Here is a 56216-nt window from a genome sequence, read left to right as displayed (position 1 = left end):
TGGTCTTCTTCCTGTCCCAGTTCTTCCAGCTGGTCCAGGGCCGCACGCCGCTGGAGGCCGGCCTCGCCGAACTGCCCGCCGCCCTCGGCTCGGTGACGGCCGGCCTGCTCGCCGGCCGGGTCGCCCGCCGGTTCCCGGTCCGCTCGGTCGTCGCCGGCGGCCTCGCCGCCGTCGGACTCGCCCTCGCGGTCCTGACCGCCCTCGGCAGGACCACCGGCTACCCGCTGCTCGGCGCCGCCCTGCTCGTCGTCGGCGTCGGCGCGGGCCTCGCCTTCACCGTCACCGCCGACGTGATCCTCTCCAGCGTCCCCAAGGACCAGGCCGGAGCCGCGTCCGCCGTCTCCGAGACCGCGTACGAGCTCGGCGCCGCCCTCGGCATCGCCCTGCTCGGCTCCGTCGTGACCGGCGTCTACCGGGGCTTCGCCACCCCGCCCGGCACCCCGTCGCACGTCGCCGCGGCCGCCCACGACTCGCTCGGCGGCGCCGTCGAGGCCGCCACGGCCCTCGACCCCGACCGGGCCGCCGCCCTGGTCCACGCCGCCCAGGACGCCTTCGTCGACGGCCTGCGGATCGCCGCCGGCGTCGGCGCGGCCGTCCTCCTCGCCACCGCGGTGGCCGCCTGGTTCCTCCTCAAGGGCCAGCGGCTCGGCGACGGCGTCGAGCACTGACGCACCCGCACCCCCGTACGTACGAGGAGGGCGCCCCCGGATCCCCGGGGGCGCCCTCCTCGTGTCCGCCGCGCCGCCGTTACGCGGCCTCCTTCGCCTTCGTGGCGTACATGTCCACGTACTCCTGGCCCGACAGCCGCATGACCTCCGCCATCACCGAGTCCGTCACCGCCCGCAGGACGTACCGGTCGCGGTCCATGCCCTCGTACCGGGAGAACTCCAGCGGCTCGCCGAAGCGGACCGTCACCTGGGCCGGGCGCGGGAAGCCCGCGCCGCTCGGCTGCACCTTGTCCGTGCCGATCACCGCGAACGGCACCACCGGCGCGCCGGTCATCAGCGTCAGCCGGGCCACACCCGTACGGCCCCGGTAGAGCCGGCCGTCGGGGGAGCGGGTGCCCTCCGGGTAGATCGAGAAGATCTTGCCCTCCTCAAGGACCCGGCGGCCCGTCATCAGCGCCGCCACACCGCCCCGGCCGCCGTCCCGGTCCACCGGGATCATGCCGACGCTGGTGAAGAACCAGGCCATCAGCCGGCCCTTGAGCCCCTTGCCCTTCACGTACTCGTCCTTGCCGATGAAGAAGACCTGACGGTCCAGGCAGATCGGCATGATCATCGAGTCGATGAAGGTGAGGTGGTTGCCCGCGAGGATCACCGGACCGGTCCCGGGGACGTTCTCGGCGCCCTCGACGCGGGGGCGGAACATCAGGCGCAGGACCGGACCGAGAGTGGCCTTCACGATCGCGAGACGGGACAACGGTTCCTCCGGTGTCGAGCGGGCGGCTTCCGGGAGCCGACGGTGCAGCACGGGACGATACTCGCGGGTCACCACCGTCCGCACATCGGGTTCACCGAACGGATACGCGGTGTTGACGCGTGTTTCCGCCATGTTCCGCCAAGGTCCGCCGCCCGTAGGGGATCCCCGCCTAGCGTCGGCCCCACCCCATGACAGGTGCGGGACATCACACAGGAGGACCTCCATGACCCAGGGCGCACCCCGGACCCCGGCCCGCCGCACGCTGCTCGGAGCGGCCGGCGCCGCCGCGTTCGGCGCCACCGCCGGACTCGCCGCCGGCACGGGCACCGCGCGGGCCGCCGAGACCGGCCGCCCGTACGACCGGGGCGACGGCAGGGGCCACGGGCGCGGCTACCGCTCGCTCCCCGTCCCGACCGTCATCGCCCACCGCGGCGCCAGCGGCTACCGCCCCGAGCACACCCTCGGCTCCTACCGGCACGCCCTGGACCTCGGCGCCCACGTCATCGAGCAGGACCTCGTCCCCACCAAGGACGGGCACCTGGTCTGCCGTCACGAGAACGACATCACCGGCACCACCGACGTCGCGGACCACCCCGAGTTCGCCTCCCGGAGGACCACCAAGTCCGTCGACGGCGTCTCGTACACCGGCTGGTTCACCGAGGACTTCACCCTCGCCGAGCTGAAGACCCTCCGCGCCAAGGAGCGCATCCCCGGCACCCGCCAGGAGAACACCCTGTACGACGGCCGCTGGACCGTCCCCACCTTCGAGGAGGTCCTGCGCTGGGCCGACGAGGAGGGCCGCCGCCGGGGCCGCGAGATCTGGCTCCACGTCGAGACCAAGCACCCCTCCTACTTCCGCTCGATCGGCCTCGGTCTGGAGGAGCGCCTGGCGAAGCTGCTCCGCCGCTACGGCCGCCACCGCGCGCACTCCCCGGTCTTCCTCCAGTCCTTCGAGCCCAGCAGCATCCAGCGCCTGGCGAAGCTCGTCGACTCACCGCGGGTCGTCCTGCTCTCCGGCGCGCACACCCGCCCCTGGGACTTCGTCGAGTCCGGCGACCCGCGCACCGTCGCCGACCTCGTCACCCCCGCCGGGCTGCGCTGGATCGCCTCGTACGCCCAGGGCATCGGCCCCACCCTCGACCTGGTGATCCCCAGGGACGCCGCCGGCCGGCTCGGCAGCCCCACCACGCTGGTGCGGGACGCCCACGCGGAGGGCCTGATCCTCCACCCGTACACCCAGCGCAACGAGAACGCCTTCCTGCCCGCCGAGTTCCGCAGGGGCACCGACCCGGCGGCCTACGGCGACGCCTTCGGCGCGCTGGAGCGGTACTTCGGGACCGGCATCGACGGCGTCTTCTCCGACAACCCGGACACGGCGCTGCTGGCCGCGGCGGACTTCGGGGACTCCGCCGCCCGCTGACCCGGCTTGGCCTGACCGGATCCTGGATCCAATATCCGTAATCCCATATCCGTGATCCTGGATCCAATATTCGTATGCCGGATATTGGATCCAGGATCTGGGATCCATACCCCCGACCGGGTGGTTCCCCACCTCACCCGCAACCGGCCCCCGCCCGCCCCGCATCGTGCCGGTCATGACCTCTCCGGAAACCCGCCCCGACACCCAGGAAACCCTCCTCGCCACCCTCACCCCGCTGCTCGCCGCCGAGTCGCGGGCCGAGGCCGCGGCCGCCGGGATCGAGCCCGGCGACCTCGAACAGGCCGTCTGGCTCCGGCTCCTGGAACGGCTCAGCGCCGACGGCGCCCCCGAGCGCCCCGCCGACTGGCTCCGCAGGGCCGTCCGCGCCGAGGCCCGCCGCGCCCGCCGCACCAGGGGCCGGGAGCGCCCGTACCACGAGGAGGCCCCGCCGGCCGTGCACCCGGAGGCGTACGGCTCCGGTCCCGAGGGCTCCGTCCTCACCGCCGAGCGCCGCCGCACCCTGCGCGCCGCCGTCACCCGGACGCCCGGCCGCTGCCCCCGCCTCCTGAACGCGATGCTCGACCCGGCGGACCCCACCTACCGGGAAATCGCAGGAACGTTGGGTATCTCACAAGGCAGTCTGGGGCCGATGCGTTCCCGCTGCCTGGGATGCCTGCGCAGAATGCTCGCGGCAGAGGTTCCCGCCCCCGGCCGACGGGGAAGGGTGCGAGGTACCGATCGGTGACCATATGAGCGGGAGGCATGCACACATGGGCCTGAGTGTGACCATCTCGGCGGCTGGCGCGGGCGACGCGGAGCAGATCCTGAAGCTCCAGTACCTCTGCTACCAGAGCGAGGCCGAGCTGTACGGCGACTGGTCCATCGAGCCGCTCACCCAGCCGCTCGACGCCGTCCGCGCCGAGCTGGCGGAGGGGTACGGGCTCGTCGCCCGCCTCGGCGACGAGGTGATCGCCTCCGTGCGCGCCCGCACCGACGAGGACGGCACGGTGCACATCGCCAAGCTCATCGTCCACCCCCGCATGCGGCGCCACGGCATCGGCGGCCGGCTCCTCGACGCCATCGAGCGCCATTTCGCCGGTCCTGACGCCGCGACCAAACGCTTCCAGCTCTTCACCGGCCACCGCAGCGAGGGCAACCTCCGCCTCTACCGCGCCAGGGGCTACGCCCCGGTCGACACCCGCGAGGTCGGTCCCCGGCTCACCCTGGTCACCCTGGAGAAGGCCGCCTAGAGCCGGGCCTCAGGCGGTACGTGACCGCCGCAGCCACCAGATGCCGGTCAGCGGCAGCAGCACCGGGATGAAGACGTAGCCGTACCCGAAGTCCGACCAGACCGTGGCGTCCGGGAAGGCGGACGGCTCGACCAGCGTCCACGTCCCCACGACCAGCACGCCCGCGAGTTCGGCGGCGCAGCACACCAGCGCCGCCCTGCGGGCCGTCTCCCCGCCCCGTACCAGCGTGTACGTGATGAAGACGTAGACGACCGCCGCCACCGCCGAGAGCGTGTAGGCGAGCGGAGCCCGGTCGAACTCGGTCGACACCTGGTAGACCGAGCGCGAGACCGCGCCCACCGACATCACGCCGTACAGCCACACCAGCAGCATGCCCGGCCCCTTGACGAGCCGGGCCCGCGTCTCCCGGGGCTCCTGTCGCGTCTCCTGGGTCCCCGTCATGGTCAGCCCACCGTCCAGATGTCGAAGAGACGCACCTCGAGGACGGCGAGCACGACCGCGCCGGCCGCCACCGTCGCCGAGCCCCAGCGGGTCCGCTCGGCCAGCGACATGAAGCCGGCGATCGGCACGGCGCACAGCGCGCCGAGCAGATAGGCGACGAAGATCGTCGTCCCCTCCTCGGCCTTCTCGCCGCGGACCAGCTGCACGATGCCGACGATCAGCTGGACCAGGACCAGGAAGGTCACCACGGCCATGCCGATGAAGTGCCAGTCCTTGGTCGGCTGGTCCCGGTAGGCGGCGAAGCCGCACCAGGCGGCGAGGGCGAGCGCGGCCACCGAAACCGCGACCGTGAGGGCGTCAAGCATGCGCCCGAGGGTATTACGGGCCGGACGCCCCGGAACGCCCGACCCCGTCGACCGCCGTACGACAGCCTTGCCCGCCCGTCGCACGGCAGCCCCACCCCCCGTACGACAGCTGCACGGCAGCCCCTCCCGTAACTCCTCACTCCTCCCGCACCGTGGCCTTGGCCACATCCCGCCCCCTCAGCCCCCCTCCGGCGAGTCCCCGGCGACCCGCTCCCGCGCAGGCGGCGCACGGGACGGCCGTCCTCCGGGCCGTCCGCTTTCCGTCTCAACGGCGTCCGGAATGCGGACACCGGACTTTCGTTCGCACCTGCGCATGCTTTACTTGCAGCCATGACCACGACGAGCAGCCGCATCCTTGCGACCGAGGCGAACACGACGCCCGGTGCTCCTCGCATGTGTCGAATGTGCGCCATCTGAGGGCCCCCGCCTGAGTCTTGCGCCCCGAAGCGAGACCACGACGGCCGAGCCGATCCGCCGCCCACCGGCGCCGGACCGCGCCCGCCCCGCGCACACCGCCTCCCGGACTCCCGGAACGGCCCCCGTGCGCCTGACTGTCCGAATGACGAATGCCCCGTGCACGGCGGACCCACGCGTCGCGCACTCGACAGTGACGGAAACCCCTGTGATCACCACTTCGGGCCTGACCAAGGTCTACGAGTCACGCGGCCGCCAGGTCACCGCCCTGGACGGCGTCGACCTCCACGTCCGCGAGGGCGAGGTCTTCGGCGTGATCGGCCAGAGCGGCGCCGGCAAGTCCTCCCTCATCCGCTGCGTCAACCTCCTGGAGCGCCCCACCTCCGGCACCGTGACCGTCGACGGCGTCGACCTCACCGCCCTCGCCGGCAAGGGCCGCCGCGCCGGGAAGGACCTGCGCCGGGCGCGCAGCCGCATCGGCATGGTCTTCCAGCACTTCAACCTGCTGTCCTCCCGCACCGTCAAGGACAACGTCGAACTCCCGCTGGAGATCCTCGGCGTGCCGGGCGCCGAGCGCTCCCGCCGCGCCCTCGAACTCCTCGACCTCGTCGGCCTCGCCGACAAGGCCAAGAACTACCCCGGCCAGCTCTCCGGCGGCCAGAAGCAGCGCGTCGGCATCGCCCGCGCCCTCGCCGGCGAACCCAAGGTCCTCCTCTCCGACGAGGCCACCAGCGCCCTCGACCCGGAGACCACCCGCTCGATCCTCCAGCTCCTGCGCGACCTCAACCGGCAGCTCGGCCTCACCGTCCTGCTCATCACGCACGAGATGGACGTCGTCAAGACGGTCTGCGACTCCGCCGCCCTCATGCAGAAGGGCCGGATCGTCGAGTCCGGCACCGTGAGCGAACTCCTCGCCACCCCCGGCTCCCGGCTGGCGGCCGAGCTGTTCCCGGTCAGCGGCCGCTCCACCGGCCCCGACCGCACCGTCGTCGACGTCACCTTCCACGGCGAGGCCGCCACCCAGCCGGTCATCTCGCAGCTCTCCCGCAGGTACAACATCGACATCTCCATCCTCGGAGCCGCGATGGACACCGTCGGCGGGAAGCAGATCGGCCGCATGCGGATCGAACTGCCCGGACGGTACGAGGAGAACGTCGTCCCCGTCGGCTTCCTGCGCGAACAGGGCCTCCAGGTCGAACACGTCGAGGACCCGCAGGACGAGGGCGCCCCCACGGTGCCCGCACAGACGCCCGTGCTCGCGAAGGAGAGTGCCAAGTGACCTGGGAAGAGATGCGCCCCCTGCTCGAACAGGGCACGGTCGACACCCTCTACATGGTCCTGTGGGCCACCGTCGTCACCATCGTCGGCGGCCTCCCGCTCGGCATCCTCCTCGTCCTCACCGACAAGGGCGGCCTGCTCCAGAACCGGCCCGTGAACAAGGTCGTCGGTGCGATCGTGAACATCGGCCGTTCGCTGCCGTTCATCATCCTGCTGATCGCCCTGATTCCGTTCACGACCTTCGTCGTCGGCACCTTCATCGGCCCGACCGCGATGATCGTGCCGCTCGCCGTCGGCGCCATCCCCTTCTTCGCGCGCCTCGTCGAGACCGCGATCCGCGAGGTCGACCACGGCCTCGTCGAAGCCGTCCAGTCCATGGGCGGCTCCATCCCCACCATCGTCCGCAAGGTGCTGCTCCCGCAGGCCCTGCCCTCGCTGGTCGCCGCCGTCACCACCACCGTCATCGTGCTCATCGGCTACTCGGCGATGGCCGGCGCGGTCGGCGGCGAAGGTCTCGGCTCCAAAGCCGTCACCTACGGCTACCAGCGCTTCGACACCACCTTCATGCTCGTCACCGTCGTCGTCCTGGTCGCGATCGTCACGATCGTCCAGCTCGTCGGCGACGGCGTCGTACGGCTCCTCGCCCGTCGGGGCCGCACCGCCTGACGGCACCTCAGGACTTCTTCGTACTCCGAAGAAAAGAGCCCGGACTCGTTGTCCAGGCGACCACCGCTCCACAAGAAAGAGGCACTCTTCGTGCGTAAGAACATCAAGCTCACCGCGGGCTTCGCGTCCCTCACCGCCCTCGCCCTCGGTCTCACCGCCTGCGGCACCTCCTCGGACCCGGCCTCCGCCAAGGACGGCGCGGACTCCGCCGACAAGGCCCTCGTCGTCGCCGCGTCCCCGACGCCGCACGCCGACATCCTCGACTTCGTCAAGGACAACCTGGCCGCCAAGGAAGGCCTGAAGCTGGAGGTGAAGGAGTTCACCGACTACGTCCTGCCGAACACCGCCACCCAGTCCGGCCAGGTCGACGCCAACTTCTTCCAGCACAAGCCGTACCTCGACGACTTCAACCAGAAGAACAAGACCACCATCGTCCCCGTGGTCGACGTCCACCTGGAGCCGCTCGGCCTCTACTCCAAGAGCCTGAAGTCGCTGAAGGACATCAAGGCCGGCCAGACCGTCGCCGTCCCCAACGACACCACCAACGAGGGCCGCGCGCTCCACCTCCTCGCCGACAACGGCCTCATCACCCTCAAGGACGGCGTCGGCACCGACGCCAAGCTCTCCGACATCACCGACAAGAAGGGTCTGGAGTTCAAGGAGCTGGAGGCCGCCACCGTGCCCCGCGCCCTGAACGACGTCGACGCCGCCGTCATCAACGGCAACTACGCCATCGAGGCCAAGCTCTCCCCGGCGGCGGACGCCCTGGCCCTGGAGAAGGCCGAGGGCAACCCGTACGCCAACTTCCTCGCCGTCAAGGAGGGCAACGAGAAGGACGCCCGCGTGCAGAAGCTCGCCAGGCTCCTCAACTCGCCCGAGGTGAAGAAGTACATCGAGGACACCTACAAGGGCTCCGTCATTCCCGCCTTCGGCGCCGCCAAGTAAGGCGCCGAGCAAGACGCCGAGTCGGCACACCGCGTCAGGACGCCGGGCGAGCCGCCAAATGAGGCCACCGGTAAAGTCCTTGAGCGGAAGGCCCCGCCCGCCCCGTCCGGCGCGCGGGGCCTTCCGCGCGTCACCCCCCTGCCCGACCCGGCCATGCGCACCGCGCGTCCCATGCTGCATGCTGTGCGTTCACGGTCTCAACGGACGGTCTTCGGTACGGAGCTGCGCATGACTACCACCTTTCCGGACATCTCCATCAGCACGGACCGGCTGGTGCTGCGCCCGTACGAAGAGGCCGACATCCCCGCCTTCGTCGAGATGATGAACGACGAACTCGTCACCGCCTGGACCTCCGTCCCCCACCCGTACACCCGTGCCCACGCCGAGGACTGGGTGCGCAGGATCGCTCCTGCGGAACGGACCGAGGGCCGCGGCATCGTCTTCGCCGTCACCGAGTTCCTCACCCAGCGGCTCGTCGGCACCGTCCACCTCCACACCACCGACTGGCGCCTCCGCGCCACCGAGGCCGCGTACGTCACCGCCCCCTGGGCCCGCGGCGAGGGCTACGCCACCGAATCCGTCCTCGCCGTCGCCCAGTGGCTCTTCCGCGACCGCGGCTTCGAACGCCTCCAACTCCGCACCGCCGCCGACAACACCGCCTCCCAGCAGGTCGCCCAGAAGATCGGCTGCATCAGCGAGGGCGTCCTGCGGAACGCCTGGATAGCGCGCAGCCTCACCGAGAGCGGCGAGTGGACCGAGATCCGCACCGACCTCATCGTCTGGAGCCTCCTCCCCGAGGACCTCGACGGCGTCGCCGACCAGATGGCCGACGCCGGCTACTCCTCCTACGCCGACTGGAGCTGACGGAGGCCGGGCGAGGCCGGGTGGCGAACCGGTCCCGAAGCCCGGTTGCGGGTACGCTCGACCAGCCCCGACCTGCGACGACACCACAGGAGACAGACGCGATGGCCGACCGGGTCACGGTGATCGGCTGGGACGGCTCGCCCCTCACCGCGGCGGCCCGCTCCGCGCTCTCGGCCGCCACCCTGGTCGCCGGCGCCGCCCACCACCTGGCGCTCCCCGAAGTACCCCCCGGCGCCGAGCGCGTACGCCTCGGCAGCCTCGGCCTCGCCGCCCGCCGGATCGCCGCCCACCGCGGCACCGCCGTCGTCCTCGCCGACGGAGACCCCGGCTTCTTCGGCGTCGTCCGCACCCTGCGCGCCCCCGAACACGGCCTGGAGGTCGAGGTCGTCCCCGCCGTCTCCTCGGTCGCCGCCGCCTTCGCCCGCGCCGGCATGCCCTGGGACGACGCCCGCGTCGTCGTCGCCCACGCCCGCACCCTCCGCCGCGCCGTCAACGTCTGCCGCGCCCACCCCAAGGTCGCCGTCCTCACCTCCCCGGGCGCGGGCCCCGCCGAACTCGCCCTCCTCCTCGAAGGCGTCCACCGCACCTTCGTCGTCTGCGAGGAACTCGGCACCGTCCGCGAACAGGTCTCCGTCCTCACCTCCGACAAGGCCGCCGACCACACCTGGCGGGACCCCAACGTGGTCCTCGTCATCGGCGGCCCCGGCGGCACCGGGACCTCCGCCGCCCCCTGGCTGATGGGCGGCGAACCGGCCGGCGGGACCGAACGGGGCTGGGCGGAACCCGAGGAGTACGGCTCCGAAGGTCGTCCCGGCATCGGTCAGGACCCCACGCTGCGCGCCGTCCAGCTCGCCCGCCTCGGCCCCCGCACCGGCGACCTCGTCTGGGACGTCGGCAGCGCCGACGGCACCTTCGCCGTCGAGGCCGCCCGCTTCGGCGCCGCCGTCATCGCCGTCGACGCCGACCCGGCCGCCCGCGCCCGCACCGAGGCCGCCGCCCGCCGCCACGGCGTCCTCCTCCAGACCGTCACCGGCCGCGCCCCGCACGTCCTGGAGAGCCTCCCCGAACCCGATGTCGTACGGGTCGGGGCCGGCGGCGTCCCCGTCGTCACCGCCTGCGCCGACCGCCGCCCCGAACGGATCACCACCCACGCCACCACCCGCGACGAGGCCGAGGCGATCGGCTCCGCCCTCGCCTCCGGCGGCTACACCGTGGAGACGCGGCTCCTCCAGACCGTCGGCCTCGACCCCGCCGACTGGAGCGAGCGCGAACGCTCCGTCGTCTTCCTCCTCACCGGCCGCAGGACCACCGGCGCCCCGTGAACCTCCCGCCCACCGGGGCAGGTAGGCTGGCCGATTGTTGTACCGCACGGGGACGTTCGGCGTGTTGTTCGTCAATGTCCCGAAACGGCGACCGTCCTGACCCGTTCTCGGCGGTCACCGGCGTACGGGACACCGGGGGGACCGCGCGACGTGGCGCAGTCCACAGCGCACCGTGGCGGAACCGCCTGCCACGATGGGCGAGGGCCGCGACAATGCTTGGGTGTCGACGTGCCTCCGTGCCGCGCGGCGCACGCGCTCGTTCTCGTTGACGGGCGCAGCTCTGAACGAACACAACGATGGGCGAGGGGTACGCATGACGGACACCGGCCAGGTCCCGGGCGAGGGGCTGCCGGAGAACGCAGGCATGGTGGAGCAGCCGGGCATCCCCGCACCGGGCGCGTACACCTTCCTGGACCCCTCCGGCACCACCCCCGGGCAGCTCCCCGAGGACGACGACATGCTCCTGATGCCGGGCGCCCAGGGCGCCTGGAGCGAGCAGCCCCCCGGCGCCGTACCGGCCCCGCCGATCGCCGTCCCCGCCCCGCCGCCCGTGGTCCCGCCGCAGGGCGCCCCCGAGGGCGCCGCCCAGGACCCCGGCGCGGTGCCGCAGGCCGCCGCCCCGATGGGCGACCCGCTCACCGACCCGCTGCCGGACCCGCTCACCGGGCCCATGCCGGACCCCCTCACCGGCCCGCTGCCGGACGGCCCCGTCCTCGCCGACCAGCTCACCGCCCCGGCCCAGGGCACCCCGCCGCACGGCGTCCCCGCGGCCGGCGCCACCCCGCCGCAGGGCGTGCCGCTCGCGCCGCAGCCCCCGGTCGGCACCCCCGCGCACGGTGTCCCCGTCGTCCCGGAGCCCGTCGCCACCGCCCACGGCTACGAGCCGGGCATCCTCGACACCGGCGCCCACGAGGCCGCCGGCCGCGACTCCGGCTCCGTCGACCTCGGCGGCGTCCGCATGCCGCAGGCCGCGCCCGCCGCCCCGGCGCGCCGCCCGCTCCACATGGGCCCGCCGGTCCCCGAGACCGCCACCGGCGGCGTCGTGCGCTCCCTCGCCGACCGTGGTCCGGCCGCGCCGGTGCCCGCCCCGCAGCCGGTCCCGGCGCCCGCCCCCGAGCCCCTGGTGGCCACCGCCCCCGCGCCCGTTCCCGTACGGACCCCGGGACCGCCCACCACCGGGCCCGAGTACTTCGAGATCGCGCAGGACCAGCAGACGGCCCCGCAGGGCGCCGAGCCCTGGACCGCGCAGCCGCAGGAACCCCCGGCGCCCGCCGAGGCCCCGGCAGAAACGGTCGTCCCGCAGAGCACCGGCTTCGTGCCGGTCGAGGGCTCCCTCCCGACCGCCGGACAGCCCGCCCCGACGCCGACCCCGGCGGCCGGGACCCCGGTCGCTGAGCCCGAGCCCGAGCCCGTGGCCGAAGCCGACGCGGCCGTGGCGCCCGAGAGCGTCGAGCCCGCCGCGCCGGTCGCGCCCGAGGCCGCTGAGCCGGTCGTGGCCGAGGCCGTCGAGCCCCCGGCCCCCGAGACCGCCGTCCCCGCCCCGCGCGAGAGCGAGCCCACCGCCGAGCCGGAGCCGGAGGCCGTGGTCGAGGCCGTGGCGCCGGAGGCCGTCGTGCCCGCCGAGGCGCCCGCGCCCGTGACGGAGCAGCCCGCCGAGGCTCTTGAGGCGCAGGCCCCCGAGGCGCAGCCTCAGGAGCCGGTCGCCGAGGCCGTGGAGGCAGCCGCGCCCGCCGACGTACCGGCGGAGACCGCGGCGACCACGGAGAACGCGCCCGACGCCCCGGCGGCGGAAGCCCCGCAGCCCGAGGCCGCCCCCGAGCCCCCGGCCGCCGAAGCCGTGCCCGAGGCCCCCGCCGCCGAGCAGCCCGCCGAGCCGGTCCGGGCCGAGGAGCCCGTGGCCCCCGAGGAGCCCGTGGCCGACGCCCCGGCTGCTGCGGAGGAGCCCGCCGCGCCCGCGCCCGCCGAGCCGTTCGCCGACGCCTCCGCCGAGGTGCCCGCGGAGGCCCCCGTCATGGCCGTCGCCGAGGAGATCCCGGTCGTCGCCGAGGACGCCCCGCAGCCGGAGGCGCCCGCCGAGGCCGAGGCCCGCCCCGCCGCGCCCGGCTACGACGACGCCGAGCGCGAGGCCGTGCTCCGCGTGATGCGCGAGCGCCGCGACATCCGCAACGGCTTCCGCCCCGACCCCATCCCGCACGAGGTGCTGCTCCGCGTCCTGGAGGCCGCCCACACGGCCCCCAGCGTCGGCCACTCGCAGCCCTGGGACTTCGTCGTCATCCGGTCCGCCGAGACCCGGCAGACCATGCACGAGCTGGCCCAGCGGCAGCGCGAGGCGTACGCCAAGTCGCTGCCGAAGGCCCGCGCGAAGCAGTTCAAGGAACTGAAGATCGAGGCCATCCTCGACACCCCGGTCAACATCGTGGTGACCGCCGACCCGACCCGGGGCGGCCGGCACACCCTCGGCCGCTACACGCAGCCGCAGATGGCCCCGTACTCCTCGGCCCTCGCCGTCGAGAACCTGTGGCTCGCCGCCCGCGCCGAGGGCCTCGGCGTCGGCTGGGTCAGCTTCTTCGACGAGCGCGAGATGGTCCGCGTCCTCGGCCTGCCCGAGCACCTGGAGGTCGTCGCGTACCTCTGCGTCGGCTACGTCGACGAGTTCCCGGACGAGCCCGAGCTGATGCAGGCGGGCTGGTCCAAGCGCCGCCCGCTCGCCTGGGTCGTCCACGAGGAGACGTACGGCCGCCGCGCCCTGCCCGGCGAGGAGCCGCACGACCTGCTCCAGGAGACCGTCGCCGCCATCCGCCCGCTCGACGCCAAGGCGCTCGGCGAGGCGTGGGAGCGGCAGAAGCGGATGACCAAGCCGGCCGGCGCGCTCGGCATGCTGGAGATCATCTCCGCGCAGCTCTGCGGCCTCTCCCGGGCCTGCCCGCCGCCGATCCCCGAGCCCGCCGCCGTCGCGATCTTCGCCGGCGACCACGGCGTGCACGCCCAGGGCGTCACCCCCTGGCCGCAGGAGGTCACCGGCCAGATGGTCGCCAACTTCCTCGGCGGGGGAGCGGTCTGCAACGCCTTCGCCAACCAGGTCGGCGCCGAGGTCTGCGTCGTCGACGTGGGCGTCGCCACCGAGCTGCCCGCCACCCCCGGCCTGCTGCCCCGCAAGGTCCGCGCCGGTTCGGGCGACTTCACCACCGGCCTCGCGATGACCCGCGAGGAGACCGTCGCCGCGATCGAGGTCGGCATTGAGACCGCCCGCGACCTGGTCGCGGCCGGCAACAAGGCGCTCCTCACCGGCGAGATGGGCATCGCGAACACCACCGCGTCCGCCGCCCTCATCTCCGTCTTCACCGGCGCCGACCCGGCCGAGGTCACCGGCCGCGGCACGGGCATCAACGACGAGACCCACGCCCGCAAGGTGGACGTGGTCCGCCGCGCCCTCGACCTGCACAAGCCGGACCCGGCCGACCCGATCGGCGTCCTGTCGCAGATCGGCGGCCTGGAGCACGCGGCCCTCGTCGGCTTCATCCTGGGCGCCGCCTCGCTGCGTACCCCGGTGATCCTCGACGGCGTCTCCACCGGCGCGGCCGCCCTGGTCGCCCGCGCCATCGCCCCCGAGTCGCTGGCCGCCTGCATCGCGGGCCACCGCAGCGCCGAGCCCGGCCACGTCGCCGCGCTCAACAAGCTGGGCCTGCGCCCCCTGGTCGACCTGGACCTCCGCCTCGGCGAGGGCACCGGCGCCCTGCTGGCCCTCCCGCTGGTGCAGAGCGCGGCCCGCGCGATGCACGAGGTAGCGACCTTCGACTCCGCGGGCGTCACCGAGAAGTAGCCCGTACGGCCCCGGCGCCGCCGCCCCCGAGGGAGGCGGCACCGGGGCCGCGCCATGCCCGCCCTCCCCCGGACCTGCCCCGAGGGACAAGGGTCACAGGGTGCCCACGCCGCGTCACCGATATCGTGGTCACAAGGCGATCGCCCACCCCACCAGCCGCTTCACCGCCGCAGCGGCCCCGCAAGCCCCCGTCCGAGGAGCCGCCCGCACATGGCCCAGCACGCCGAGCACCCCGCCTACCCCGTCGGCCTCCGCCTCGCCGGCCGGCGCGTCGTCGTCCTCGGCGGCGGCACGGTCGCCCAGCGCCGCCTGCCCGCCCTCATCGCCGCCGGCGCCGACGTCACCCTGATCTCCCCCTCCGCCACCCCCTCCGTGGAGGCCATGGCCGAGACCGGCGAGCTCACCTGGGTCCGCCGCCGGTACGAGGACGGCGACCTGGCCGACGCCTGGTACGCGCTCGTCGCCACCACCGACCCGGCCGCCAACGCCGCCGCCTCCGCCGAGGCCGAGCGCGCCCGCGTCTGGTGCGTCCGCTCCGACGACGCCGAGGCCGCCACCGCCTGGACCCCGGCCACCGGCCGCGGCGACGGCGTCACCGTCGCCGTCCTCACCGGCCACGACCCGCGCCGCTCGGCCGCCGTCCGCGACGCGATCCTGGACGGCCTGCGCGACGGCTCCCTCGCCGCGCCCGCCCAGCGCGCCCGCACCCCCTTCGTCGCCCTCGTCGGCGGCGGACCCGGCGACCCCGACCTCATCACCGTCCGCGGCCGCAGGCTGCTCGCCGAGGCCGACGTCGTCATCGCCGACCGGCTCGGCCCCCGCGACCTCCTGGACGAACTGCCGCCGCACGTCGAGGTCATCGACGCGGCGAAGATCCCGTACGGCCGCTTCATGGCCCAGGAGGCCATCAACAACGCGCTGATCGAGCACGCCAAGGCCGGGAAGTCCGTCGTCCGCCTCAAGGGCGGCGACCCCTTCGTCTTCGGCCGGGGCATGGAGGAGGCGCAGGCGCTCGCCGCCGAGGGCATCGCCTGCACCGTCGTGCCCGGTATCTCCAGCTCCATCTCGGTGCCCGGCGCCGCCGGCATCCCGGTCACCCACCGGGGCGTCGCCCACGAGTTCACCGTCGTCAGCGGCCACGTCGCCCCCGACGACCCGCGCTCGCTCGTCGACTGGGCCTCGCTCGCCAAGCTGACCGGCACCCTGGTGATCCTCATGGGCGTCGACAAGATAGGAAAGATCGCCGAGGCGCTGATCGCCCACGGCAAGGCCCCCGACACCCCCCTCGCGCTCGTCCAGGAGGGCACCACCGCCGCCCAGCGCCGGGTGGACGCCACCCTCGCCACCGTCGCCGACGTGGTGAAGGAGCGGGAGGTCCGCCCGCCGGCCGTCATCGTGATCGGACCGGTGGTCGCGGAAGGCCCGGACAAGCTCACCCGCTGAGGCCCGACACCCACCCGCCGGGGGAGGGGCGGCACCCGCCCGCCCCCCGGCATTGGCACCACTCCCCGGACAAGGCAGTATCACCCCGTGGCCGAACTCATCACGATCACCGACCCCGACGACCCCCGCCTCCACGACTACACCGGCCTGACCGACGTCGAGCTGCGCCGTCGGCGCGAACCCGCCGAGGGGCTGTTCATCGCGGAGGGCGAGAAGGTCATCCGCCGTGCCAGGCAGGCCGGTTACGAGATGCGGTCGATGCTGCTCTCCGCCAAGTGGGTCGACGTCATGCGCGACGTCATCGACGAGGTTCCCGCCCCGGTGTACGCGGTCCAGCCCGACCTCGCCGAACGCGTCACCGGCTACCACGTGCACCGCGGCGCCCTCGCCTCCATGCAGCGCAAGCCGCTCCCGGCCGCCGGTGAACTCCTCGCCGGCACCGGCGAGGAGCCGCCCACGGGTTCCGGCAGGCGCGTCGCCCTCTTCGAGGACATCGTCGACCACGCGAACCTGGGGGCCGCCTTCCGCAACGCGGCCGCCCTGGGCGTGGACGCCGTCTTCCTCACCCCCCGCTGCGCCGACCCCCTCTACCGGCGGTCCGTGAAGGTGTCGATGGGCGCGGTCTTCCACGTCCCCTGGACCCGGCTGACCTCCTGGCCCGCGGACATCGAGCTGTTCCGCGAGCAGGGCTTCGTGACGGCCGCCCTGTGCCTCTCGGAGAAGTCGATCACGATCGACGAACTGGCCGCCCTCCGGCACGAGAAGCTGGCCCTGATGCTCGGCACCGAAGGCGAGGGACTGTCGGTCGAGGCCCTGCGCGCCGCCGACGAATGGGTCCGGATCCCCATGGCCGCGGGGGTGGACTCCCTCAACGTGGCCGCCGCCTCCGCCGTGGCCTTCTACGCCACCCGCCCATCTGCCTGATTCCACAGCGTTTCTGACACGCCGTGAGAGGGATGGACTATATTTCTCTCACTTGACCGGGGGGTCGGGCAGAGGCGGATCTAGGGGGGGATCGTGGCCGATGAGTTCCTCGAAGTGACGGTCCGGCCGGACGGCCGGGTCGAGATGCACGTCCGGGGCGCGGAGGGCATGGCCTGCCTGGAGCGGACCCAGGCGCTGGTCGACCGGCTCGGCGGCGACGTGGAGTCCCGGGAACTCACGGCCGAGGCCTACGTGGAGACCGGCGAAGAACAGCACGACCAGCTGTGGCACTAGCGGACGGCCCCGCGGGCACCGCCCCGCTCTGGCGGGTTCACTCGACGCTGGCGCGGAGCGCCGCGAACGGACCCGGCCTGCGGTTCGTGGTGTGGAGCCAGGGCTGCTCCCTCGCCTGCGCCGGCTGCTTCAACCCGGAGACGCACGACCCGCGCGCGGCGCCTGCCCGGCGGGTGGAGGACCTGGTCGACGAGGCGGCGGGCACCGACGGCGTCGAGGGGGTGACCCTCACCGGCGGGGAGCCGCTGGAACAGCCCGGTGCCGTAGCCGCGTTCTGCCGCGCCATCCGGCGGAGGACACGGCTCGGGATCATCGTCCTCACCGGCTTCACCCGCGCCGAGGTGGAGAGCCACCCCCTGCGCACCGCGGCCGTCGCGGACGTCGACCTGCTCGTGGCGGGACGCTACAACGCGCGGCTCCGGCTGGGGGCCGGGCTGCGCGGTTCGGCGAACAAGGAGTACTGGGCCCGGACCGGCCGGTACACGCCCGAGGACCTCCTCGGCGTGCCGGAGGCCGAGCTGGTGATCGGCGCCGACGGCTCGATCACCCTGACGGGAATGCACGGCTGGGAGGGCGGTCCACGGTGACCATCGAGAACGAGATCGGTCTCTACCTGCGGGCCCGCGTGCCGCTGCTGGTGCTGGTGACCGTGGAGGAGCAGCGTGCCCTCGACGTCCTGGAGCGGGTCCGTACGGCGCGGGACGCCTCCGGCGACCTGGTCAGCTGGGACATCGCGGGCGAGTTCCGCTCCGCGGCCAAGCGCGCCATGCCCCAGGCGCCCGTTCCGGAGAAGGCGCTGGAGAAGATCGCCGAGATGGTGAAGGCCGCCCCGAAACGGCGTGACCTCTACGTCCTCAAGGACTTCCACGAGTTCTGGTCGAAGAGCCCGGTCGTCCGGCGCAAGCTCCGCAACCTCGCCCACGACCTGGTGTACACGGGCTCGTCGCTCGTGGTGACCACCCCCGTACGGGACGTCCCCCGCGAACTCAACGACGACGCCGTGGTCCTGGACCTGCCGCTGCCGGACGCGGAGGCCCTGCGGGCCGAACTGGACCGGATGATCACCTCGACCAGCGGCGTACGCAGCGAACTGACCCCGCAGGGCATGTCCCGGCTCGCCCAGGCGGCCCTGGGCCTCACCTCGACGCAGGCGCGGCGGGCCTTCGCCAAGGCGATCGTGCGCGACCAGGTGCTGGACGAGAAGGACATCGGCGCGGTCCTCGCCGAGAAGAAGGCGGTCATCCGCGCGTCGCAGGCCCTCGAGTTCACCGCACCGGAGGAGACCCCGGACGACATCGGCGGTCTGGACGCCCTCAAGCGGTGGCTCACGCTGCGCGAGCGGGCCTTCGGCGACGAGGCGGCGGCCTACGGACTGCCCGCCCCGAAGGGCCTGGCCCTGATCGGCATCCCCGGGACCGGCAAGAGCCTGACCGCCAAGATGATCAGTGGCATGTGGCGGCTGCCGCTGCTGCGGCTCGACGTCGGCGCGGTGTTCGGCTCCCTCGTGGGCGAGTCGGAGGAACGCATCCGGCAGGCGCTGAACCTCGCCGAGACCGTGGCGCCGTGCGTGCTGTGGGTCGACGAGCTGGAGAAGTCGCTCGCCGCCGGCGGCAGCAGCGACTCGGGGACCTCGCAGCGCGTGCTCGGCACCCTGCTCACCTGGATGCAGGAGAAGACCAAACCGGTCTTCGTCGTCGCCACGGCGAACGACGTGAGCACCCTGCCCCCGGAGATGCTGCGCCGAGGCCGCTTCGACGAGGTCTTCTTCCTCGACCTGCCCACGGAGGCCGAGCGCCGGGAGATCCTCACCGTCCACCTCCGCAAACGCCGCCGGGACCCCGCCCGGTTCGACGTCGTGCGGCTGGCGCGGCTCTCGGACGGCTGTGTGGGCGCCGAGCTGGAACAGGTGGTCGTCGACGCGATGTACCGGGCGTTCGCCGAGGAGCGGGACATCACCACCGACGACATCGCCGAGGCGATCGGGCGGCTGGTGCCGCTCAGCCGTTCGCAGCGGGAGGCCATCGAGAACCTGCGGGTGTGGCTGAGCGAGGGCCGCGCCCAGTCGGCCTCGTTCGCCGAGGCGGGACGCGCCGCCGAGGCGCAGGTCCGGCTGGAACTGGCCTAGGCCGTGACTTCGGGAGCAGAGTCTTCGGGAACGGGCCCTTCAAGAACCGGCTCTTCGGGATCAGGTCGCACCGGTGAGCGGCGGGCCGAACGATGGCTGGACGTCTCCGCCCGGCCGGGCGGAGACGCGTGGCGGCGGTGGCGGGCACAGCGGGCCTGGCACCGGCTGACCACGGCCGCCGAGCGGGACGACCGGCACGCTCTGGCGCTGTTGTGCCGGACGGCACGGGACCGGGAGCACCCACGGCACGAGGACGCCGGCCGCCTGATCGCCGACCGGTGGGCCGAGTCCCGCGCCCCGGAGCTCCGCCACGTGGTGCTGGAGTCCGGTGCGCTGGCCTCGGGCGGGCGCGCCCTGCTGTGGACGGCGGCCCTGCACGGCCGGCTGTCCGAGCTCTGGCCCCCGGAGCAGGCGGCGGAGGCCGAGGCGCTCCTCGGCGACCCCGACCCCGCGATCCGCGGCGCCGCGGAGGAGACCTGCGCGACGGCGGAAGGACCGCTGCTGGAGGCGCTGTGGCGTACCGTCGTGCCCTCCGTGGTGCGGGAGCCCGAGTCCTTCCGGGCCGTCTCCTCCGCCATGCGCTCCTCGCCCCTCGCGCCTCCCCTGTTGCGGAACCCGAAGGCTCCGCCCGCTCCCGCCCTCGACCAGCTGTGGGGGGCCTGGCTGCGGTCGGCCGACGAGCGGCTCCTGACGGCCCTGTCGGCCTGGGGGCGCCCGGCCCGCAAGGAACCCGAGCGCGCGCGGAGCCTCATCGTCGTCGAACCGGATCCCCGGCGGCTGGCCGCGGACCCGTCCTCCCGCGCGGTGCTGTTCCGTGCCGCCACCCACACCGGCCATCCCCTGGGCGAGCTGGCCCGCCGGGCGATCCTGGCGGCGCTCACCCCGCACCTGGTGGAAGCCCTCTGCGACGCCGCCCTCGCCGACCGCGCCCTGGTCGCGTTCTGCGCCGAGCGGCGCCTCGCGCCCAGGGACCCCGTCCGGCGGGTGCTGTTCTTCCTGCTGACCGAACAGCTCGACCAGTACCGGGGCATGGACCCGGACGGCCGCCTGCTCGAACTGGCCTACGCCTCGGCCGACCAGGAGACCCGAAGCCGGCTGCAGAAGGCCATGCGCGCCGCCGGTGGCCTGGACCTGGCCCGCGTCCTTGTGGGCACCGACCGCCGCACCCGCATCCCGGAGATGACGGAGGCCGAACTCTCCTACCTGGCCGGGCAGCTCGCGGAACGCCGTGAGTGGCCGCGGCTGTGGGCTCTGGTACAGGACGTGGCGCTGACCGCCGGCCTCGGCTTCATGCGCCTCTTCGACGGCTGGGCGCCACGGGACGAGGACGGCCGACGGGTCTTCGAGCTGCTGCGCCGGGCGGATCCGGCAGGCGTACGGGTCGCGGCCGCCGGCCTCCGGGACACCTGGCCCCTCATGCGGAGGCAGAGCCGCATCCGGTTCGACGGCCGGGTCAACTCGGTCTCCTTCGCCCCCGACGCCCCGCTCCTGGCCGTCGCCGGAACCAGACAGGTCGCCGGCGTCATCGACCTGACCCAAGGCCGGCTGGCCGAGCGCTACGACGCCTTCAACTCCTCGGTGGGGCACGTCCTGCACACCGGCAAGGGCTCCTTCGTCGCCGCCGAACGCAGCAACACCCACCTGGCGCCCCACCGGACGGTGCGCTGCTCCCGCGGAAGCACCGAACTCCTGCACCAGGAGGAAGGACCGGTCACCTCCCTCGCCCTGCGCGGAACGGACGGCGCCTTCGCGGCCGGCACCCGCCGGGGCGCCCTTCTCCTGGGAGCGCCCGACGGGGAGATCGAGCGGGTACCGGTGGAGAAGCTGGGCCTGGACCCGAAGCGGGACTGGCCCCGCGCCCTCACCGCCCACCTCGCCTCGGGCCGCCTGGCGGTCCTCGCCCGAGAACTGGTCCTCACGGACGCGACGGCCGGAAAGGTGCTGGCCCGCGGGGAGAACGGGACGATCACCGGCCGCGCCGTCTTCACCGGACAGGACACCCTGGTCGTGGCCAGCAAGGGCGGCACCGTACAACTGGTACGCCGCCACGGGGACGCCCTCGTCCCCGGCCCCCACAACGCGGCCCGGCTCTTCGGACTCGAAGCGCTGCCCGCCCGGAACGAGGTCCTCGTCGTCGAACGCACCGGCCGGAGGGTCATCCTCGACGCGGACGACCTCGAACTGCGGTGGGAGTCCGACACCTGGGAACAGGCCGCGGCACAGCGGCTGAAGGCCACCAGCGCCCACCTCTCCCCCCGGGGCGAGTTCCTCGCCGTCGGCTACGACGAGGGCCACACCGACCTCTACGACCTGCGCGCCTGGAACCTGCCCGCCCTGATCGACCGCCCCCTGGTGTCCTGCGTCCCCGCCGATCTGGGCGTCGTGGCCGCCGCCCGCTCCTCCGGCGGCGAACTGGAGCAGGCCGCCCGCACGTTCCTGGACCTGATGCACGGCCTGCTGGAGTACCGCTTCCGCTTCGACATCGAGATCGGCGATGTGGGCACCCTGACCGCGGGCGAGTACGACATCAGCCTGTGAGACCGGCAGCCACGAGACCGGCGTGAGGAGCCATCCGACCCATGACAACCCGTATCGGCATCGACTTCGGCACGGCCAACACGGTGGTCGCCCGCTGGGACCACGCCCTGGACCGCGGCGAACCCATCCCGCTGGAGGGCCTCGACCTGCTGCGCGACGGCAGCGGCGGCGTCCACCAGCGCGTCATTCCGTCCCTGATCGCCTTCACGGCCGACGGAGAACGCCGCTGGACCGGCGCAGGCGTCACCCAGAACCCGGCCCTCCTCGACGACCCCCGGGTCGCGGTCTTCCAGTCCACCAAGAGCAGCGTCACAGGACAGGCCGTCGACGTCCCCCGGACGGTGGGCGCGCGGAAGCTCAGCAACCGGGAGGCGGCCACCCAGTTCCTGAGCGACGTCATGGCCGCCGCGAGCCTCGCCGTCGGCGAGGGCGACCTGGAGATCGTCGCGACCGCCCCCGTCGAGGCCTTCGACACCTACCGGGACTGGCTGGTGCGCGAGGTCAGCGAGACCGCCGGCCTCAGCCGGCTGCGCGTGGTCGACGAGGCCACCGCCGCCGCCGTCGGCTACAGCGCCCGCCTCCGCCCCGGCGACGCCTTCATGGTCTTCGACTTCGGCGCCGGCACCCTCGACATCTCCGTGGTGCGCGTGCAGGAACCCGACGCCTCCGGCGGGGCCGGCGTCCGGGCCATCGCCAAGGCCGGCGCCGACCTCGGCGGCAACCACATCGACGCACTCGTCGCCGAGCACGTCGCCGACCTCACCGGTGTGCCGCTCGGCGACACGGCCACGTACAACCGGGTCTTCCGGCAGCTCCTCCGCTCCTCCGAAGCCGCCAAGACCACCCTCACCCACGCCACCACGGCCACGGTCGAGGCCGAGGACCCGCTGAGCGGGGAGCGGTACCGCGCCGAGCTCTCCCGGGACGACTTCGTGGCCCTGCTCCGGGAGAAGGACGTCCTGGGCCGCGTGGGCAGGGCCCTGCGCAAGACCCTGGACAGCGCCGCCGCGCTCGGCTACCCCGCCGAGAAGATCGCCCAGGTGTTCCTGGTCGGCGGATCCAGCCTGATCCCGGCCGTCCAGGACGTGCTGCGCTTCCAGTTCCCCCCGGACGTCCTCCGCCTCGAACGCCCGCTGGAGGCCGTGGCCGCCGGCGCGGCGGGCATCGCCGGCGGCTACGAGCTCCACGACCACATCCAGCACGACTACGCCATCCGCCACGTCAACCGCGACACCGGAGGGTACGAGTTCGAGACGCTCGTCCGCGCCGGCAGCGAGTACCCCACCCCCGAGCCGGTCCGCACGCTCACCGTCAAGGCCGTCCGGGACGGTCAGCGCAACCTGGGCCTCGCCGTCTACGAACTCGCCCACGCCACCTACCGCGACGCCGGCGCGGACCTGGAGATCGTCTTCGACGCCGACGGCGGCGCCCGCACCATGGCCGTCACCGCACAGCACCGCCAGGAGCAGTCCCAGCTGTGGCTGAACGAGGACAACCCGACCTTCCTCGAAGCGGACCCGCCCGCCACCGCGGGCACCGACCGGTTCCGCGTCGAGTTCCGCATCGACGCCCACAAGCGCCTGACCGCTTCGGCCTTCGACCTGGAACGCCGTGTCTGGGTCCTGGACCGGCAGCCCATCGTCCGGCTTTCCTGACACGGCAGCGAGGAGTCCCATGTCCCACTACACCCGGGTCCGCACCACCCTGCGCGACCGGAAGACACTGGTACGGGCCCTGCGGAAGCTCGGCTTCGCACACGTCGAGAGCCACGACGCACCCCAGCCCCTCTACGGCTACCAGGGCGACCGGCGCAGCCAGACCGCCGAAGTGATCATCCGCCGGAAGCACGTGGGCTCCGCCAGCAACGACATCGGCTTCGCCCTCACCCCCGACGGCAGCTTCCAGGCCGTCGTCAGCGAGTACGACCGCCGCCGGTACGGCGCGGCATGGCTGCGCAGGCTGACGAGCGCGTACGGGCACGAGACGGCCCTGTCCTTCGCGGAGGAGAACGGCTACGACGTCGTCACCGAGGAGACCGACAAGGACGGCACGGTACGCCTCACCCTGCGCCGCTCGACCCTGTAGCGCGGCCCTACGCCGTGCGGCCGGGATCAGCCCTGGAGAGCCTGGGCGGCGGCGATGCCGAGCGCCACCACCAGCGTCACCACCACGAAGACGACGAGCCGCTGGCGCAGCAGCCGCGGATTGGCCGGACGGCGGCCGGTGGACGTCGACCGAGCCCCCGGCCGGGTCCCGGGCCGCGCCTGCGGAACGCGGGAACCGCCGGTACGGGGACCGGGCGCCGAGGGCCGCGATGACGGCGCGGGACCACGCTCCCTGCCCGCCGCGCGCTCCGGCTCCCGGCCCCGCGTGTCCCGCTCCGTGTACCGCTCGGTCGGCCGCAGCGTGCCGCGCTCCTCGGTCCGCTCGCGCGGGGCCGGCGGCCGGGCGGCCGGCAGCCCCTGCGCCTCGCGGGCCGCGATCTCCTTGAGCCGCATCGACAGCTGGAGCGTGCTGGGCCGGTCCTCCGGGTCCTTCGCCAGACAGGCCCGGATCAGCGGCGCGAGCGCGTCCGGCACCCCCTGGAGCTGCGCCTCCTCGTGCACCACGCGGTACAGCATGACCTCGGAACTGCCGTGCCCGAAGGGGGAGTCGCCCATCGAGGCGTACGCGAGGGTGGCGCCGAGCGAGAAGACGTCGGTCGCCGGGGTGACGGCCGCGCCCCGCACCTGCTCGGGCGCGAGGAAGCCGGGGGAGCCGACCGCGGTGCCGACGTGGGTGAGGGTGCTGGCCCCGGTGGCCCAGGCGATCCCGAAGTCGATGATCCGGGGGCCCTTGGGGGAGAGCAGGATGTTCGACGGCTTCAGGTCCCGGTGCACGACCCCGGCCTCGTGGACGGCGACCAGCCCCTCCGACAGCGCGGCACCGATCGAGGCCACGTCGGCGGCCCGCAGCGGGCCCTCCTCGGCGACCCGGTCGTGCAGCGACGGGCCGGGCACGTACTGGGTGGCGAACCAGGGCCGTTCGGCGTCGAGGTCGGCGGCGACCAGCCGGGCGGTGCAGCCGCCCCGGATCCGCCGGGCCGCCGACACCTCACGGGCGAACCGCGACCGGAACTCCTGGTCCTCGGCCAGATCCGGCCGGATCACCTTCAGCGCCACCCGCTGACCGCGCCGGTCGGAGCCGAGGTACACGACCCCCATCCCTCCGGCGCCCAGCCTGCGGTGGAGCCGGAACGCCCCGACGACCCGCGGATCCTCGCGCCGGAGCCGCATCATCGCCATGTCCGTCCCCTCGTCCGTTCGACGGGGCACAGCTTACGTAGTGCCGCCCCCGGGCGCTCATAGGCCGCGCCCTCCCGCCGGCATCGATTGTCAGTGCTGAGGGGTACCGCCGCCCCGCACGGCCCCGCAGGCCCCGCCAACGCCCGCCCCCGGCAGTCCACTTGACCTCCCCGCCCGGACAACTCCCCCCGCTCCGGGGCCGTCCCGCCTCCCCGTCCGGTCCCGTTCCCCGTCGTACGTGACCCATGTCACCCCTGCCTCCGTCCCGGGGGCGCGGGGGCGCGTCCCCTCCGGGAAGACCCCCATGCGCGCGCCCCCGTCTCCACCCAGGGGAGTACTCGCGGAGGACCGGTGTCATCCTCCCGTAGGCCCGGAAGCCGGTACGCGGGCATGACGCCCCGGCCCTCCCGGCTCCCTACTGTTGAGGTCATGCGGTGGGCGCGGCTCTCGTCCCCCGAGGAACACGCGCCCGCCGCACCGGGAACCAGAAAGACAGAAACGACAGGAGAGGACCATGGCCCACACGGCACACCGGCCGACCCCCCGCCCCGCGGGACGCCGTCACCCCCTGGTGGCCACCGCCATGGTCCTTCCTCTCGCGGCCCTGCTCGTCGTCGTCTTCGGCGGCTGGGAGGCAGTGGTCACACAGGCGTCGTCCGTGGGCGTGGTGCTGGGGCGCTGAGCGGCGCCCCGGGCCCGGGAGAGCGGCCCGGGCCGGGACATCGGCCGACAGCCCCGTGGGGACGGGGGTGCGGCGGACGACAGCGCGGGGGCCGGTCGGCCGGGGAGCCGACCGGCCCCTTCGCGTACCTCCCTGCCGCGTAGGCTCACCGGATGGACCTCGCGGAGACCGCACCCCAGGACCCGGCGCCGCCGCCCGGCGACGTGCTCGGGACGCTCGCTCTGATCGCCCGCCGGGCCGTGCACGGCGAGGAGGCCTGCCGGTGCGACCCCGGGGCGGTCGGGGTCCTGGCGGACCGGGAGGACGGGACCGTCGTCCGGCACGGCGGGCTCGTCGCCAAGGCGCACACCCCCGGCACCGACGACGCCCCGCACACGGCCCGCCTCGCGCTCGCCCGCCACCCGGACCTCGGCGGCATCCTCCTCCCGCCGGTCCCCGGGCCCCGCCCGGAGCGCGTGTCCGGTCGCCCTGTGACGGTCTGGCCGTACGGGCCTCCGGTCGACCCGGAGGACCCCGCCGCCGCCCCCTGGGAGGAGGCGGCCCGGCTCCTCGCCCTGCTCCACCGCACTCCGCCGCCGACGGACCCCGCCGCCCCCCTGCCCGCGATGCGCGCGCCCGAGAAGGCGGCCCTGGCGGTCGGGCGGATGCTCCGCGCCGCACCGGACCACCCGGCCGCCCCGACCGTCCTCGCCGCCTGGCGGACCGTTACCGAAGCGGAGACCGGGGGCACGCGCGCGTACCTCTGCCACGGCGACTTCCATCTCGGGCAGCTCGTCCGGGACTTCCGCGGCGACTGGCGGCTCATCGACGTCGACGACGCCGGACTCGGCGACCCCGCCTGGGACCTGGCCAGGCCCGCCGCCTGGTTCGCCGCGGGGCTGCTCCCGGCGGAGGTGTGGTCGCGGTTCCTCGGCGCGTACGAGGCGGCGGGCGGCCCGGCGACCGGGACGGCGACGGGGGCGGACCCGTGGGCGCGGCTCGATCTGCCCGCCCGGGCCCTGACCGTGCAGACCGCCGCCCTGGCGCTCGCCAAGTCCACGGCGGAGCGGCGGGCCCTCGACGAGGTCGAGGGCGTGATGATCGACACCTGCGCCCGGATCGCGGGGGCCCGAACCGTCCCGCCCTCCACCGCGTCCCCCTAAGGTGAAGCCACCATTCGAACGGCAACGGCAGGGAGTTGAGCCGAGCATGCAGTGTCCCAAGTGCCATGCGGCGATGCACACGTACAACCGCAACGGCGTCCAGATCGAACAGTGCAGCGGCTGCCGCGGGATCTTCCTGGACTACGGCGAGCTGGAGGCCCTGACCCGCCTGGAGTCCCAGTGGACCCAGCAGGCCCCGCCCGCCCCGCCGGCCGCCTACCCGGCCCAGCCCGCCCCCGCCGCGCCCGCCTGGGGCGCCCCGCACGGCGGCCACCACCACGGCGGCCACCACGGTCACTACCGCAAGGGCGGCTTCGGCCGGATGCTCTTCTCCTCCTGAGCCCTTCCGCCGGCCCGGGCCCGTCGCGTACGGGCCCGGGCCGACGGCCGCCGTCACGCGCGCGGCGCACGACGAAGCCCCCGGCCGCGAGCTGCGGCCGGGGGCTTCATGATCTGGTGCGCGATACTGGGATTGAACCAGTGACCTCTTCCGTGTCAGGGAAGCGCTCTCCCGCTGAGCTAATCGCGCGGGACACACCCGGAGGCGTGGTTACTGCCTGGTACTGCGTGCGCGATACTGGGATTGAACCAGTGACCTCTTCCGTGTCAGGGAAGCGCTCTCCCGCTGAGCTAATCGCGCGGGGGATCCGAAGATCCAGGACCCGAGGGTCCAGTGGACGATACTGGGATTGAACCAGTGACCTCTTCCGTGTCAGGGAAGCGCTCTCCCGCTGAGCTAATCGTCCTTGGAGGTGGAGACGGGATTTGAACCCGTGTAGACGGCTTTGCAGGCCGTTGCCTCGCCTCTCGGCCACTCCACCAGGAGTGTCACAGGGGGTTCGGGAAGATCCCCCCACTCGAGCGGACGACGAGATTCGAACTCGCGACCCTCACCTTGGCAAGGTGATGCTCTACCAACTGAGCCACGTCCGCTTGTCGTTTCCGTTTCGCTTCCGCGTCCCGGCGACGTGTTGAACTTTAGCGGATTCCTCGCCCAGTACAAAAACGCGTTTCCGCAGCTTGCCGAGGTGCGGCCCGAGCACGGCACCGGAACGGCCGCCGGAGCGGCGTCACGGGCGGGACCGGAGGGGCGCCCGGGACACCCCGGCGAGGGCTTCCGCGCCGGTCACCCGCCGTGTCCCCCGGGCCGCCGCCCGTGCCGGGCGCCGCGAGCCCGGCGTGGTCCGGAGGGCGCGGCCTAGACTCGATCCGTGTACGACCTTGCTCCCCTGGCCCGCTTCGGCGGCCTCGTCGCGACCGATCTCCGGGACGTCACCCACGACCCCGGGGCACTGGACTCCGCCGGCTTCTGGGCCGTCTGCGCCGACTTCGAGGGCCGGCTCACCTGCGCCCGCTTCGGAGACGTCCGCAGGGCACCGGTGCCCGCCGCCGTACCCGGCGCGTGGCGCGGCCCCCGCCCCGGCGACTGGACGTCGTCGCTCGACCGCGCCGCGTACACCGCGGGCGTACGGAAGGTGCGCGAGCACATCGCGCGCGGCGAGGTCTACCAGGCGAACCTCTGCCGGGTGATGAGCGCGCCGCTGCCCGATCCGGCCGGCGCCGACGTCGACGCCCTCACCGCCCTCCTCGCGGCCGGCAACCCCGCCCCGTACGCCGGGACCATCCGGCTGCCCGCGCACGGCGTGGAGCTCGCCACCGCCTCGCCCGAGCTGTACCTCAGGCGCGAGGGCGGCCGGGTCTCCTCCGGCCCCATCAAGGGCACCGGCCGGACCGCCGACGACCTGCTGCCCAAGGACCACGCCGAGAACGTCATGATCGTGGACCTGGTCCGCAACGACCTCGGCCGTGTCTGCGAGACCGGCTCCGTCGCCGTCCCCGCCCTCTGCGAGATCGAGGAGCACCCCGGCCTGGTCCACCTCGTCTCCACCGTCAGCGGGGTGCTGCGCGAGGACGCCGGCTGGCCCGAGCTGCTCGCCGCCACCTTCCCGCCGGGCTCCGTCACCGGCGCTCCCAAGTCCAGCGCCCTGCGGATCATCGAGGCCCTGGAGACCGCGCCCCGGGGCCCGTACTGCGGCGGCGTCGGCTGGGTGGACGCCGACAGCGGCCACGGCGAGCTGGCCGTCGGCATCCGCACCTTCTGGATCGACCGCCCCCAGGGCGTCCTGCGCTTCGGCACCGGCGCCGGGATCACCTGGGGCTCCGACCCCGAGCGGGAATGGGCCGAGACCGAGCTGAAGGCCGCCCGCCTCGTCGCGATAGCGTCGGGCGCCCACACGTCAGGCGCTCCGGCAGCGGACGTCCCCGAAGCGAGCGGAAAGGCCATCTCCCGATGAAACTCTGGGTCAACGGCGGGCTGCACGACGAGGAGGCCGCCCGGGTCTCCGTCCTGGACCACGGACTGACCGTCGGCGACGGCGTCTTCGAGACGGTCAAGGCCGAGCGCGGCGAAACGTTCGCCCTCACCCTCCACCTGGAGCGGCTGGCCCGGTCCGCCCGCGGCCTCGGCCTGCCCGACCCCGACCTCGACGAGGTCCGCCGGGCCTGCGCCGCCGTCCTGGCGGCCAACCCGATGGAGCTCGGCCGGCTCCGCATCACCTACACCGGCGGGCTCTCCCCGCTCGGCTCGGAGCGCGGCGACACCGGACCCGGCCTCGTCGTCGCCGTCGGCGCGACCTCCCGCCGCCCCGACACCACCGCCGTGATCACCGTCCCCTGGACCCGCAACGAGCGCGGCGCCCTCACGGGCCTGAAGACCACTTCGTACGCGGAGAACGTCGTCGCCCTCGCCCGCGCGCGTGAGCGGGGGGCGTCCGAGGCGCTCTTCGCCAACACCGTGGGACAGCTCTGCGAGGGCACCGGCTCCAACGTCTTCGTCGTCCTCGACGGCCGGATCCACACTCCGCCCGTCTCCTCCGGCTGCCTCGCCGGCATCACGCGCGCGCTGGCCGTCGAATGGACCGGCGCCGCCGAGACCGACCTGCCGCTGGAGGTCCTGGAGAGCGCCGAGGAGATCTTCCTGACCTCGACCCTCCGCGACGTCCAGGCCGTCCACCGCGTGGACGGCCGGGAACTCGCCGGCGCCCCCGGCCCGGTGACCGCCAAGGCCATGCGGATCTTCGAGGAGCGGGCCGCCGCGGACCGGGACCCGAAGCTCGGGTAAATCCGGATGACGGGGGCCTCCCCGATGGGTAGAACACCCCTGATGACCACCACCCTGCGGCCGTCCGAGCCGCTCCAGCGCTCCGCCGACGGCGGCCGTTCACGCACCTACGACATCTGTGTGAACAGCCGCCGGGTCGGCTCCGTCCGCCTCGCCACCGATCCGCAGTTCGGAGCCGTGGTGGGACTGATCGAACGCCTGTGGGTCGACGAGCCGGACCGCGGCCGGGGGCGGGGGACGGTGGCGGCGCTCGCCGCCGAGGAGGTGCTGCGCGGCTGGGGTTGCTCGGACGTCCGGATATCCGTCCCCGCCGAGGCGACGGCCGCCCTCGGCCTGGCCCGTGCCCTCGGCTACACCGAGCGCAGTCGGAACATGCTGAAGGAGCTCGCGGCGCAGACGCCCGCGCTGCCGCCCGGCATCGCGGTGCGGTCGATGACCGAGGAGGAGTTCACGGCCTGGGAGGTCCGGGCCAGGGAGGCCTTCGCGCAGGACTGGATCGACCGGGGCGTCCCCGAGGCGCAGGCCCGCGCCAAGGCGGAGGCGAGCCATCGAGAACTGCTGCCCCGGGGGCTCGCCGGCCCCGGCACGGCGATCCACGTCGCCCTCGTCGGCGGAGAGGTCGTCGGCCACGTCTGGACCGCGGTGCGGGAGCTGGAGCCCGGCGTGAGCGCCGGATACGTCTACGACATCGAGGTCGGCGCGGAGCGGCGCGGCCAGGGGTACGGCCGGGCGCTGATGCTGCTCGCCGAACGCGTGACGCGGGAGGCCGGGGAGACCCTGCTCGGACTGCACGTCTTCACGGGCAACACCCCGGCGATCCGCCTGTACGAGTCGCTCGGCTACCGGACCACGTACGTCAACAGTGCCAAGCGGCTGCTCTGAGCCCCCGCGCCCCGGCGCGGGACTCAGTCGGCCAGCAGGCGGTCGGCGATCTCCTCGATCCTGGCCCGCAGGCCCTCCTGGCTCTTGCCGCCGTCGAGGCGCTCCCCGCCGATGACGTACGTCGGGGTGCCGGTGACCTTGAGGGCCTGGCCCTCGGCCTGGTCGGCGTCGACCGCGAGCAGGTGCCGGCCGTCGACGAGGGCCGTGTCGAACTCCTCGGCGTCCAGACCGAGCCCGGCCGCCACCTCCAGGAGCACCGGCTCGCCCCGGTCGGCCAGGTCGGCCGTCCGCGCGAGCAGCGCCTCCGCGTACGCCCAGCCCTTGCCCTGCGCGAAGGCCTCCTCGGCGGCCTGGGCGGCGGCGTAGGCGTGCTTGTTCTTGGGCAGCGGGAAGTGGCGCAGCTGTACGTCGAGCCGGTCGCCGTACTTCCCGCGCAGGGTGTGGACGTCGTCGAGGGCCTGGAAGCAGTCCGGGCACTGGAGGTCGAACCACGCCTCCAGGACGACGGGAGAGGCGGGGGCGGTGGTGGAGTCAGTCATGAGCGGCAGTCTTCCAGCCGGGCCGCCCGGGCCCCAATCCACATCTCCCCGGCACCTCACCGGGACCTGAGGAGGAGATCCCGTCCGGGGCGACCCGGAGATCTCCCTGAGACCGGGCCGGGACCATGGCTTCCGGCGGTCGGGGCGGTGCAGGATGGAAGGGACGTACCACCCTGGACCTGGAGGACCGCATGCTCGCCGAGACCATCTTCTCCGCGGTGTCCGCGGCGGGCCTGGGCATCGCCGCGATCACGGCGTACCGCAAGAAGTTCCTGTCGGCGGCGCGGATCGCGGCCTACGCGCTGGTGCCGCTGGGGCTGGTGATGACCGGTGCCGTCGAGTGGGCCTTCGACACCGCCTTCAGCCCGGTCGCCTGGGCCGGCTTCGGCGTGCTCGGCGTGGCCTGGCTGCTCCTGGTGACGGCCCGGGGCGTCGAGCGGCGCAGAAACGGCCGGAAGGCGGCCGGCGGGGGAGCGGAGCCTCCGGCGGTAGCGCCCGGGGCGCCCGCCCCGGGCCGGGACGCCATATCCGGGAACGCCACGGCCCGGCCCTCCTCGGGCCCGGCGGCCCGTGGCGCGGACGCCGGCGAGGACTTCAGCGATATCGAGGCGATTCTGAAGAAGCACGGAATCTGACTGCTTCTGGCCGTTGCCTGCGCGGCCGCGACCGGGCGGTGGTTCCGAGATCCACGGAAAGGGATGAACGTCCCCGTGGAGGGGCGCTTTTCGGCCTTTCCAGGGTGCGCGGTGCGCGATCATCCCCCCGAGATGCTGGATACCTCGCGGGGACCCGCCCCCGCCTCCGCCGAGTCCGACCCCGCCGACGCTCCGGCCGAGGAGCCGAGGGGCTGCCTCTTCGCCCTGTCGCAGCCACCGCTGATGATCTTCCTGACGGTGATCGGGGCTCTGCTCCTGATGGCGGCCCTGCACGACCTCTACGTGCTGTGAGGCGGACGGCGAGGGGTGGGCTCAGCCGGCGGCTTCCTTGCGGCGGGCCCGGTAGGCGGCCACGTGCAGACGGTTGCCGCAGGTCCGGCTGGAGCAGTAGCGGCGGGAGCGGTTGCGGGAGAGGTCGACGAAGGCCCGGCCGCAGTCGGGCGCCTCGCAGCGGCGCAGCCGCTCGCGCTCGCCCGCGACGACGATGAAGGCGAGCGCCATCCCGCAGTCGGCCGCCAGGTGGTCGGCGACCGAGGCGCCCGGCGCGAAGTAGTGCACGTGCCAGTCGTAGCCGTCGTGGTCGGTGAGCTGCGGCGTCGTGCCGGCGGCGGCCACCAGCTGGTTGATCAGGGGGGCGGCGATCCGGGCGTCGGGGGCGGAGAAGACCGCGGCGAAGCGGTCGCGCACCTCCCGGACGGCCCGCAGGTCCCCGGCGTCCAGTTCGCCCACGTCGCTGATCCGGTGCTCGCGCACGAAGGCGCCGAGCGCGTCGAGGTCCGTGAGCGTGTCCTCACGGTCGCCCTGCGCGGCGGTGTTCATCAGATCGACCACGGTGTCGAGGGCGATCCGGGTGTCGTGGGGGATGAGCACGCTTCGCTCCCTGGCCGGCCGCGGGCGGGCGCCCGCGGATTGCCGACGACTCTAGCGCGCCCCCGAAAAGCGCGACGGCGCCCTTCACCGCGCCGGCTGCGCGGTGAGGACGCCGGAGGTCGTGCTGTACGACTGTCCGCGCGTCGCCGTCTCCCCGAGTCAAGACGACGACACGCGGCCCATGGCCTGGCTCAGCTGTCGGCCAGGATGTGGGACAGCTCGGTATCGAGGTCGAAGTGCCGGTGCTCGGTGCCCGGCGGCACCGCGGCGTCGGTCCGCTTCAGGAACGACTCCAGGGCCCGCGCCGGGGCCTCCAGCAGGGCCTCGCCCTCCGGCGAGCTCAACGCGATGCAGACGACGCCCTGGCCGTGACTGCGTGACGGCCAGACTCGGACGTCGCCTGTGCCGGTGGGCCGGTGCAGCCCCTCGGCGAGAAGGTCGCGGGCGAAGACCCACTCGACCGTCTCCTCGGCTCCGGTGTGGAAGGTGGCGTGCACGGCGTACGGATCAGCCGTGTCATACCGCAGGCCCGCGGGTACAGGCAGTGAGGACTCGCTCGACACAACGAGGCGCAGGTGCAGCTCGCAGCTCACCACGGTGTTCATAAGCGCCAGGGCCTTTCGCTCAGTGTGCGCTCGGGGATTCGCACGTCGGCGAAATCGACATGCCACCTCCGGTGCCGTTGTAAACCCCTCTGTCGTTTTTGTGAGTGTTCAGGTAGCTCGGACGGCGGCATGTGACTTTGGGTAATACCGCCATACCGGTGGGGCTGATGTGTCGGGTAAATTGGCCCCATGAATGCGGAGAGTGACGAGCGAGCCCCCGGACCCACGGCCGACGAGAAGGACGAGAAGGCCGAACTGGGATCCCGCGCGCCGGAGTTCATCAAGTCCCGCCGGAGCCTCCATCTGAGCTGGCAGGTCGGCGTCTTCATCGTGGGACTCGCCGTGATCGGGGCGGGCGTCCTCATGCTCGTCTTCCCCGGACCCGGCTGGCTCGTCATCTTCGCCGGCATGGCGATCTGGGCCACCGAGTTCGTCTGGGCGCAGATCGTGCTCCGCTGGACCAAGCGCAAGGTCACCGAGGCCGCCCAGCGCGCCCTCGACCCCAAGGTCCGGCGCCGCAACATCACCCTCACCGCCATCGGCCTGGTGATCATCGCCGCGCTGCTCGGCTGGTACCTGTGGAAGTTCGGCCTCGTCATGCCCTGGAAGATCGACGAGTGACCCCGGGGTGGTTCGGAAGCCCCGCTGACATGCGGTAATGTTGGCGGTGCGCCGGGGCGATTAGCTCAGCGGGAGAGCACTTCGTTCACACCGAAGGGGTCACTGGTTCGATCCCAGTATCGCCCACCCGGACCGAGGGCCCGGAGACGACCACCGTCTCCGGGCCCTCGGCGTCTCCCGGTGCTTCCCGGGCCTTCCGGGGCCCGGTCACCGCATCCGGGCCAGCCGGTCCCGCAGCTGCCGCGCCTCCCGCAGCCGCCGCTCGTACGTGGCCCCCACCGCGAGCAGCAGCAGGCCCGCGGCCGCCGGCGGCAGCCACCGCGGCAGCGCCCCCACCAGCTGCACCACGTACGGCGCCAGCTCGTGCAGCCCCACCAGGGCCAGCGCCGTCCCGCCCAGGACCAGCGGAGCCTGGAGCCGGAACCGCGCCCCCAGCAGCGTCACCGCCAGCGCCCCCGCCCCCAGGAGCAGCGGACGCGACCAGTACGGGTCCGACCAGACCGCCACCAGGGCCGGCAGCAGCGTCGTCGCGAGCCCGGGGCCGTACGCGAGCCAGGAGGAGGCCTCCGGGTCCCGGCGCCGCCGCAGGAACCCCACCACCAGCGCCGGGACCGTCACCGGCAGCGTGTACGCCTCCGGGACCGTCACGCCCCACACCGCGAGCCGCACCCAGGCCGCGCCCAGGAACAGCGCCGCCGCGAGCCACGACACCGCCCGCCGCCGCTCCGGCCGCAGCGCCGTCGCCGCCGCGACCACCCCGCCCAGCGCCAGCGCCAGGGCGAGCACCGCGGGACGCGGCACCGTCAGGGCCAGGCCCACCACCCCCACCGCCGCCCCCGTCGCCTCGGCCGCCGCCGAGCGCACCCGGGCCGCCAGGGCCGCCGTGCCCGCCGGGACGAGCAGCAGGAGCAGCCCGGCCGTGGCCGGGGCGAGCCCCGCCGCCGCGGCCCCGGCGCCCACAAGACCACCCGCCGCGAGCACCGCCGCCCCGGCCGACACCTCGCGGACCACGCCCGCACCGAGCACGGCCGCCGCCGTGAACAGTCCAAGGAGCACCCCGAGCACCACGAAGGTCGCCCCCCGCACGTCAAGGCCCAGGAGCACCGCGGAGCCCGCCGCCGCGAGCCCGGCGGCCGGCCCCGTCCAGGAGAACGGGCCGCGGGCCACCGAACCCGGCCGCACCGCCACCGCCAGCGCGGCGGCGGTCGCCACCAGCCGGACGGCGAGCCCCGCCCCGTACGACAGCCCCAGGGAGACCGGCAGCGCCATCAGCAGCGCCCACCCGAGCGCCACCGCGCCCCACCGGCCCCACACCCCTCCGACCGTCGCCGCCGCGGCCGCGGCGAGCAGCAGCACCAGGACCGCCGTCGCCGGGTAGCCGCCGAGCACCGGTTCCGCGTGCGCCCCGGACCAGACGCCCGCCCTCCGGTCCGCCGGCCCCAGCAGGCCCACCGCGACCGGCGGCAGCGCCCACAGCACGCCGAGCGCCGCGACCCCGCCCCCGGCGAGCCCGAACCCGACCCGTACCCCCTCGGGGACCCACCCCGCGCGGACCGGACGCCACAGGGCCGCGAGCGCCAGGCCGCAGACCACGTACACCGGCACCGCCCACTCCGGTGGCAGGGCCGCCCGAAGCGGTCCGCCCACGGCCGCCACCACCGCCAGGCCCGCCACCGCCGCGAGCGCGACCGCCGCCGGACGGGCCACCCGCACCGCGCCCAGACACAGCGCGGCGCAGCCGAGCAGCAGCGGAGCCCCGGTCCACGGGGCCGTCAGCGAGAGCCCCCCGCCCGTCAGCAGCGCCCAGGCCGCGAGCACACCCGCCGCCGACGCCCCCGTGATCCGTACCGCGGGCCCCACCGGACGCCCCAGGAGCAGCACGTCCGCGGTGGCCGTCACCACCGCCGCCCACGCCACGACCACCGGCGAACCCCCGGCCGCCACGGCGCCCAGCGGCAGCGGAAGCTGCGCCGCGACCACCGCCGCCGGGAACGGCAGCCGCAACCGCCGCGACAGCCCCCCGTACCCCGCCCACACCGCCGCGAGCACCGCGGAGGCGCCCGCCGCGTACCCGAGCCCGTCCGCCCCCGGCAGCGCCACCCGGTGCAGGGCGTACGCGTCCAGGACCGTCAGGAGCAGGCCGAGCGCGCCCACCGCCTCCGCCGTCGACCCCAGCTCCCGGCGCAGCAGCACCGCCGGCGCGGCCAGCGCCGCCGACGTCACCACGAGCAGCACCGCCGCCCGCCCCGCGATCCCCATCGACCCCCAGCTCACCAGCGTGAACGCGAGCGCCGCGATCGCCAGGAGCGTCCCGCCCAGCGTCAGCAGCACGTTCTGCGCGCCGCGCGGCGAGGTCTCCCGCACCGGCCCGGCACCGGGGAACGACGGCGGCGACTGCGGCCGGGCGGGGTGGTACAGCGCGCTCAGGAGCCGCGCCCGCCGGACCAGCAGCTCGGCGCGCCGCGCGTCGAGCCGGGACAGCTCGAGGTCGACGAGCCGCAGCTCCTCGGCGGGAGGCAGTTTCATGTCCATGACCGGAGTGTGGCGTCGCATCCCCGCCCCGGGAATGCGCGCTGCTACTCAGATCCGGCCCGAGTACCCACACTGGACCCATGGACTGGTGCCGTTACCGCTTCCGCAGCGTCTGGCGGCTCGCCGCCCCGCCCGACCGCGTCTACGCCGTCCTCGCCCGCGCCGAGGACTACCCCCTCTGGTGGCCCCAGGTCCGCGCCGTCGTCCCCCGCACCGACACCACCGGCACCGCCCGCTTCCGCTCCGTCCTCCCGTACGACCTCCACGTCACCGCCCGCGCCCTGCGCCACGACCCCGAGGCCCGCGTCCTGGAGGTCCGGCTCGACGGCGACCTGGAGGGCTGGGCCCGCTGGACCCTCACCGCCGACGGCGCCGGCACCCGCGCCCTGTACGAGCAGGAGGTCGAGGTCCGCGCCCGGCTGCTGCGCCTCCTCGCCGTCCCCGGCCGCCCCTTCTTCCGGGCCAACCACGCCCTGATGATGCGAGGAGGACGGCGCGGACTCACCGCCCACCTGCGACGAGTTTGAACCCGGGCCCCGAAGCCCTGTATGGTTCAACCCGTTCCCGGGCGATTAGCTCAGCGGGAGAGCACTTCGTTCACACCGAAGGGGTCACTGGTTCGATCCCAGTATCGCCCACCGGGAGAGGCCGGTCCGTCACCACGACGGACCGGCCTCAGCCGTCTCCGGCACCCCTCACGCCGCCTTCCGCAGCTCCGGACGGAGCGGCCACGCGGGATCCACCAGCTCCGGCGTCCCCTGTCGGGTGAACCACGCCTGGAGCCCCCGCGCCTGCGCCGCGTGCCACACAGCCTGGAGGGTGTGCAGCTCCGCCGGCGACAGCCGTTCCAACCGGGACGCGAACCGCCGCCCCACCGCCCGCACCACCTGGAGCGCCGCCGTGGCGTCCGCCGCCGCGTCATGCGCCTCCGCCAGCTCCACCTCGTAGTGCGCGCACAGGTCCGTCAGCGTCCGCCGGCCCTTGCGGTACCGGTCCAGATGCTTGTCCAGGACCCGCGGGTCGAGCACGCACAGCGAGGTGTGCTCCAGGTACCGGCTCAGCGTCGACGCCCGGTGCCGCCTCAACTCCCGGTCCAGGATGGTCAGGTCGAACGGCGCGTTCATCACCACCAGCGGCCTCCCGGCCGCGTTCTGCTCCGCCAGGGCGCGCCCCAGCTCCTCCATCACGGGCGACGGCCACCGGCCGTTCCGCTGGAGGTGATCGTCCGTCAGCCCGTGCACCGCCGTGGCCCCTTCCGGCACCGGGACGCCCGGGTTGACCAGCCAGCGGGTCACCCGGGGCCGTGCCCCGGCCGCGTCCTGGACGACGAGCGCGGCGGACACGATCCGGTCCTGCTCGACGTCCACTCCGGTGGTCTCCGTGTCGAAAGCGGCCAGGGGCCCTTCGTACCAGTTCGTCGTCATCCCGAACTCCTCGCACCCGCGCGGCAGATGGCCAACCCCCTGCCCGATCCGGTGATACCCGTCCTGTTTGCGACGTACGCGGACCGGTCACAACACAGGGGACGGGGAAGGACGTTCACATGGCGCTCGCCCAACCCGAGTCGGGAGGGCTGCCGCCCCAGCGGGCGGCCCCGGCCCGCGGCTCACTCGCCACCACCGCCTGCATGGAGACCCTCCAGGTGGGATACCTGCACGCCGTCGCCGCCGCGGCGGGCTGCTCGCTCGCGCAGCCCTTCCCGGACAACGGCGTCGACTGGCACGTGAGCCACGGCTCGCCCGGACACACCGTCGACGACGAGGTCACCATCAAGGTGCAGCTCAAGTGCACCTACCAGCTGCCGGCCCGCCCCACGGGGAGCACCTTCCCCTTCACCCTCGACAACGACCACCTGGTGAAACTGGCCCGGACCCCCGTGGCCGTGCACAAGATCCTGGTCGTCATGATCGTCCCGAGAGACCCGGAGGACTGGCTGAGGGCGAGCCACGACCGGCTCGACCTGCGGCACTGCTGCTACTGGACGAACCTGGCCGGACACCCGGTCACCGGGCGCCGCCGGACCACCGTGCGCGTCCCCACGGCACGGATCTTCGACGACCGGGCGCTCTGCGAGATCATGACCCGGGTCGGCCGGGGAGGGAGACCCTGATGCACCGACCGATCGACGGACCCGGACACGGGACGGGGGACGGGGGCGGGGCCGGGCGCGGCCCCGCCCCCGTACCGCCGCCGTACCGGCCCCACCCGGCGCCCCCCGCCGAACCCGCCGACCCCTGGGCCGCCCCGGCCGACGGGGTGCCCGACCCCGGCCGCGTGGACCCGCGCGTCCTCGGCGCGCTCCTCGCCCGCCACGGCTGGCGGCGCCGCGGCGGGGCCGCGGGACGCTACGGCCGCTGGACCCCGCCCGGCAGCGGACCGGGGAGCGGCGGCACCAGCCTCCTCGTACCGGACAGCCTGGCCTTCCCCGACAGCGAGGACCTCATCGGCGAGGCCCTCACCGCGCTCGCTCGCAGCGCCACCCCCTCCGCCCGCGAGATCCTCACCGGACTCGCCGTCCCCAGCGACGAGATCCGCTGGTGGCGCGAGGTGCCCCCCGGCCCGGCCGGCACCGTGCCCTGGCCCGCGCAGGAGCGGTTCCGCTCCGCCGCCCGCGGGGTCCTCCTCGCGGGTGCCCTCGCCGTGCGCGGCCGGGCCGGCTACCACGGCTCCCGGCACCGCTCCGCCGCCCGGGCCGCCCTCGAACCCGTCGTTCTCGCCACCGACCCCGGCGGCCGCGCCCTCACCGCCTTCCTGCCCGTCCCGCCCGGTCGCCCCGTCGCCGTCCGCCTCCACCACGCCCTCCACGCCGCCCGTGAGGCCGTCGACTACCAGCGCGCCACCGGCGGCATGGACGCCTTCGACTCCGCCGTCGAGGCGGGCGTCAGCCGCGAACTCACCGAAGCGCTCGTCGCCCTCGTCCGCGGTACGGAAGGCGCCCGCATCGCCCTCGCGTGGGCCCCGGCCGCCGGCGTCCCCGACGGCTGCGCCGCCCGGCCCGAGCCCGTCGAGTTCTCGCCCGGCGACCTGCCCGCGCTGCGCGAGGCGAGCGCCCGCTACCTCACCGACGAGCCCTCCGTCCCCGTGCGGATCACCGGCGCCGTCGTCCGGCTGCGCCGCTCCGGGCCGCGCGGCGAGGGCAGGGTCAAGCTCCGGGTGCTCGGCGGCGCGGACGTCGGCCACGTCCGCGTCACCCTCGACGAGGAGGCGTACCGCACCGCCGGCCACGCCCACCTCGTCGGCCTCCCCATCCGGGTCGTCGGCCGCCTGGAGAGCCGCGGCGGCTTCCGCCGCCTCACCGACCCCTCCGACGTCGTCCCCGTCCAGGTCGACGAGGCGGAGCGGGACCGGCTGATGAAGTCCCTGCACGAGGATCTCGATTTCTTCGAGGAGGCGTGCGGGCCCGGGGAGTGAGGGGCCGGGGGAAACGCGGTGGGTGGGAGGCCGCGGACCCCCGTAAGATCGAGGCTGACGCGGCACCTCGTCTCTGCCGCGCGCCGCCGGCGCCGGCACCTCGTGTCTGCCTGCGCCCCGATGCATGGAGTTACCCGTGTCCGAAGTCCGTGTGACCGTCCAGAACGCCTCAGGACCCGAGGAGAGGACGGTGAGCGCGGGCACCACGGCCGGCGCCCTGTTCGCCGACGACCGCACCGTCATCGCCGCCCGCGTCGCCGGGGAGCTGAAGGACCTCTCGTACGAGCTCGCCGAGGGCGACGTCGTCGAGGGCGTCGAGATCTCCTCCGAGGACGGCCTGAACATCCTGCGCCACTCGACCGCGCACGTCATGGCGCAGGCCGTGCAGGAGCTCTTCCCCGAGGCCAAGCTGGGCATCGGCCCGCCGGTCCGTGACGGCTTCTACTACGACTTCGACGTCGAGAAGCCGTTCACGCCCGAGGATCTCAAGGCCATCGAGAAGAAGATGCAGGAGATCCAGAAGCGCGGACAGAAGTTCGCCCGCCGCGTCGTCACCGACGAGGCCGCCCGCGAGGAGCTCGCCGACGAGCCCTACAAGCTGGAGCTCATCGGCATCAAGGGCTCGGCCGGCTCCGAGGACGGCGCCGACGTCGAGGTGGGCGGCGGCGAGCTGACCATCTACGACAACCTGGACGCCAAGACCGGCGAGCTGTGCTGGAAGGACCTCTGCCGGGGCCCGCACCTGCCCTCGACCCGGAACATCCCGGCGTTCAAGCTGATGCGGAACGCGGCCGCCTACTGGCGCGGCAGCGAGAAGAACCCGATGCTCCAGCGCATCTACGGCACCGCGTGGCCGTCGAAGGACGAGCTGAAGGCGTACCTCGACTTCCTCGCCGAGGCCGAGAAACGCGACCACCGCAAGCTCGGCAACGAGCTCGACCTCTTCTCCATCCCGGACGAGATCGGCTCCGGCCTCGCCGTCTTCCACCCCAAGGGCGGCATCATCCGCCGGGTCATGGAGGACTACTCGCGCAAGCGGCACGAGGAGGAGGGCTACGAGTTCGTCTACTCGCCGCACGCCACCAAGGGCAAGCTCTTCGAGAAGTCCGGGCACCTCGACTGGTACGCCGAGGGCATGTACCCGCCCATGCAGCTCGACGAGGGCGTGGACTACTACCTCAAGCCCATGAACTGCCCGATGCACAACCTGATCTTCGACGCGCGCGGGCGCTCCTACCGTGAGCTGCCGCTGCGCCTGTTCGAGTTCGGCACCGTGTACCGGTACGAGAAGTCGGGCGTCGTGCACGGCCTGACCCGGGCCCGGGGCTTCACCCAGGACGACGCGCACATCTACTGCACCCGCGAGCAGATGGCGGAGGAGCTGGACAAGACCCTCACCTTCGTCCTCAACCTGCTCCGCGACTACGGTCTGACCGACTTCTACCTGGAGCTGTCGACCAAGGACCCGGAGAAGTTCGTCGGCTCCGACGAGGTGTGGGAGGAGGCCACCGCCGTCCTCCAGCAGGTCGCCGAGAAGCAGGGCCTGCCGCTCACCCCCGACCCGGGCGGCGCCGCCTTCTACGGCCCGAAGATCTCGGTGCAGGCGCGGGACGCCATCGGCCGCACCTGGCAGATGTCGACCGTCCAGCTCGACTTCAACCTGCCGGAGCGCTTCGACCTGGAGTACACCGCCCCGGACGGCACCAAGCAGCGCCCGGTCATGATCCACCGCGCGCTCTTCGGCTCGATCGAGCGGTTCTTCGCGGTGCTCCTGGAGCACTACGCGGGCGCCATGCCGCCGTGGCTCGCCCCGGTCCAGGCCACCGGCATCCCGATCGGCGACGCGCACGTCGAGTACCTCCAGGAGTTCGCCGCCAAGGCGAAGAAGCAGGGCCTGCGGGTCGACGTGGACGCCTCCTCCGACCGGATGCAGAAGAAGATCCGCAACGCGCAGAAGCAGAAGGTCCCGTTCATGATCATCGCGGGTGACGAGGACATGGCCGCCGGTGCCGTCTCCTTCCGCTACCGCGACGGTTCGCAGGAGAACGGCATCCCCGTCGACGAGGCCATCGCCAAGATCGCCAAGATCGTCGAGGAGCGCGTCCAGGTCTGACGGCCGGAGCGTGCTCAGGAGGCCCCCGGGGAACCCCCCGGGGGCCTCCCCCCGTTCCCCCGTTCCCCGTTCCCCGGCTCCTCGTCCTCCCGTCTGAACGTCTGGATCAGCCACGACGAGAACGAACCCGTCACCGCCCCGAGCAGCGCCAGGCCGCAGGCCATCAGGCCGACCGCCACCACCCGCCCGATCGGGGTCACCGGGGTCACGTCGCCGTAGCCGACCGTCGCCAGGGTGGCGCTGGCCCACCACAGGGAGTCGCCGAAGGTGCGGATCGTGGCGCCGGGGGCGCCGACCTCGTGGTGGTAGACGGTGAGCGCGGCGGTGAAGCCGAGCAGCGAGACCGAGAGCCCGGAGTAGACCATGACCCGGGCGTAGAGGCCGAGCCGCGGCTGGCCCCGGCGGCGCTGGACGCGGTCGTAGAGCGCGACCATCCGGAGCGGGCGCAGCAGCGGCAGCAGCAGGACGACGGTGTCGAGGAGATGGGTGCGGACGAAGCGCGGGGGGCCGAGGCCGCTGAGCCGGAGCCGTACCGCGTAATCCGTGAGGAAGACCGCCCAGGAGCCGAGGATCACCCCGAGGCAGAGGTCGGCGCCGAACCGGGGCAGCTGGTCGCGGGCGAGGACCCGGACCGCGTACCCCGTGAGGAAGGCGACGGAGGCCACGGCGAGCGGTACTTCCATGCGGCGGTCCCAGTGTTCCTGCCGGGGCGGTTTCGGGGGCCTGTCGCTCATCGGATCAGGATCACCCCGGGGACGCTCGCCTCGCCCCGCCGACACGTTCCGAACGGGCGACGCAATATGCTGCACGGCATGACGACTGAGCCGGAGCAGCAGATCGGGGTGGGGGCGCCGGACGCGTTCCAGCGCCTGTGGACGCCCCACCGGATGGCGTACATCCAGGGCGAGAACAAGCCGACCGGGCCGGGGGCCGACGACGGCTGCCCGTTCTGCTCGATCCCGTCGAAGTCGGACGAGGACGGCCTGGTGATCGCCCGCGGCGAGAGCGTGTACGCGGTCCTCAACCTGTACCCGTACAACGGTGGGCACCTGATGGTCGTCCCCTACCGGCACGTCGCCGACTACACGGACCTGGACACGGCGGAGACGACCGAGCTGGCCGACTTCACCAAGCGGGCCATGATCGCCCTGCGGGCCGCGTCCGGCGCGCACGGCTTCAACATCGGGATGAACCAGGGCTCCGTGGCGGGCGCCGGGATCGCCGCGCACCTGCACCAGCACGTGGTGCCGCGCTGGGGCGGGGACACCAACTTCATGCCGGTCGTGGGCCACACCAAGGTGCTGCCGCAGCTGCTCGCCGACACCCGGAAGATGCTGGCCGGCGCCTGGCCCGCCTCGCTCTGACCCCCGGTACGGGTTCTTCCGTACGGGGCCCGGCCCAGGCCCCGTACGGTGTCACGCATCGTAGACGTCGGCCTTCTTCGGGCCGGGCTCCTGCAGCATCCCGCTCATGAAGAGGGAGCGGTTGGTGAAGCGCTCGGTGTCCACGTTGTGTTCGTCGAGGAAGCGGACGGTCGCCGCGTGGACCGCGCGGACCACGGGTGTGGCCATGCGGATGGCGTCGTCGGCCATGAAGCGGTTCTTCCAGAGCGGGCCGGCCCACACGTGCCGCAGACCGAAGGGCTCCGGCAGGGTCATCTTGCCGCCGAGGAAGTCCAGGACCGGCGGGTACCAGGTGAGCGGAGCGCGGACGGCGAGCCGGACGATGTCGTCGGTGCCGAGCAGCGGCTGCGGGATCTCCTTGGTCTCCCAGAAGCGGACGGTCTTGGAGACCTCCTTGGTCTTCGCCTTGGGCTTGGTGGTGAAGAGGCCGTGGACGGGGCCGAGGGCGTGGCCGGTGACCTCGATGCGCAGGGTGTGGTGGAGCGAGGTGACGGTGACCATCATGGTCAGCACCACGTTCCCGTCCCAGAGCGTGAACTGGACGCCCAGGTAGTGGCGGTTGCCGGCGCCGAACTGCTGCTCGTTGCAGATCCGCTGTATCTCGTGCGGCTTGACCTGGTAGTGGACGATGTTGTCGCCCTCGGGGCGGGAGACCTCGTCGGCGCCCTCGCCGACGGGGGAGACGATCCAGTGCTTCACGGTCGGCTTGGGGAAGCCGGACTTGAGGGAGCCGCGCTCCAGGAGGGTGAGCTGGTCGTGGATCTTGCGGACCAGGTCCCAGGCGCGGAAGTCGTGCATCTCGCTGCCGGGCAGGGGCACCAGCTCCTCGGCGAGGGTCCAGCTGCCCCAGCGGGTGCCGAGGCCGAGGATGCCCTTGGGGCCGGCGTAGAAGACCACGTTGGACTGCTGCTCGGCGGAGAGCTTCTCCAGGTTGACCCGCAGCTCCTCCGCGGACTTCTCGCCCGGATCGGTGGGGACGGACTTGGGGACGTAGGCGCCGACGCCGCCGCCGTCGAGCAGACCGGTCCAGCGCTCGCGGAGGTCCACGGCCGCGTGGAGACAGATCCGGCTCGCGAGGTACCAGCCGACGACCGGCGCGACGATCATCGCCCGCAGGTAGTTGGGCAACAGGCCGTCGAAGGGCAGCCTGACCAGGACGACGAGGGCGAGGAGACCCGCCGCGTAGAGAAGGGCGGTGCCGAGCGCGCTGGTCCGCTTGTCGTCCGAGCCCGCGGCGGTGCGGCGCAGGTGGATGACGCCGAGCCAGAGCAGCAGGCCGGGGAGGAAGAGCACCCCGCAGAAGAAGGTGACCAGGGTCAGCTTGATGTCGCGCTGCCGGCGGATGTGGGTGGCGGCGAGACAGTGCTCGACGACCGGCTGGGGCTCGGCGCCGAAGGACTGGATGAGGGGCTTGCGGCCGCCGCCGAGCATGCGGACCTGGACGGCCCGGGAGAACGCCTCGCCGAGGTCGGGGCGGAAGAGCTTCTCCCACTTCCCCTTCTTGAGCGTGGTCTTGTAGTACTCGTTGTCGGCTTCCTGGATGGTCTCCAGGGGGCTGTCCCGGTACGCGGCCGAGGCCAGCGCGTTCGTCGCCCCGGTCAGGCCGCTGCCGCCCTGGAGCGGGATCTGTGCCCCCGGTCCGAAACCGTCGATCGCCACTTCCGCCCCCATCACCGCGAGTACCTGTGCGGGCTGTTCCCGACTGCCGTGCCCCGCACACCTTCCGAGCTGGGCACCACAGCGTAACCGGGAGGCGTGGTATGCGTCACCGGCTGTGGACAACCGCGACCGGAACCCGTCCGCCCGGTGCGCCCCGGACGGACGGCGGTGGCTGCCGCTCCGTCAACTAGGAGCGCTTTCCGGCCTGTTCGCGGACGCGTTCGGCGAGCTGAGGGGGCATCGGTTCGTGCCGGGCGTAGCTGCGGTCGAAGCGGCCGGTGCCGTGCGAGACGGACCTCAGGTCGATCGCGTACCGCCCGATCTCGATCTCCGGCACCTCGGCCCTGACGACCGTGCGGCCCGGCCCCGCCTGGTCGGTGCCGACGACCCGGCCGCGCCGCCCGGACAGGTCGCTCATCACCGCGCCGACGTACTCGTCGGGGACGAGCACCCGCACCTCGGCGACCGGCTCCAGGAGGTGGACCGGGACCCCGGCGGCCGCCTCGCGCAGGGCGAGCGCCCCGGCGGTCTGGAAGGCGGCGTCGGAGGAGTCCACCGAGTGGGCCTTCCCGTCCTTGAGGGTGACCCGGACGTCGACCAGCGGATGCCCGGCGGCGACGCCGCGCGCGGCCTGCGCCCGTACGCCCTTCTCGACGGAGGCGATGAACGGGCGGGGGACCGCTCCGCCCACCACCTTGTCGACGAACTCGACGCCGCTGCCCGGCGGGAGCGGTTCGACGTCGATCTCGCAGATCGCGAACTGGCCGTGGCCGCCCGACTGTTTGACGTGCCGTCCGCGGCCCGAGGCGGGGGCGCCGAAGGTCTCGCGCAGCGGCACCCGGTACGGGACGGAGTCGACGCGCACCCCGTAGCGGCCGCGCAGCCGCTCCAGGACGACGTCCTGATGGGCCTCGCCCAGGCACCACAGGACGACCTGGCCGGTGTCCTGGTTCTGTTCGAGGCGGAGGGTCGGGTCCTCGGCGACCAGTTTCGCCAGGCCCTGGGAGAGCCGGTCCTCGTCGGCCTTGCTGTGCGCCTCGACGGCGAGCGGCAGCAGCGGTTCGGGCATGGTCCACGCCTCGATGAGCAGTGGATCGTCCTGGGCGGAGAGGGTGTCGCCGGTCTCGGCGCGGCCGAGCCGGGCCACACAGGCGAGGTCCCCGGCGACGCAGTGCGCCATCGGCCGCTGCTGCTTGCCGAAGGGGGAGGTGAGGGCGCCGACCCGTTCCTCGACGTCGTGATCCTCGTGCCCCCGGTCGGCCAGGCCGTGCCCGGAGACGTGCACGGTCTCGTCGGGGCGGAGGGTGCCGGAGAAGACCCGGACGAGGGAGATCCGACCCTGGTAGGGGTCGGCGGCCGTCTTCACGACCTCGGCGACCAGCGGCCCGTCGGGGTCGCAGGCGAGCGGGGGCCGGAGTTCGCCGGAGGGGGTGGTGACGGCCGGCGGCTCGTGCTCCAGAGGGGAGGGGAAGCCGCGGGTGATCAGCTCCAGGAGCTCGACGGTGCCCAGGCCCTGCCCGCCGCCGTCGACGGCCGGCGCGGCGGCGAGCACCGGGTGGAAACCGCCCCGGGCGACCGCCTTCTCCAGATCGCCGACGAGGGTCCCGAAGTCGATCTCCTCGCCGCCGAGGTAACGGTCCATCAGGGTCTCGTCCTCGCTCTCGGCGATGATCCCCTCGATGAGCCGGGACCGCGCCCCGGCGATCAGCTCCCGCTCGGCGTCGCCGGGCGGCAGCTCGCGCCGCTCGCCCGTGGAGTAGTCGAAGACCCGCTCCGAGAGCAGACCGATCAGACCGGTCGCGGGGGCGTGGCCGTCGGGGCCCTCGGGGCCGTGCACCGGCAGGTAGAGGGGGAGGACGGCGTCGGGGTCGTCATGGCCGAAGAGCCCGGCGCAGACCTCGGTCAGCTCGGCGAAGCCGGTACGGGCCGTGTCGAGGTGGGTGACGACGATGGCGCGGGGCATGCCGACGGCCGCGCACTCCTCCCAGACCATCCGGGTGGAGGCGGCGACCGCGTCGGCCTCCTGGGCGGCCGAGACGACGAAGAGGGCCGCGTCCGCCGCGCGCAGACCGGCCCTCAGCTCTCCGACGAAGTCGGCGTATCCGGGGGTGTCGAGCAGATTGATCTTGAAGCCCTCCCAGCCGACCGGCACGAGGGAGAGCTGTACCGAGCGGTGCTGGCGATGCTCGATCTCGTCGTAGTCGGAGACGGTCGCGCCGTCCTCGACCCGGCCGGCCCGGCCCAGGGCCCCCGCCGTCTGCGCGAGCGCCTCGACGAGCGTCGTCTTGCCCGATCCGCTGTGGCCGACCAGCACCACGTTCCGTACCTCCGAGGGCCGGTCGGCCGTCGGTGCCCTGCCGGCGGCTCCGGTGGGGGTGCGCGCCTTGTCGCCCATGATTCCTCCCGACTGCGAGGCGGTGAGGGGTGTGCGGGCGCGGGGGAGTGGCATCGCGGTGCGGCTCCCGCGGTGCCCGCGGGGTGCTCCTTCGAGCTTCGCACCGGCGCCGGGACGCGTCCATACGTCGTACACCGGCGGGCCCCCAGGAGTGGGCCGACGCGACGGGACGGGTGCGCTCCCGTACGGCGGCAGGCCCGTGGCTACGATGGGTGAGCCGGTGGTCATGGGACCGCGCGGCCCGCCGAAACCTCGGGAAGGCCATGCTGAACAAGTACGCGCGTGCATTTTTTACGCGTGTCCTCACACCGTTCGCCGCGTTTCTGCTCCGCCGGGGGGTCAGCCCCGACGCCGTCACACTGATCGGCACGGCGGGAGTGGTCGCCGGTGCGCTGGTCTTCTTCCCCAGGGGCGAGTTCTTCTGGGGCACGATCGTGATCACGCTCTTCGTCTTCTCCGACCTCGTCGACGGCAACATGGCCCGGCAGGCCGGGATCTCCAGCCGCTGGGGCGCCTTCCTCGACTCGACCCTCGACCGGGTCGCCGACGGGGCGATCTTCGGCGGCTTCGCCCTCTGGTACGCGGGCAAGGGCGACGACAACGTGCTGTGCGCGGTGTCGATCTTCTGTCTGGCGAGTGGCCAGGTCGTCTCGTACACCAAGGCGCGCGGCGAGTCGATCGGCCTGCCGGTCGCGGTGAACGGCCTGGTCGAACGGGCCGAGCGGCTGGTGATCTCGCTGGTCGCCGCCGGCCTCGCCGGACTGCACGCCTTCGGCGTGCCCGGGATCGACGTGCTGCTGCCGATCGCGCTGTGGATCGTGGCCGTCGGCTCGGCCGTGACCCTGGGGCAGCGGGTCGTGACGGTACGCAGGGAAGCGGCGGAGGCGGACGCCGCCGCGGCGGCCGAGGGGAGCGGGGCGGCATCGTGAGCGGGGCCAGGGAGAAACTGACGGACGGCCTGTACGGGCTGGGGTGGGCGACGGTCAAGAAGCTCCCCGAGCCGGTGGCCAGGGCCTTGGGCCGGAAGATCGCCGACACCGTGTGGAAGCGGCGCGGCAAGGGCGTGCTGCGCCTGGAGGCCAACCTCGCGCGCGTGGTGCCGGACGCCACGCCCGAGCGGCTCACCGCACTGTCGAAGGCCGGCATGCGCTCGTACATGCGCTACTGGATGGAGTCCTTCCGGCTGCCCACCTGGAGCAGCGAGCGGGCCGCGAACGGCTTCGCCCCCAAGGACGTGCACCATCTGAAGGACGGGCTCGCCTCCGGCCGGGGCGTCATCCTCGCCCTGCCGCACATGGCCAACTGGGACCTGGCGGGCGTGTGGGTGACCCGCGCGCTCGGCGTGCCCTTCGCCACCGTCGCCGAGCGCCTCAAGCCCGAGTCGCTGTACGACCGCTTCGTCGCCTACCGCGAGTCCCTCGGCATGGAGGTGCTGCCGCACACCGGGGGCGCCGCCTTCGGCACCCTCGCCCGCCGGCTCCGCGCCGGCGGCCTGGTCTGCCTGGTCGCCGACCGGGACCTGTCCGCCTCCGGCGTCGAGGTCTCCTTCTTCGGCGAGCCCACCCGGATGCCGGCGGGGCCCGCCATGCTCGCGCTGCAGACCGGCGCGCTGCTGCTGCCGGTGACCCTCTGGTACGACGACTCCGACACCATGCAGGGCCAGGTGCACGCGCCCGTGGACGTGCCCGAGTCAGGCAGCCGGGCCGAGAAGGCGTCCGTCATGACACAGGCCCTCGCCGACGTCTTCGCCGGGGGCATCGCGGACCACCCGGAGGACTGGCACATGCTCCAGCGCCTGTGGCTGGCCGACCTGGAGGAGCGCACACCGTGAAGATCGGGATCGTCTGCCCGTACTCCTGGGACGTACCGGGCGGCGTCCAGTTCCACATCCGCGACCTCGCCGAACACCTCATCGGGCTCGGCCACGAGGTCTCCGTCCTCGCCCCCGCCGACGACGACACCCCGCTGCCGCCGTACGTGGTCTCCGCCGGGCGCGCCGTGCCCGTGTCGTACAACGGGTCGGTGGCCCGGCTCAGCTTCGGTTTCCTGTCCGCCGCGCGCGTGCGGCGCTGGCTGCACGACGGCGTCTTCGACGTCGTCCACATCCACGAGCCGACCTCGCCCTCGCTGGGACTGCTCACCTGCTGGGCGGCCCAGGGCCCCATCGTGGCCACCTTCCACACCTCGAACCCGCGCTCCCGGGCGATGATCGCCGCCTACCCGATCCTCCAGCCCGCCCTGGAGAAGATCAGCGCGCGGATCGCGGTCAGCGAGTACGCGCGCCGCACCCTGGTCGAGCACCTCGGCGGGGACGCGGTGGTCATCCCCAACGGCGTCGACGTCGGCTTCTTCGCGTCCGCCGAGCCGAAGGCGGAGTGGCAGGGGGAGACACTGGGCTTCATCGGGCGGATCGACGAGCCCCGCAAGGGCCTGCCGGTGCTGATGAAGGCGCTGCCCCGCATCCTCACCGAGCGGCCCGGCGCCCGGCTCCTGGTCGCGGGCCGCGGCGACGAGGAGGAGGCGGTGGCCTCGCTGCCGCGCGAGATGCGCTCCCGGGTGGAGTTCCTCGGCATGGTCAGCGACGAGGACAAGGCGCGGCTGCTGCGCAGCGTCGACGTGTACGTGGCGCCCAACACGGGCGGCGAGTCCTTCGGCATCATCCTCGTCGAGGCGATGTCGGCCGGCGCGCCGGTCCTCGCCGCCGACCTGGACGCCTTCGCGCAGGTCCTCGACCAGGGCGCGGCGGGCGAACTCTTCGCCAACGAGGACGCGGACGCGCTCGCGGAAGCGGCGATCCGACTGCTCGGCGACCCCGCCCGCCGCGCCGAACTCAGCGCCCGCGGCTCGGCCCACGTACGCCGCTTCGACTGGTCGACGGTCGGCGCGGACGTCCTGGCGGTCTACGAGACGGTGACGGACGGGGCGGCGGCGGTCGACACGGACGAGAAGACGGGCGGCTTGCGGGCGCGGCTGGGTTTGTAGCCCGCCGTCCCTGTGGGCATACGTCCCGCTTGGGGGTCCCCCCTGGACGTAGTCCTTGGGGGAGGGACGGGTGGGCACAGGGACGGCGCCCCGTGCCGGGCCAAGGCTTTCCGGGCCTGGGCCCGCACCCCGTGCGCGGCGCACCCGTGGTGCGGGTTCAGGCCCCGGTGCGGAGGCACCCGCAAAGGTGCCGTTCCGCTGTGCCCACCCGTTCCGCCTGGGGGTACCCCCTGGACGAAGTCCTTGGGGGAGGAACGCATGCCCACAACGGGGTCCAACAGGTGCACCCTGCTCGCATGATCGACGTCACGCGGCTCGACCTCGGGTACTTCGTCCGCCCCGCCGAGGAGTACGGCGGGCCCCACGCGCGCGTGGAGCCCGCCCTCGCGTATCTCGTCCGGCACCCCGGCGGCACGCTCCTCTTCGACACCGGCATGGGCGAGGGGTCGCCCGAGACCGACGCCCACTACCGGATCGTCCGCCGGCCCCTCACCGTCCCGCCCGCCGATGTCGACCTCCTGGTCAACTGCCACCTGCACTTCGACCACATCGGCGGCAACCAGCGCTTCCCCGGCACCCCCGCCCTCGTCCAGCACGCCGAACTCGCCACCGCGCGGGCGGGCGGCTACACCATCGACTCCCTCCTGCCGGGCGTCCGGTGGACGGAGATCGACGGCGAGCACGAGGTCGCGCCCGGCGTGCGGATCGTCCCGACGCCCGGGCACGTCGACGGGCACCAGTCGCTCGTCCTCGACCACGGCGACCGCCTGACGGTCCTCGCGGGGCAGGCGTACGACACGGCGGGCGACTTCGGGACGCCGTACCGGCCCTGGCTCGGCCGGCTCGCCGAGCTCGCGGACGGGCGGCCGGTCCGTTTCCTGTTCGCCCACGACCACGAGCTTCGGGAAGGCGTGCTGCCGACGCCCGGGTAGCCTGTGCGCCCGTGACCGAAACCCTGATCTGGACCGTCGTCGCGCTGGTTTTCATCGGCGTCTACCTCAGCTGGACCGCCGGACGGCTCGACCGGCTGCACACCCGCATCGACGCCGCGCGCGCCGCGCTCGACGCGCAGCTGCTGCGGAGGGCCTCGGTCACCCAGGAACTGGCCACCTCCGGCGTCCTCGACCCGGCCGCCTCGATCGTCCTGTACGAGGCCGCGCACGCGGCCCGGCAGGCCGAGGAGGACCACCGGGAGGTCGCGGAGAGCGAGCTGAGCCAGGCACTGCGGGCGGTCTTCGGCGAGCCCGAGCAGGTGGAACTCGTACGGGAGGCGCCCGGCGGGGAGGAGGCCGCGGGGGAGCTGGCCGCCGCCGTCCGCCGCGTACCGATGGCCCGCCGCTTCCACAACGACGCCGTACGGGCCGCCCGCGCCCTGCGCCGCCACCGTACGGTCCGCTGGTTCCGGCTCGCGGGCCACGCGCCCTTCCCGATGGCCTTCGAAATGGACGACGAGCCGCCGGTGGCCCTGGCGGATCGCCCCTCCTGAGCCCCTCCGGCCTCCGATTCCCGCGAAAACGATCCACAGCCTCCGCATTGGCCCTTGATGTGGACCGCGCGTGGCCTGTTTCCTCGCTCTAGTCGTCAACGTCCCGTTGAACCCGTTGTCACGAGTGAGGTTTCCGTGTCCAGCTCCACCACCCCCCAGACCCCCGAGACCGGCACCGCCCGCGTGAAGCGCGGCATGGCCGAGCAGCTCAAGGGCGGCGTGATCATGGACGTGGTCAACGCCGAGCAGGCGAAGATCGCCGAGGACGCCGGCGCCGTGGCCGTCATGGCCCTGGAGCGGGTCCCCGCGGACATCCGCAAGGACGGCGGCGTGGCCCGCATGTCCGACCCGAACATGATCGAGGAGATCATCGGCGCGGTCTCCATCCCCGTGATGGCCAAGTCCCGCATCGGCCACTTCGTCGAGGCCCAGGTCCTCCAGTCCCTCGGCGTCGACTACATCGACGAGTCCGAGGTCCTCACCCCGGCCGACGAGATCAACCACTCCGACAAGTGGGCCTTCACCACCCCCTTCGTCTGCGGCGCCACCAACCTGGGCGAGGCCCTGCGCCGCATCGCCGAGGGCGCGGCCATGATCCGCTCCAAGGGCGAGGCCGGCACCGGCAACGTCGTCGAGGCCGTCCGCCACCTGCGCCAGATCAAGAACGAGATCGCCAAGCTGCGCGGCTTCGACAACAACGAGCTGTACGCCGCCGCCAAGGAGCTGCGCGCCCCCTACGAGCTCGTCAAGGAGGTCGCCGAGCTCGGCAAGCTGCCCGTCGTCCTCTTCTCCGCCGGTGGTGTCGCCACCCCGGCCGACGCCGCGCTGATGCGCCAGCTCGGCGCCGAGGGCGTCTTCGTCGGCTCCGGCATCTTCAAGTCCGGCGACCCGGCCAAGCGCGCCGCCGCCATCGTGAAGGCCACCACCTTCTACGACGACCCGAAGGTCATCGCGGACGCCTCCCGCAACCTCGGCGAGGCCATGGTCGGCATCAACTGCGACACCCTCCCCGAGGCCGAGCGCTACGCCAACCGAGGCTGGTAAGCACCGATGAGCAACACCCCCGTGATCGGCGTCCTGGCCCTCCAGGGCGACGTACGGGAGCACCTGATCGCCCTGGCCGCGGCGGACGCCGTGGCCAGGCCGGTCCGGCGCCCCGAAGAGCTCGCCGAGGTCGACGGCCTGGTCCTCCCCGGCGGCGAGTCCACCACCATCTCCAAGCTGGCCGTCCTCTTCGGCCTCATGGAGCCGCTCCGCGAGCGGATCGCCGCGGGCATGCCGGTGTACGGCACCTGCGCCGGCCTGATCATGCTCGCCGACAAGATCCTCGACCCGCGCTCGGGCCAGGAGACCTTCGGCGGCATCGACATGATCGTGCGCCGCAACGCCTTCGGGCGGCAGAACGAGTCCTTCGAGGCGGCCGTCGCCGTCGAGGGGATCGAGGACGGACCGGTCGAGGGCGTCTTCATCCGGGCCCCCTGGGTGGAGTCCGTCGGCGCCCGGACCGAGGTGCTCGCCGAGCACGGCGGCCACATCGTCGCCGTACGACAGGGCAACGCCCTGGCGACCTCGTTCCACCCCGAACTCACCGGCGACCACCGGATCCACCGGCTCTTCGTCGACATGGTGCGCGCCGAGCGGTGAACGAGTCCCGGTAGGATCACTGGGGTTCGTTCGGAAAATGGTTACGCGAAGGAGACAGGCAGATGTCCGGCCACTCTAAATGGGCTACGACGAAGCACAAGAAGGCCGTGATCGACGCCAAGCGCGGCAAGCTCTTCGCGAAGCTGATCAAGAACATCGAGGTCGCGGCCCGCACCGGCGGTGCCGACCCCGACGGCAACCCGACCCTCTTCGACGCCATCCAGAAGGCGAAGAAGCAGTCGGTGCCGAACAAGAACATCGACTCGGCGGTCAAGCGCGGCGGCGGCCTGGAGGCCGGCGGCGTCGACTACCAGACGATCATGTACGAGGGCTACGGCCCGAACGGCGTCGCGGTGCTCATCGAGTGCCTCACCGACAACCGCAACCGCGCCGCCTCCGACGTGCGCGTGGCCATGACCCGCAACGGCGGCTCGATGGCCGACCCGGGCTCCGTCTCGTACCTGTTCAACCGCAAGGGCGTCGTCGTGCTCCCCAAGGGCGACAAGACCGAGGACGACGTCCTCGAGGTCGTCCTCGACGCGGGCGCCGAGGAGGTCAACGACCTCGGCGAGAACTTCGAGGTCATCAGCGAGGCCACCGACCTGGTCGCGGTCCGCACCGCGCTCCAGGAGGCCGGCATCGAGTACGACTCGGCCGAGTCCAGCTTCGTCCCGACCATGCAGGTCGAGCTCGACGAGGAGGGCGCGCGGAAGATGTTCAAGCTGATCGACGCGCTGGAGGACAGCGACGACGTGCAGAACGTCTTCGCCAACTTCGACGTCAGCGACGAGATCATGGAGAAGGTCGACGCCTGAGCGCGACCTTCCGGGCAGCGGGCCGACGGGGACACACCCCGTCGGCCCGCTGCGTTGTCGGTGGCAGCCGATAGCCTGCACGAATAGGCGATCGAAAGGAGGGGTGACGTGCGCGTTCTGGGGGTGGACCCGGGGCTCACCCGGTGCGGCGTCGGCGTCGTCGAGGGCGTCGCCGGACGGCCACTGACCATGCTCGGCGTCGGCGTCGTGCGGACCCCGGCCGACGCCGACATCGGCACCCGCCTCGTCGGCATCGAGCGCGGCATCGAGGAGTGGCTCGACCGCTTCCAGCCCGAACTGGTCGCCGTGGAGCGCGTGTTCAGCCAGCACAACGTACGGACGGTGATGGGCACCGCCCAGGCCAGCGCCGTCGCCATGCTCTGCGCCTCCCGGCGCGGCATCCCCGTCGCCCTGCACACCCCCAGCGAGGTCAAGGCGGCCGTCACCGGCTCGGGCCGGGCCGACAAGGCCCAGGTCGCCGCCATGGTCACCCGGCTGCTCCGGCTCTCCGCCCCGCCCAAGCCGGCCGACGCGGCCGACGCCCTCGCCCTCGCCATCTGCCACATCTGGCGCGCCCCCGCCCAGAACCGCCTCCAGCAGGCCGTCGCCCTGCACGCCTCGAAAGGCCGCCCGTCATGATCGCCTTCGTCAGCGGCCCGGTGGCCGCCCTCGCCCCCACGACCGCCGTCGTCGAGGTCGGCGGCGTCGGCATGGCCGTCCACTGCACCCCGGCCACCATCGCGGGCCTCCGCGTCGGCGAGCACGCCCGCCTCGCCACCTCCCTGGTCGTCCGGGAGGACTCCCTCACCCTGTACGGCTTCGCGGACGACGACGAGCGCCAGGTCTTCGAGCTGCTCCAGACCGCCAGCGGCGTCGGACCCCGGCTCGCCCAGGCCATGCTCGGCGTGCACAGCCCCGACGCGCTGCGCCTCGCCGTCTCCACCGGTGACGAGAAGGCGCTCACCGCCGTCCCCGGCATCGGCAAGAAGGGCGCCCAGAAGCTGCTCCTGGAGCTGAAGGACAAGCTCGGCGCCCCGCTCGGCAGCAGCGGGCTCGTGGGGCAGCAGCGTGCCGTCGCCGCCCGCCCCGCCCCCTGGACCGAGCAGCTGACCGCTGCCCTCGTCGGCCTCGGCTACGCGGGCCGCGAGGCCGAGGAGGCCGTCGCCGCCGTCACCCCGCAGGCCGAGGCCGCGCTCGCCGAGACCGGCTCCGCGCCCGTGCCCCAGCTGCTGCGCGCCGCCCTCCAGACGCTCAACCGCGCCCGCTGACCGCCCGCAGACCCTCCTGCACGAAGGAAGACACCACCGTGAACCGGTACGACGAGACGGCACCCGCCCCCGAGGAGCGGATCGTCGACGCCGCCGCCGAGGGCGACGACCAGGCCGTCGAGGCCGCGCTGCGCCCCAAGGACCTCGGCGAGTTCATCGGCCAGGAGAAGGTCCGCCAGCAGCTCGACCTCGTCCTCAAGGCCGCCCGCCAGCGCGGTGCCACCGCCGACCACGTGCTGCTCTCCGGCGCCCCCGGCCTCGGCAAGACCACCCTTTCGATGATCATCGCCGCGGAGATGAACGCGCCGATCAGGATCACCTCGGGCCCCGCCATCCAGCACGCCGGCGACCTCGCCGCGATCCTCTCCTCCCTCCAGGAGGGCGAGATCCTCTTCCTCGACGAGATCCACCGGATGTCCCGGCCCGCCGAGGAGATGCTCTACATGGCGATGGAGGACTTCCGCGTCGACGTCATCGTCGGCAAGGGCCCCGGCGCCACCGCCATCCCCCTCGACCTGCCGCCCTTCACCCTGGTCGGCGCCACCACCCGGGCCGGACTGCTGCCGCCGCCGCTC

General features: G+C 73.5%; 55 protein-coding genes and 7 tRNA genes (1 of these 62 running past the window's edge). 45 read left to right on the top strand and 17 right to left on the bottom strand.

Annotated features, from left to right (window positions below):
- Positions 1-668, top strand: partial view of an MFS transporter gene (locus QK442_RS10650; RefSeq protein ID WP_282693771.1) — the end only. 889 nt of this gene lie to the left of the window's left edge; 668 of the gene's 1557 nt are visible here — the last part of the coding sequence; its start codon lies beyond the left edge, outside the window; the stop codon is at positions 666-668.
- Between the two features lie 79 nt (positions 669-747).
- On the opposite strand, the gene QK442_RS10645 is transcribed toward QK442_RS10650, so the two are convergent.
- Positions 748-1422 carry a lysophospholipid acyltransferase family protein gene (locus tag QK442_RS10645; RefSeq protein WP_282693770.1) on the bottom strand — a complete coding sequence of 225 codons (675 nt, stop codon included), beginning with the start codon at positions 1420-1422 and terminating at the stop codon, positions 748-750.
- 223 nt (positions 1423-1645) lie between these two features.
- Here QK442_RS10645 and QK442_RS10640 point away from each other — a divergent pair, with 223 nt between their 5' ends.
- The 3 genes from QK442_RS10640 to QK442_RS10630 all read left to right on the top strand — a co-directional run bounded on the left by QK442_RS10640 (position 1646) and on the right by QK442_RS10630 (position 4092).
- Positions 1646-2842, top strand: a complete 1197-nt coding sequence (locus tag QK442_RS10640; protein ID WP_282693631.1) for a glycerophosphodiester phosphodiesterase — start codon at positions 1646-1648, stop codon at positions 2840-2842.
- 175 nt (positions 2843-3017) lie between these two features.
- The gene (locus tag QK442_RS10635) at positions 3018-3587 is read left to right on the top strand and encodes a sigma-70 family RNA polymerase sigma factor (protein ID WP_282693630.1); all 570 of its coding nucleotides are present in this window, start codon (positions 3018-3020) and stop codon (positions 3585-3587) included.
- A gap of 25 nt (positions 3588-3612) precedes the next feature.
- Complete coding sequence (locus QK442_RS10630; RefSeq protein WP_282693629.1) at positions 3613-4092, top strand: GNAT family N-acetyltransferase; 480 nt, start codon at positions 3613-3615, stop codon at positions 4090-4092.
- Between the two features lie 9 nt (positions 4093-4101).
- Here the strand turns inward: QK442_RS10630 and QK442_RS10625 are convergent, their stop codons facing one another.
- Positions 4102-4533 carry a hypothetical protein gene (locus tag QK442_RS10625; protein ID WP_282693628.1) on the bottom strand — a complete coding sequence of 144 codons (432 nt, stop codon included), beginning with the start codon at positions 4531-4533 and terminating at the stop codon, positions 4102-4104.
- 2 nt (positions 4534-4535) lie between these two features.
- On the bottom strand, positions 4536-4898 hold the full coding sequence (locus tag QK442_RS10620; protein WP_282693627.1) for a hypothetical protein: 363 nt from the start codon (positions 4896-4898) through the stop codon (positions 4536-4538).
- A gap of 622 nt (positions 4899-5520) precedes the next feature.
- Between QK442_RS10620 and QK442_RS10615 the strand changes: the two genes are divergently transcribed.
- The 14 genes from QK442_RS10615 (at position 5521) to QK442_RS10550 (ending at position 23616) form a co-directional block, all read left to right on the top strand.
- Positions 5521-6591: an ATP-binding cassette domain-containing protein gene (locus QK442_RS10615; RefSeq protein WP_282693626.1), complete on the top strand. Its 1071-nt coding sequence runs from the start codon at positions 5521-5523 to the stop codon at positions 6589-6591.
- A complete protein-coding gene (locus QK442_RS10610; RefSeq protein ID WP_282693625.1) occupies positions 6588-7256 on the top strand; it encodes a methionine ABC transporter permease in 669 nt (222 codons plus the stop codon). Before QK442_RS10615 ends, QK442_RS10610 begins: the two co-directional genes overlap by 4 nt.
- 90 nt (positions 7257-7346) lie before the next feature.
- Positions 7347-8201, top strand: coding sequence for a MetQ/NlpA family ABC transporter substrate-binding protein (locus QK442_RS10605; protein WP_282693624.1), 855 nt, complete (start codon positions 7347-7349; stop codon positions 8199-8201).
- 228 nt (positions 8202-8429) lie between these two features.
- Entirely contained in the window at positions 8430-9065 is a 636-nt protein-coding gene (locus QK442_RS10600; RefSeq protein ID WP_282693623.1) for a GNAT family N-acetyltransferase, read from the top strand.
- A gap of 101 nt (positions 9066-9166) precedes the next feature.
- The gene (gene cbiE / locus QK442_RS10595; RefSeq protein ID WP_282693622.1) at positions 9167-10387 is read left to right on the top strand and encodes a precorrin-6y C5,15-methyltransferase (decarboxylating) subunit CbiE; all 1221 of its coding nucleotides are present in this window, start codon (positions 9167-9169) and stop codon (positions 10385-10387) included.
- Between the two features lie 313 nt (positions 10388-10700).
- Positions 10701-14207, top strand: coding sequence for a nicotinate-nucleotide--dimethylbenzimidazole phosphoribosyltransferase (gene cobT / locus QK442_RS10590; RefSeq protein ID WP_282693621.1), 3507 nt, complete (start codon positions 10701-10703; stop codon positions 14205-14207).
- Between the two features lie 210 nt (positions 14208-14417).
- The gene (gene cobA / locus QK442_RS10585) at positions 14418-15650 is read left to right on the top strand and encodes a uroporphyrinogen-III C-methyltransferase (protein WP_282693620.1); all 1233 of its coding nucleotides are present in this window, start codon (positions 14418-14420) and stop codon (positions 15648-15650) included.
- 87 nt (positions 15651-15737) lie between these two features.
- Positions 15738-16574 carry an RNA methyltransferase gene (locus QK442_RS10580; RefSeq protein WP_282693619.1) on the top strand — a complete coding sequence of 279 codons (837 nt, stop codon included), beginning with the start codon at positions 15738-15740 and terminating at the stop codon, positions 16572-16574.
- A 93-nt stretch (positions 16575-16667) separates the two neighbouring features.
- On the top strand, positions 16668-16868 hold the full coding sequence (locus QK442_RS10575) for a DUF2997 domain-containing protein (RefSeq protein ID WP_282693618.1): 201 nt from the start codon (positions 16668-16670) through the stop codon (positions 16866-16868).
- On the top strand, positions 16859-17455 hold the full coding sequence (locus QK442_RS10570; RefSeq protein ID WP_282693617.1) for a 4Fe-4S single cluster domain-containing protein: 597 nt from the start codon (positions 16859-16861) through the stop codon (positions 17453-17455). The genes QK442_RS10575 and QK442_RS10570 overlap by 10 nt, the downstream gene beginning before the upstream one ends.
- On the top strand, positions 17452-18993 hold the full coding sequence (locus tag QK442_RS10565) for an AAA family ATPase (RefSeq protein WP_282693616.1): 1542 nt from the start codon (positions 17452-17454) through the stop codon (positions 18991-18993). Before QK442_RS10570 ends, QK442_RS10565 begins: the two co-directional genes overlap by 4 nt.
- A gap of 210 nt (positions 18994-19203) precedes the next feature.
- Positions 19204-21531, top strand: a complete 2328-nt coding sequence (locus QK442_RS10560) for a hypothetical protein (protein ID WP_282693615.1) — start codon at positions 19204-19206, stop codon at positions 21529-21531.
- Positions 21532-21572: 41 nt separating this feature from the next.
- A complete protein-coding gene (locus QK442_RS10555; RefSeq protein WP_282693614.1) occupies positions 21573-23186 on the top strand; it encodes an Hsp70 family protein in 1614 nt (537 codons plus the stop codon).
- Between the two features lie 19 nt (positions 23187-23205).
- Positions 23206-23616 (top strand): DUF1257 domain-containing protein, encoded by a 411-nt coding sequence (locus tag QK442_RS10550; RefSeq protein ID WP_282693613.1) that lies wholly within the window; start codon positions 23206-23208, stop codon positions 23614-23616.
- 26 nt (positions 23617-23642) lie between these two features.
- Here QK442_RS10550 and QK442_RS10545 read toward each other — a convergent pair whose 3' ends face one another.
- Positions 23643-24815: a serine/threonine-protein kinase gene (locus QK442_RS10545; RefSeq protein WP_282693612.1), complete on the bottom strand. Its 1173-nt coding sequence runs from the start codon at positions 24813-24815 to the stop codon at positions 23643-23645.
- 514 nt (positions 24816-25329) lie between these two features.
- Here QK442_RS10545 and QK442_RS10540 point away from each other — a divergent pair.
- The 3 genes from QK442_RS10540 to QK442_RS10530 all read left to right on the top strand — a co-directional run bounded on the left by QK442_RS10540 (position 25330) and on the right by QK442_RS10530 (position 26979).
- Positions 25330-25497, top strand: coding sequence for a hypothetical protein (locus QK442_RS10540; protein ID WP_282693611.1), 168 nt, complete (start codon positions 25330-25332; stop codon positions 25495-25497).
- 152 nt (positions 25498-25649) lie between these two features.
- Positions 25650-26639: a phosphotransferase gene (locus QK442_RS10535; protein ID WP_282693610.1), complete on the top strand. Its 990-nt coding sequence runs from the start codon at positions 25650-25652 to the stop codon at positions 26637-26639.
- Between the two features lie 46 nt (positions 26640-26685).
- Entirely contained in the window at positions 26686-26979 is a 294-nt protein-coding gene (locus QK442_RS10530; protein WP_282693609.1) for a zf-TFIIB domain-containing protein, read from the top strand.
- Between the two features lie 114 nt (positions 26980-27093).
- Here QK442_RS10530 and QK442_RS10525 read toward each other — a convergent pair.
- The 5 genes from QK442_RS10525 to QK442_RS10505 form a co-directional block, all read right to left on the bottom strand.
- Positions 27094-27168 (bottom strand) — tRNA-Val (locus QK442_RS10525).
- Between the two features lie 39 nt (positions 27169-27207).
- A tRNA-Val gene (locus QK442_RS10520) sits at positions 27208-27279 on the bottom strand.
- A gap of 34 nt (positions 27280-27313) precedes the next feature.
- Positions 27314-27385 (bottom strand) — tRNA-Val (locus tag QK442_RS10515).
- A 1-nt stretch (position 27386) separates the two neighbouring features.
- Positions 27387-27460: transfer RNA gene (locus tag QK442_RS10510), tRNA-Cys, on the bottom strand.
- 39 nt (positions 27461-27499) lie between these two features.
- Positions 27500-27572, bottom strand: a tRNA-Gly gene (locus QK442_RS10505).
- Positions 27573-27850: 278 nt separating this feature from the next.
- Here QK442_RS10505 and QK442_RS10500 point away from each other — a divergent pair.
- The 3 genes from QK442_RS10500 to QK442_RS10490 are packed head-to-tail and all read left to right on the top strand — an operon-like array spanning position 27851 to position 30642.
- A complete protein-coding gene (locus QK442_RS10500) occupies positions 27851-28933 on the top strand; it encodes a chorismate-binding protein (RefSeq protein WP_282693608.1) in 1083 nt (360 codons plus the stop codon).
- A complete protein-coding gene (locus tag QK442_RS10495) occupies positions 28930-29760 on the top strand; it encodes an aminodeoxychorismate lyase (protein WP_282693607.1) in 831 nt (276 codons plus the stop codon). The genes QK442_RS10500 and QK442_RS10495 overlap by 4 nt, the downstream gene beginning before the upstream one ends.
- A 42-nt stretch (positions 29761-29802) precedes the next feature.
- Positions 29803-30642 (top strand): GNAT family N-acetyltransferase, encoded by an 840-nt coding sequence (locus QK442_RS10490; protein WP_282693606.1) that lies wholly within the window; start codon positions 29803-29805, stop codon positions 30640-30642.
- Between the two features lie 23 nt (positions 30643-30665).
- Here QK442_RS10490 and QK442_RS10485 read toward each other — a convergent pair whose 3' ends face one another.
- Positions 30666-31181 (bottom strand): DsbA family protein, encoded by a 516-nt coding sequence (locus tag QK442_RS10485; protein ID WP_282693605.1) that lies wholly within the window; start codon positions 31179-31181, stop codon positions 30666-30668.
- 191 nt (positions 31182-31372) lie between these two features.
- Here QK442_RS10485 and QK442_RS10480 point away from each other — a divergent pair, with 191 nt between their 5' ends.
- Together QK442_RS10480 and QK442_RS10475 are read left to right on the top strand one after the other, a co-directional pair.
- Complete coding sequence (locus QK442_RS10480) at positions 31373-31816, top strand: hypothetical protein (protein ID WP_282693604.1); 444 nt, start codon at positions 31373-31375, stop codon at positions 31814-31816.
- 132 nt (positions 31817-31948) lie between these two features.
- Positions 31949-32128 carry a hypothetical protein gene (locus QK442_RS10475; RefSeq protein WP_282693603.1) on the top strand — a complete coding sequence of 60 codons (180 nt, stop codon included), beginning with the start codon at positions 31949-31951 and terminating at the stop codon, positions 32126-32128.
- 21 nt (positions 32129-32149) lie between these two features.
- Here the strand turns inward: QK442_RS10475 and QK442_RS10470 are convergent, their stop codons facing one another.
- Entirely contained in the window at positions 32150-32707 is a 558-nt protein-coding gene (locus QK442_RS10470) for a CGNR zinc finger domain-containing protein (protein ID WP_282693602.1), read from the bottom strand.
- Positions 32708-32898: 191 nt separating this feature from the next.
- Positions 32899-33312: an SsgA family sporulation/cell division regulator gene (locus QK442_RS10465; protein WP_030493555.1), complete on the bottom strand. Its 414-nt coding sequence runs from the start codon at positions 33310-33312 to the stop codon at positions 32899-32901.
- Between the two features lie 189 nt (positions 33313-33501).
- On the opposite strand from QK442_RS10465, the gene QK442_RS10460 reads away from it, so the two are divergent.
- Positions 33502-33933: a TIGR02611 family protein gene (locus QK442_RS10460; protein ID WP_282693601.1), complete on the top strand. Its 432-nt coding sequence runs from the start codon at positions 33502-33504 to the stop codon at positions 33931-33933.
- Positions 33934-33987: 54 nt separating this feature from the next.
- A tRNA-Val gene (locus QK442_RS10455) sits at positions 33988-34059 on the top strand.
- An 81-nt stretch (positions 34060-34140) separates the two neighbouring features.
- Here QK442_RS10455 and QK442_RS10450 read toward each other — a convergent pair.
- Positions 34141-36465, bottom strand: a complete 2325-nt coding sequence (locus tag QK442_RS10450; RefSeq protein WP_282693600.1) for a hypothetical protein — start codon at positions 36463-36465, stop codon at positions 34141-34143.
- Between the two features lie 80 nt (positions 36466-36545).
- Between QK442_RS10450 and QK442_RS10445 the strand changes: the two genes are divergently transcribed.
- Complete coding sequence (locus QK442_RS10445) at positions 36546-36992, top strand: SRPBCC family protein (protein WP_282693599.1); 447 nt, start codon at positions 36546-36548, stop codon at positions 36990-36992.
- A 39-nt stretch (positions 36993-37031) separates the two neighbouring features.
- A tRNA-Val gene (locus QK442_RS10440) sits at positions 37032-37103 on the top strand.
- A gap of 57 nt (positions 37104-37160) precedes the next feature.
- On the opposite strand, the gene QK442_RS10435 is transcribed toward QK442_RS10440, so the two are convergent.
- Positions 37161-37889, bottom strand: coding sequence for a 3'-5' exonuclease (locus QK442_RS10435; protein ID WP_282693598.1), 729 nt, complete (start codon positions 37887-37889; stop codon positions 37161-37163).
- A 119-nt stretch (positions 37890-38008) separates the two neighbouring features.
- Between QK442_RS10435 and QK442_RS10430 the strand changes: the two genes are divergently transcribed.
- From QK442_RS10430 to thrS, 3 genes are all read left to right on the top strand, one after another.
- The gene (locus QK442_RS10430; RefSeq protein WP_282693597.1) at positions 38009-38575 is read left to right on the top strand and encodes a DUF4365 domain-containing protein; all 567 of its coding nucleotides are present in this window, start codon (positions 38009-38011) and stop codon (positions 38573-38575) included.
- The gene (locus tag QK442_RS10425) at positions 38575-39876 is read left to right on the top strand and encodes a hypothetical protein (RefSeq protein WP_282693596.1); all 1302 of its coding nucleotides are present in this window, start codon (positions 38575-38577) and stop codon (positions 39874-39876) included. The genes QK442_RS10430 and QK442_RS10425 overlap by 1 nt, the downstream gene beginning before the upstream one ends.
- Positions 39877-40012: 136 nt before the next feature.
- The gene (gene thrS, locus QK442_RS10420; RefSeq protein ID WP_282693595.1) at positions 40013-41989 is read left to right on the top strand and encodes a threonine--tRNA ligase; all 1977 of its coding nucleotides are present in this window, start codon (positions 40013-40015) and stop codon (positions 41987-41989) included.
- Positions 41990-42003: 14 nt separating this feature from the next.
- Here thrS and QK442_RS10415 read toward each other — a convergent pair whose 3' ends face one another.
- Positions 42004-42723, bottom strand: a complete 720-nt coding sequence (locus QK442_RS10415; protein WP_282693594.1) for a potassium channel family protein — start codon at positions 42721-42723, stop codon at positions 42004-42006.
- Positions 42724-42789: 66 nt separating this feature from the next.
- On the opposite strand from QK442_RS10415, the gene QK442_RS10410 reads away from it, so the two are divergent.
- A complete protein-coding gene (locus QK442_RS10410; protein WP_282693593.1) occupies positions 42790-43353 on the top strand; it encodes an HIT domain-containing protein in 564 nt (187 codons plus the stop codon).
- Positions 43354-43404: 51 nt separating this feature from the next.
- Here QK442_RS10410 and QK442_RS10405 read toward each other — a convergent pair whose 3' ends face one another.
- Together QK442_RS10405 and QK442_RS10400 are read right to left on the bottom strand one after the other, a co-directional pair.
- Entirely contained in the window at positions 43405-45063 is a 1659-nt protein-coding gene (locus QK442_RS10405) for a hypothetical protein (RefSeq protein ID WP_282693592.1), read from the bottom strand.
- Positions 45064-45238: 175 nt separating this feature from the next.
- A complete protein-coding gene (locus QK442_RS10400) occupies positions 45239-47446 on the bottom strand; it encodes an elongation factor G-like protein EF-G2 (RefSeq protein WP_282693769.1) in 2208 nt (735 codons plus the stop codon).
- A 263-nt stretch (positions 47447-47709) separates the two neighbouring features.
- Here QK442_RS10400 and pgsA point away from each other — a divergent pair, with 263 nt between their 5' ends.
- The 11 genes from pgsA to QK442_RS10345 form a co-directional block, all read left to right on the top strand.
- Entirely contained in the window at positions 47710-48375 is a 666-nt protein-coding gene (gene pgsA / locus QK442_RS10395; RefSeq protein ID WP_282693591.1) for a phosphatidylinositol phosphate synthase, read from the top strand.
- Positions 48372-49277, top strand: a complete 906-nt coding sequence (locus tag QK442_RS10390) for a phosphatidylinositol mannoside acyltransferase (protein ID WP_282693590.1) — start codon at positions 48372-48374, stop codon at positions 49275-49277. The genes pgsA and QK442_RS10390 overlap by 4 nt, the downstream gene beginning before the upstream one ends.
- The gene (locus tag QK442_RS10385; protein WP_282693589.1) at positions 49274-50428 is read left to right on the top strand and encodes a glycosyltransferase family 4 protein; all 1155 of its coding nucleotides are present in this window, start codon (positions 49274-49276) and stop codon (positions 50426-50428) included. Before QK442_RS10390 ends, QK442_RS10385 begins: the two co-directional genes overlap by 4 nt.
- Positions 50429-50724: 296 nt before the next feature.
- The gene (locus QK442_RS10380) at positions 50725-51360 is read left to right on the top strand and encodes an MBL fold metallo-hydrolase (RefSeq protein ID WP_282693588.1); all 636 of its coding nucleotides are present in this window, start codon (positions 50725-50727) and stop codon (positions 51358-51360) included.
- A gap of 11 nt (positions 51361-51371) precedes the next feature.
- The gene (locus QK442_RS10375; RefSeq protein WP_282693587.1) at positions 51372-51914 is read left to right on the top strand and encodes a hypothetical protein; all 543 of its coding nucleotides are present in this window, start codon (positions 51372-51374) and stop codon (positions 51912-51914) included.
- Between the two features lie 135 nt (positions 51915-52049).
- Positions 52050-52958, top strand: a complete 909-nt coding sequence (gene pdxS, locus QK442_RS10370; protein ID WP_282693586.1) for a pyridoxal 5'-phosphate synthase lyase subunit PdxS — start codon at positions 52050-52052, stop codon at positions 52956-52958.
- A gap of 6 nt (positions 52959-52964) precedes the next feature.
- Entirely contained in the window at positions 52965-53558 is a 594-nt protein-coding gene (gene pdxT, locus QK442_RS10365; RefSeq protein ID WP_282693585.1) for a pyridoxal 5'-phosphate synthase glutaminase subunit PdxT, read from the top strand.
- 62 nt (positions 53559-53620) lie between these two features.
- Positions 53621-54373, top strand: coding sequence for a YebC/PmpR family DNA-binding transcriptional regulator (locus QK442_RS10360; RefSeq protein WP_282693584.1), 753 nt, complete (start codon positions 53621-53623; stop codon positions 54371-54373).
- Positions 54374-54481: 108 nt separating this feature from the next.
- Positions 54482-55012, top strand: coding sequence for a crossover junction endodeoxyribonuclease RuvC (ruvC, locus tag QK442_RS10355; RefSeq protein WP_282693583.1), 531 nt, complete (start codon positions 54482-54484; stop codon positions 55010-55012).
- Complete coding sequence (gene ruvA / locus QK442_RS10350; protein WP_282693582.1) at positions 55009-55641, top strand: Holliday junction branch migration protein RuvA; 633 nt, start codon at positions 55009-55011, stop codon at positions 55639-55641. Before ruvC ends, ruvA begins: the two co-directional genes overlap by 4 nt.
- Positions 55642-55679: 38 nt before the next feature.
- On the top strand, positions 55680-56216 hold a 537-nt coding region (locus tag QK442_RS10345), incomplete at its 3' end, for an AAA family ATPase (protein WP_282693581.1).

It is taken from the genome of Streptomyces sp. CC208A, from assembly GCF_030010625.1.
Taxonomy (GTDB): domain Bacteria; phylum Actinomycetota; class Actinomycetes; order Streptomycetales; family Streptomycetaceae; genus Streptomyces.
The sequence above is the reverse complement of the archived record's forward strand: the minus strand, read 5'-3'. Positions and strand labels throughout refer to the sequence as shown.

Coding starts and splice junctions, on each gene's coding strand:
- QK442_RS10485 (WP_282693605.1), bottom strand. CDS start 31,181: ATGACTGACTCCACCACCGCCCCCGCCTCTCCCGTCGTCCTGGAGGCG.
- QK442_RS10630 (WP_282693629.1), top strand. CDS start 3,613: ATGGGCCTGAGTGTGACCATCTCGGCGGCTGGCGCGGGCGACGCGGAG.
- cobA (WP_282693620.1), top strand. CDS start 14,418: ATGGCCCAGCACGCCGAGCACCCCGCCTACCCCGTCGGCCTCCGCCTC.
- QK442_RS10410 (WP_282693593.1), top strand. CDS start 42,790: ATGCTGCACGGCATGACGACTGAGCCGGAGCAGCAGATCGGGGTGGGG.
- QK442_RS10545 (WP_282693612.1), bottom strand. CDS start 24,815: ATGGCGATGATGCGGCTCCGGCGCGAGGATCCGCGGGTCGTCGGGGCG.
- QK442_RS10405 (WP_282693592.1), bottom strand. CDS start 45,063: ATGGGGGCGGAAGTGGCGATCGACGGTTTCGGACCGGGGGCACAGATC.
- QK442_RS10495 (WP_282693607.1), top strand. CDS start 28,930: ATGAAACTCTGGGTCAACGGCGGGCTGCACGACGAGGAGGCCGCCCGG.
- QK442_RS10530 (WP_282693609.1), top strand. CDS start 26,686: ATGCAGTGTCCCAAGTGCCATGCGGCGATGCACACGTACAACCGCAAC.
- QK442_RS10640 (WP_282693631.1), top strand. CDS start 1,646: ATGACCCAGGGCGCACCCCGGACCCCGGCCCGCCGCACGCTGCTCGGA.
- QK442_RS10535 (WP_282693610.1), top strand. CDS start 25,650: ATGGACCTCGCGGAGACCGCACCCCAGGACCCGGCGCCGCCGCCCGGC.
- QK442_RS10435 (WP_282693598.1), bottom strand. CDS start 37,889: ATGACGACGAACTGGTACGAAGGGCCCCTGGCCGCTTTCGACACGGAG.
- QK442_RS10460 (WP_282693601.1), top strand. CDS start 33,502: ATGAATGCGGAGAGTGACGAGCGAGCCCCCGGACCCACGGCCGACGAG.
- QK442_RS10600 (WP_282693623.1), top strand. CDS start 8,430: ATGACTACCACCTTTCCGGACATCTCCATCAGCACGGACCGGCTGGTG.
- QK442_RS10465 (WP_030493555.1), bottom strand. CDS start 33,312: ATGAACACCGTGGTGAGCTGCGAGCTGCACCTGCGCCTCGTTGTGTCG.
- QK442_RS10625 (WP_282693628.1), bottom strand. CDS start 4,533: ATGACGGGGACCCAGGAGACGCGACAGGAGCCCCGGGAGACGCGGGCC.
- QK442_RS10490 (WP_282693606.1), top strand. CDS start 29,803: ATGACCACCACCCTGCGGCCGTCCGAGCCGCTCCAGCGCTCCGCCGAC.
- QK442_RS10360 (WP_282693584.1), top strand. CDS start 53,621: ATGTCCGGCCACTCTAAATGGGCTACGACGAAGCACAAGAAGGCCGTG.
- QK442_RS10555 (WP_282693614.1), top strand. CDS start 21,573: ATGACAACCCGTATCGGCATCGACTTCGGCACGGCCAACACGGTGGTC.
- QK442_RS10620 (WP_282693627.1), bottom strand. CDS start 4,898: ATGCTTGACGCCCTCACGGTCGCGGTTTCGGTGGCCGCGCTCGCCCTC.
- QK442_RS10635 (WP_282693630.1), top strand. CDS start 3,018: ATGACCTCTCCGGAAACCCGCCCCGACACCCAGGAAACCCTCCTCGCC.
- QK442_RS10475 (WP_282693603.1), top strand. CDS start 31,949: ATGCTGGATACCTCGCGGGGACCCGCCCCCGCCTCCGCCGAGTCCGAC.
- QK442_RS10415 (WP_282693594.1), bottom strand. CDS start 42,723: ATGAGCGACAGGCCCCCGAAACCGCCCCGGCAGGAACACTGGGACCGC.
- cbiE (WP_282693622.1), top strand. CDS start 9,167: ATGGCCGACCGGGTCACGGTGATCGGCTGGGACGGCTCGCCCCTCACC.
- QK442_RS10445 (WP_282693599.1), top strand. CDS start 36,546: ATGGACTGGTGCCGTTACCGCTTCCGCAGCGTCTGGCGGCTCGCCGCC.
- pgsA (WP_282693591.1), top strand. CDS start 47,710: ATGCTGAACAAGTACGCGCGTGCATTTTTTACGCGTGTCCTCACACCG.
- cobT (WP_282693621.1), top strand. CDS start 10,701: ATGACGGACACCGGCCAGGTCCCGGGCGAGGGGCTGCCGGAGAACGCA.
- QK442_RS10540 (WP_282693611.1), top strand. CDS start 25,330: ATGGCCCACACGGCACACCGGCCGACCCCCCGCCCCGCGGGACGCCGT.
- QK442_RS10400 (WP_282693769.1), bottom strand. CDS start 47,446: ATGGGCGACAAGGCGCGCACCCCCACCGGAGCCGCCGGCAGGGCACCG.
- QK442_RS10480 (WP_282693604.1), top strand. CDS start 31,373: ATGCTCGCCGAGACCATCTTCTCCGCGGTGTCCGCGGCGGGCCTGGGC.
- QK442_RS10450 (WP_282693600.1), bottom strand. CDS start 36,465: ATGGACATGAAACTGCCTCCCGCCGAGGAGCTGCGGCTCGTCGACCTC.
- QK442_RS10430 (WP_282693597.1), top strand. CDS start 38,009: ATGGCGCTCGCCCAACCCGAGTCGGGAGGGCTGCCGCCCCAGCGGGCG.
- QK442_RS10425 (WP_282693596.1), top strand. CDS start 38,575: ATGCACCGACCGATCGACGGACCCGGACACGGGACGGGGGACGGGGGC.
- QK442_RS10380 (WP_282693588.1), top strand. CDS start 50,725: ATGATCGACGTCACGCGGCTCGACCTCGGGTACTTCGTCCGCCCCGCC.
- QK442_RS10550 (WP_282693613.1), top strand. CDS start 23,206: ATGTCCCACTACACCCGGGTCCGCACCACCCTGCGCGACCGGAAGACA.
- pdxT (WP_282693585.1), top strand. CDS start 52,965: ATGAGCAACACCCCCGTGATCGGCGTCCTGGCCCTCCAGGGCGACGTA.
- ruvA (WP_282693582.1), top strand. CDS start 55,009: ATGATCGCCTTCGTCAGCGGCCCGGTGGCCGCCCTCGCCCCCACGACC.